This window comes from Rubrobacter tropicus, assembly GCF_011492945.1.
GTDB lineage: Bacteria > Actinomycetota > Rubrobacteria > Rubrobacterales > Rubrobacteraceae > Rubrobacter_D > Rubrobacter_D tropicus.
The window spans coordinates 857,838-914,419 of record NZ_CP045119.1; the positions used below are offsets into that span (position 1 = coordinate 857,838).

Below are 56,582 nucleotides of genomic sequence, written 5' to 3' on the forward strand. Positions count from 1 at the left end.
GGACCACCCTTTCCTGCAAGACGCCGGCGGCTTCGAGCTGGTGAACGCCTGGTGGATGGCGGAGGCGTCGCTGCTCGCTTACGCGGACGAGGACTTTGTCGGCGCGCGTCTCCGGGAGGCCGGCCTCCCGGAGGTGGCGCACTTTCATGGCGAGAGCACCCAGTGCTACGCCGCCCACGACGACGACTTCGTGATCGTGGCCTTCAGCGGCTCGGATATGCGCGAGCGCAAGGGCAACAACGTCTTCGACGCCCTCGCCGACTGGATGGTCAACCTGAGCTTCGACACCGTTCCCTCCGAACGCGGCGGACGGGTACACAGGGGCTTCAGCGAGGCCCTGGACGAGGTCTGGGGCGACGAAGCCGGGGGACTCGAGGGCCACCTCGACGGGCTTTGCGGGGAGGGATCGAAGGAGGTCTGGTTCACGGGCCACAGCCTGGGAGGGGCGCTCGCCACGCTCGCCGCCGGCCGTTACGAGCGGGCGCCCGAGGTGTACACGTTCGGCGCGCCGCGCGTGGGGGACGAAGAGTACGTAGAAAGCCTTGACGTCCCCGTGTACCGTTTCGTCAACGGGAGGGATGCCGTCTCCAAGCTCCCGCTGCGGGGACCATACCGGCACGCCGGCGTCGAGAAGTACATAGACGACGAGGGGCGCATCCACGACGGGAAACCGGGTGGGGAAGGGCTGCGCGCCAAGGGCGGCAGGGCCGTCGGCAGGCTACTCACCACGAAGCCTTCGGGGGGAGCTTTGCGGGATCACGCCCCCATCCTCTACGCGATCCATATCTGGAACGCCTACGTCGAGGGATAGCTATCAGCTTTCAGCGGTCAGCTTTCAGCTACCGATACGGATTATCTGAATGGCTCGACTCTGGGTATCCTCGTGGTGTCGAACTCCCGCACCCGCCCGCGGCCGAGACGCTCCAGCTCTTCCAGGCAACTCTCCGATTCGCGGACGAGTTTCGCGACGTCGAGGCCCAAAGTGTCGGGTTCGAACTCGCGGAGGCGTTCGATGCCGCTTCGCAGGACTCCGGTGGCGCCTCGCCAGTTGCCGTTCTGCTGGTGGTAGAAGCCGACGCCCACCTGGAGGATGCCCTGGTACAGGAAACGGACGCGCCCGGACTCCGCCATCCAGGCGTCTTCGAGGTACTCGTGGCACTCGAAGAACTCACCCTCGTTGAACTCCTCTATGCCCCTCCGAACGAGGTCCGGGAGGCCTTCGGGGAGGTTGTTCTCCGACTCCTTATCCGCAGCCGCAGCCTCCGCCGCAGCAGCCGCCCCCGCCGCCCGAGCTGGCGATGCGGGCGTCCATCATCGGGTTCGTGGACATGGCGGAGGCGCCCGGGGTAATGGAGGCGAAGTTGGAGATCACACGCCTGGACTCTACGGAGCCGCATTCGGGGCACTCGGCCGGGTCGTCCGAGGCGCTCATCGAGCGCATGAGGTCGAAGCGCTCTTCGCAGTCGGCGCACTTGTACTCGTAGAGGGCCATCCGTCCCACCTCTCGTTCCGCGAACATACAGCAAACCGTATTGTACCCGCAGGGGGAAACCCGTGCGCGTTGAATAACGCGCCCACCGCACGTAAACTCACCTCCCATCCCGGGGCCGTAGCTCAGTTGGGAGAGCGCCGCCTTTGCACGGCGGAGGTCAGGGGTTCGAATCCCCTCGGCTCCACTCTGAGAATCTGTCGTTTTGCAGGTAAAACGGAAGTGGGTTAGAGAGGACGAGAGTCTTAGTTGTCAGTATTGACAGTGACGTGAGTTCGCCGGCGCGACGGGACGACCGCCTTTGACCAAGGGGTAGGAGTGAAGGATTACCGCGGGTGCAACGCTGCCAAGAGGCTGATGTTCCACAGGCGAGTCGAGTGCTGCCCTACGTGTCACAACTGGGACGAGGTGGCCGATTGGCCGGGATACGGTTTTAAGTCGCCTGACGGCACGGTGGTCAGGGTCTGCTGCGAGGTGGCGGATAGGCTCGAAGGAAGGGGCGCAAGTTACGTCGGCGAGGCCGTGTGGAAGGCGACTCCTGACGAGGAAGACAGCGCTGTCTGAGGCGGAGATCGTCGGACCCGTTTGGCCCGACGATCTCCGCAAGCCGAGCGCATGGCGCCCGGTTCGGCCCGGGGGAACGATGCGCTAGAGAAGGGCGCTTTCTATCGCCGCCGCTGCCTGATCCCCCATACCCGGTAAGACGTGGCTGTAGGTGTCGAGGGTGATGGCTACGGTCGCGTGCCCCAGCATCTCCTGGACTATCTTGGGATTGACGTTCCCGGCCAGGAGTAGGGTCGCACACGTGTGTCTGAGGTCGTGGAGCCGGATGACTGGAAGCCCGGCATTCGCCAGGAGCGGGGCGAATGAACGCTTCCTCAGGTTGGTGGGGTTCAAGAGCGTTCCCCTCTACAAAGCGAAAACGAGTCCGCCGTCCTCGTAGAGGGAGCCCAGCCGGTCGATCTCCTGCAGCTGGCCAGAGAGGTGCGCGCGCAAAGCCTCAATCGCTAAGTTCGTCAACCTGACGCTCCGGCGGCTCTTGGCGGTTTTGGGCTGGCCCAGCGAGAACTTACCCTTGACGCGGGTGAGCGTGCGCCTGACGCGCAGCATCCCGCCTTCCAGGTCCGCGTCTTCCAGGAGACCTCTATTTCTCCTCGGTTTCGGCAACATCCTGCCTTCACAGTCCGACAGGTAGCGTCATCCTGTCTCTAGCTGTCGAGCAGTTCCTTTAGGCCGTTGTCTATAAACTCTGTATCCTCCGGATTCAACCCGCCGCCGGCGAAGTGGCCCCACACCCCTGGGATCACCCGGAGCTCGGCTTCCGCGTTGGTCATGTGACCCACTGCGTACTCTTCGTCTTCGGGAGGGAAATAGAGGTCCTTCTCGGCGGGCATGACGATGGCTTTGGCCTTTATAGCGCCGAGAGCCCTTACGTGATCCCCGTCGAAGCCTGGCGTCTTTCCGACGTCCCCATTCTGCCAGGTCCATAGCATCGCCAACAGGTTGTTGGCGTCCCGGCCGTCGAGGAAGAAGCCTTCCCAGAAGCCGACCAGGAAGTCCTCTAGCGAAGAGAAGCCGAGTTTTTCTTTGTAGACTTCGTCCCAGTAAAATGCCTGTGAGAAGCCCCATCCGGCGTACACCCGCGCCATGGATCTGAGGCCCTTGATGGGTTGCTCGTCGTACCAGCCGTTCTTGAAGGCGTCGTCGGCGGTGAGCGCGGCCTTCACTCCTTCGAGAAAGACGAAATTATGCCGGCTGGTCTTTGAGGAGCCGCAGAAAGGCAGCATCCGCTCGACCATATCCGGGTAGCTCACCGCCCACTGGTAGGTCTGCTGGGCGCCCATCGACCAGCCGGTGACCAGGGCGAGCTTCTCGATACCAAAGTGTTCGGTTACAAGCCGGTGCTGAACCCCTACGTTGTCATAGAGCGTAACGTGCGGGAAGCGGGCGTTATCGTAGGGTGGGGGTGTGTTGGAGGGTGAAGAGGAGACGCCGTTGCCGAGCATGTTCGGGATAATGATGAAGTACTCGTTTGGGTCGAGTGCCATGCCCTCCCCGATCAGCCACTCGTTCTCCCAGTGGCGGCCCGAGTACCAGGTCGGGTAGACGATCGCGTTGCTCTTGTCTTCATTGAGCGTGCCGAAGGTCTTGTAGGCAAGCCTCGCGTGTCGCAGGGTCGCACCCTCCTGCAGAACGACATCTTCCAACTCAAAGATTTCGTGATCGTTCACGAACGCTACCTTTCCTTGATCCCCGTCTACAGGGCCGCCGGCCGGGAAAAAATAACCCGTACCGGTTCGGTGGTTACCACTCCCTTGTCTACCATCTCATCGAGCTTGGGTAGGACGTTCTCGATCTTCTCCGTCCGGTCGATAGCTACTATCACCACGGGGAGGTCCGCCGAGAGGTCCAGGATCCGGGCCGTGTGTATCCGCTTGTCTGCGCCGTACCCTTCTATGCCGTGCAACACCGTGGCGCCGGCTATTCCCTCATCGTGCAACATTTCGACGATAGCCCGGAAGAGCGCCTTGCGCCTGTACCGGAAAGAATCCCCCGTGTAAACGGTCAACTTCGTGGCGTCAACCGGCTCCACTACGCTCCTCCTATGAGACGTCCGACGATGACGCCGAGATACACGAAGACGAGCCCAAGCACGAGTTGCCCGAGAGTATTGAGAAGCGTCAAGAGCAAGCCGCTGTCCGTTAGCAGGCCCAGCGACTCGTAGCTAAACGACGAGAAGGTCGTATATCCTCCCAGTATGCCCACGGCCACAAACGTCCGGGCTCCTGCCGGGAGCGATCCACCGTCCACGAGAACGAGCACGATACCGATAAGAAAAGACCCTGAGATGTTCACGAAAAACGTACCCCAAGGGAAGCCGGAGCCGAGCCAGGCTCCCATCCAGCCGCCAACCAGATATCTGGCGGAAGCCCCGATAGCTCCCCCGAGTGCGACGTAGAGTAGCCCCACTCTCTAACCTTCAACCAAGTATGACAAACACGCACCTTTCCCTAGCAACAGCGACCGGCATCAAGATAGCCTATACGCTGAGGGTTCCTGTGAGAAGCAGGTAGCCGGGGACCCAGGCTGTGATGATGCCCGTAGCTATGGTAAGCCAGCCGCTGAAACGGGTGAGTTGTCCCATCCCCAAGGCAAGCAGAAGCCAGTAGACGAACCACAGGACGGCCCAGGCCGACCAGTTCAACGCCAGCCAGATCGGCCCCCCGGCGGCGAAGAGCGAGATCGCGGTGGGTACGGCAGTTACCGCGACGAAAAGACAAAACCAACCAAGGCCCCGCCCATCTACGTCTATCAGGCGGTTTATCCCTACCCAGATATAGGTAAAGGCGAATAGCAAGAACTGCGCCGCCGCCAGCACCGATGCCTGGTTCGCCTCCAACCCAAAGGCCGAATACAGCGCCACAAGCACCACCAGCCCCCCAGTAAAGAAGTTCATCACCCAGATCTCACGGTCCTGGATGTGACCGAGAAGCCATATGCCGTTGAGGACGAGGACCGCTCCTACGTAGAGTAAGCCCAGACCAAGATACATAACCTAGCGCCTTTCCGTGGACCGCGGGAGATAAGGTTCTCCCGCGGTCCACGTATCACCTCACAGCAGCCCGTAGCTCATGCAAGCCACGCTACCAGGACGCGCTGCTCCGCCCTAAGACTGCGGAGCCTGCACATGAGTCTCGCGGATCTCCGAATCGCCTGGAGCATGGGGAAGCTGGGCCTCGCGGGCAACCCGGCTGGGCACGTCCTGCGGTACGATGGGGCGCTTGAAGATCTCGGTCGGGATATAGATCGAGACGCACGCGTTGGGTATGTCCACGATGCCACTGACCCGGCCTTCTATCGGGGCCGTCCCGATTATGATGTACGCCTGCTCGTCGGTGTAGCCGCACGTCTTGAGGTACTCGATGGCGTTCAGGCACGCCTGCCGGTAGGCGACGGTAAGGTCCAGGTAGTGCTGGGTGTTGTCCTCGCTGACCCCGACGCCCTCGAAGACCAGGAAGCTCGCATACCGAGGCTGGAGGTGTCCCAACTCGAACATCGGCATGTGCGTGGGACGGTTCATGGCGTACTTCTCCATGCCCCCCTTGATCAGCTCCACCCCGAGGTCTATGTGCCCGGCCATCTCGATGGCCCCGCAGAAGGTGATCTCACCGTCCCCCTGCGAGAAGTGCAGGTCGCCCATCGAGAGCTTGGCCCCCTCAACGTATACGGGGAAGTAGATGCGTGAACCTACCGTCAGGTCTTTGATGTCGACGTTGCCCCCGTGCTCGCGCGGGGGGATCGTCCGTACGGCCTCTCCAGCCACCCGCTCGAACTCACTACCGCTCAACGTCCCCAGCAACGCATTCTGTTGCAGCGGAGGAAGCGCCAGCGGCGGCACCCGATCCGGGTCCGTGTCGATGAGGGCTTGCTCCCGCTGGTTCCACCTCGCCAGCAGGTCATGAGAAGGTGCGCACCCGATGAGACCGGGATGCCTTATCCCCACGAACTCCACATCCGGCACGTGCCGCGAGGTGGCGTACAGGCCGCGCAGGTCCCAGATCGCCTTGTGCGCGTCGGGATAGACATCGGTCAGAAACCCACCACCATTTTGCTGGGAGAAGATGCCGGTGTAGCCCCACTGCTCTCCCGATCCGGAAGGAGGCTCGACGGCTAGGATGTCGACGACGAGCAGGTCCCCAGGCTCCGCGCCGTTGATGTGGATCGGTCCGGAGAGCACGTGGCAAGGCGTAAGGTCTATATCGCGGATGTCATCCGCGGAATCGTCGTTCCTGACCTGTCCGTTGGTCCAATCCAGACACTCGATTCGGAAGTCCGTGCCAGGGTCCGTTGAAGCTGCCGCCGGGATGTCTGGATGCCAGCGGTTGTGACCGGGCACCTCCTGATCCTGCATAGGCTTGTTTACGTCCGCCTTGAATAAGGTTTCGGCCACTGCCTTCTCCTCTCTTCCCCGGTGAGCTTCCTTTACGGAAGTTTACAAAGGCTTCTTTTCTGTCCTTGCTACTCTGGTTACCTTCCTCTCCGTTGTGGTGCTTTCCCCAAAACACCTTAATGTCTTTTAGTATACAAATGCTTAAATTTCGTGTCAAGTACCCGGGTGCAAGGAATCGCAATTGGTGCGAAAATCGTATACGGATGCACTATGCGGCACTCGGGGAAACACGGTGAGGCGCGAGGAGAGGAGACGAAGTGCCGATCTACGACTTTGTCTGCGAGGATTGCGGGCCGTTCGAGCAGCGGCGTTCGTTTACCGAGGCGGGTGAGCCGATGGCCTGTCCCTCTTGCGAGAAGGAAGCGAGACGGATCTTTTCGATGCCCAGCACCAGGAGCATGCCCATCGCCCTCTCCGGTGCCATGAGCCGCGCCGAAAAGAGCGCCTACGAACCCACGGTCGTGCGTCAGCCCGCGGGCGGTACGTTGCCCGGCACAAAGTACAGCCCGGGGCACGGGGGACACTGCCACCACTAGCGCCAACCCCCGCATCAAGCCGCAGCTGGCATAGGCCGTTCTTCGCGCACGGCGCATTATCCCTTTACGAATGGCTCCGGTGGTGGAGCGAGGGGCCGAATACAGTGGCTGCTGGTAGTCGCGCGGAGCAACTCGCCACGAAGGCGGGGGCGGCCATCAGGCCACCCCGCTCTCTCCCCTGGACCGAGTCGTGACTACGCCGGGAGCTCTGAAGGGCCTCTCGCGATTGCCAGGCGAGACCCATGCGAGCTCCTGGAGCGTCACCAGGTTGGGGGTTGGGGCGAGGTGCCTGCGGAAGACGCCAAGGAGAACGGCCTCTTCGTCCGCGAGGGCTTGCGGATCGTTTCAGCCTACCCGGTCGGTGACGGGCAAGTCTGGCTCATCACCGAGGCCGACCCCTTCTCGACCTGCTTCCTGCCCCCGATGAGTACCGATAACCCTCATCAGAGGTCGCCGTGTCTCAGACCCACGGCGACCTCTAGGGGCGAACGCGTACTGCAACCGGGCCGGTACGGACCGGGACGCGCCGGACCAAGTAAATGCAAGAATCGCTCAAATTGCCTGCAAATAAGCGTAATCACCGGACGCATCGGGACGGGCTAGAACGTGCCTCCTGGCTCTTGCACGGCGGAGGTCAGGGGTTCGATCTCCCTCTGCTCCACTCCTGGAATGCGGTGCTTTGCAGGCAAAAGACAGCCTGATAGTCTTTTCAGGCTCTTTGCCGTGGCCGTACTGCAACGCGGAGACGGTGCCGGTCCATGAGAAAGGTTCCGGAGCAGGGCCCCCGGTCTCGTTGACTTCGTTGCTGCCGCCCTGTTCCCCCGCATCAGCGAGAGGTCTCTACCTCCACGAATTGCCGGCCCAGCAGGTGCCGCTCGAACCACTGTACCGCCGGTATGGCAGTCTCGGAGAGACCGGGCTCGGTATAGGCGTCGAAATGCGCTCCGCGTGTGATCACCAGGGATTTCGGTTCGAGCGCCCGATCGTAGGCCGCCACCGCGAGGTCCGTCGGCGTGAGCGTATCGTTCCCCGCGACGATCATCAGTAGCGGCGTGGGCGAGATGCGGTGTATGTTCGCCGCCGGGTTGTACTCGAGGAACTTCTCCATCGATTCTAAAGAGACCTCGTTGCGCCAATTTGGGGCGATGCTCCGGCCCGTCTCGGTGAACCATTCGTAGGACTCGGGCGTCGGGAGGGCGGAGGGCTCTCCCTCCGGTGCCACCACCGGTATGTGGGTGCTCCCTTCTCCTTCATAGCGCCTGAGACGGTCTTCGGCCAGCATATCGTGGAAGCCGGCGAAGATGTCCGGGCGCATGAGGCGCTGGGCGTTCTCCCACCCGTCGGCAAGCGGCACCTGTGCGACGACGGCTTTGATCCTCTTGTCGAAAGCGGCCAGGTGCAAGACGTGCCCACCGCTGTAGGATGAACCCCACACCCCGATGCGATCCGGGTCCACCTCCGGACGCCGTGAGACCCACGTTATGGCGTTCCTGTAATCCTCGTGCTGCTCGGTCGGGAAGAGCCTGACGCGCGGCTCGCCTTCGGAGTCGCCGAAGTACCGGTAGTCGAAGACGAGCACCACGAGCCCGGCCTCCTCGAACTTCTCGGCGAAGTTCGCGAGGTGCATCTCTTTTACCGCGCTGAAGCCGTGGGCCATGACGATGGCAGGACGTCGCTCTCCATCTTCCAGACCGTCGGGGACGTAGAGCCAGCCCGCGCAGCTCAGACCGCCGCTGGCAAAGGTTACGTCGCTCTTCATGCCCTCTACCTTTCTACGAATAATCTTTACGCTTCGCCCGCCACCGTACCTGCCTATATTGTGCGAATATACACAAGCACATCTTCTGGCGCAACGGACTGCCGCAAGAGCGTCCCCCGCTGCACAAAGCGCCTTCGAGCGTGGGCGAGTGGCCCGCGGTCGAACCTTCTCGGCTCGACTCCTGAGACCTCTGGGGTAAGCCGGATACGGACGCAAAGCAAGGGGACGGGGCGCCTCTTAGTCCTTTACGGATCTCCTGCGGACCCGCCTTCCTGCTTAGACGACGCGGGTTCTCGTCGCGGATGTTTAGAGGATAGTGCTCTACCGCGAAGCTGCCGTTCGTGGGCCGGGCGGGGTGTAACGTTTTTGTCCTTTCTTCGCGTCCAACTTCACGACGAGGCAAGCCGGATCGAGAGGAGGCCGAGCGTGTCGGAGAAAGCGAAGGGTAAGGCCAAGGAGGCCTACGGAGCCGTGACCGGCGACGAGGGCAAGAAGGCCGAGGGACAGGCGCAGCAGAGGAAGGCGTCGGCGAGGGAGGAGAGGGAGCAGCAGAAGCGCACCAGGGCCGAGCAGGACAAGGCCGACCGGGCCGAGAAGTCGCGCGACAAGCAAAGACGCAAGGACAAAGGCGGCCTTTTGGGCAACCTGTAGAAGCCCCCCACGAATCGCAATCCGGGCCGGGGTACCCTTTCCGGAGTGTCCCGGTTCGCATCGTGGTAGAGTACAGGCGTAGTCAGATACGTGGGTTTTATGGTGACCGAAGCGCCGCCCTCCACAAGAGGAGCGGTTTTTTATTGCGGTGGAGCCCCCCAAAAGAAAGGCGGGCTCCTATATGGCCCAAGGAACGGTCAAGTGGTTCAGCGACGAGAAGGGCTTCGGCTTCATCACCCCGGACGAGGGTGGCGAAGACCTATTCGTCCACCACACCGGCATAGCGGGTGGCGGCTTCAAGTCTCTAGACGAAGGCGCGAAGGTCTCCTACGAGGCGTCCCAGGGCCGCAAGGGGATGCAGGCTGACAACGTCGCCACGGTCTAACCGGCCCGGTCGACTCTCAAGGAAGGGTGGCCAGCATGGCCGGCATAGGTAAGAAGATCAAAGAGGCGGCGATGAACGCCGCTAAAGACAGGGTATCCGGTGGTAAGAAAGGCAAGCACTCCAGAGGCTCGGAAAGCGGCGTGGACAAGGCAATGAGGGCCGTCAAGAGCCGCCTGAAGTAGAAGAAGCCACTATCCGGCCGGGGTCCTTCGGGACCCCGGCCTTTTTCGTGGTGATGATCCGACAATTCTCGCCCCTCGCGAACGCGTCCAAGCAAGGGGAAATCGAGCGCCCGGTAGGGGCGAAAGAATGCCGCTCCGCGGAAGTTGGGGAGATAAATTCCGTGGCGCCGGCGTGCCGCGAGAATGGAGAAAGGCGACACGGAGCGGGCGGAGGTCTCCCGACCAGGCCTAGAGAGGTTCCCCCTGATACCGCGCGGTCCGCTCCACCAGCGCCGCGCCTACGCAGTTGGGCCTCTTTGGAAGGCTGTCAGCTTTCAGCCATCAGCTTTCAGCAAGGACAAAAAAGCTGACCGCTGAAAGCGTAGGCGAAGCCGGAGCGGGCCGATAGCTGACCGCGCGGATTGCGGTGGCATTGAGCCACCGCAATCCACTTTAGCGCACAGGCATCCTCTTCGCCCCGCGGTAACCATTTTGGAAGCGCATCTGCGTCTCGACCACCCTGCCGAAGTAGCCCGAGGCATGCACGAAGTACCCGCTACCGGAGTAGACGCCGACGGTGTCGAGGTAGCCGTTCTTGTCGGCGTCGAAGAAGACCGCGTCGCCGGGCCGTAGGTCGGCACTCGCGATGCGCTTGCCGTACTTCCATTGCCGGCGCACGTCGTCCGGCAGGACGACGCCGAAGCGCGCGTAGACCACGCGCGTCAGGCAGGGGGTGTCTATGGTCGCCGCCGACGCCCGGCAGCGGCGGTTCCGGTAGTCGTGCGGCCTGCCCAGGTATTCGCGGGCCTCCCGCACCACGTCGCCGCCCGACGCCCTCGCGGCCGTTGTCGCCGCGTCGGGGCTCTCCTCCCCCCTGGCCGCGCCCGCCGCCAGGGCAAGCCCGACCAGGATCGCCGCCACCATTGCTGCCAGGCCCCTGGGCACCGCTGATCCCATCCTTCCGCCCTCCCCGCTTCGTGGCCACCAAACCGAACAACGCGTCGGGAACCGACACGCGAGGATTCTGACAGCCCTGGTACGCCACTGCAACAGCCAAACGGCCAAACCTTCTGGCCGTTCGGCCAGGAATTCCACCTTCACACCCTTACTGCCAGCCACGCGGCACGCAGGTATCACGGGGTTCGTGTTGTGACGGCGGTATGCAGAAATATCGAGCCCATGGCGAACGGGCCACGAGTTGCAGAGGTTTTGAGGCATAGAGGTTTCGAGGGGTGCGTCACGAAACAAGAGCCCCGACCCTCCGCCCCTAAAAGCCTTCAGAGCCTCAAGACCTTAAAGCCTAACGAACCTCCGGGTTCGGTCCTTATGCAACCCACTATGAGAATAAGACCATGGCATCCGCGGCGGTTTTCGCTGGTCGATCCGACCCGGTTTTCCGATGCCTTCGTGCCTTGACTGGGATCAGTCGGTCGGCCCGGGCGACGGGTGATCTGTAGCCGGAACCCTGGCCGGACCCGAGGGCCGGCGTACATCCGCCTGCTCTCCGGCAGGACCTTGAGCCTGCAACGGGCGCAAGATACACGTCGGGAAGCGACGAACCCCGTCCACGTTACTCGTCCTTTAGCCGCAAGTAATCGTCTACCCTGAACTTGAAGGATTTCTCGCGACGGTTCCCGCGCGCGTCTTCGACCACGAGGAATATCCGGGGACGGCCCTCGTATCCAGCCTCTTTGAGGTCCTTCGCGAGCGCCTTGGCGCGCGTGTGGAACCGGGAAGACTCCCCGGGCGTCAGGATGAAGGGCAGGGCGTGATCCCCGCCGAAAGGTCCCTCGTAGACTGGTCCCGGCTCTCCTTTCGCAGACACGTAGACACTGACGATCTCGACCTCTTCTTTACCGGCGTTGGTCACCCCAAAGAAGACGTGCAGGGGGGAGATGTCGCCTCCCGGGCCGGCGAAGGCACCGAGGGACTGCGAGAGCCGCAGGTTTGGGCCGTCCCTTCTCCCGATCACGCGTCTAGCCCAACCAGCCACGGGAACAGCATATGACAGCGGGGCGAGAGACGCGAGCCCGCGCGACGCTGTCCTACGCTATTCCGTTCCCTGATCCGGCCCCTCATGGTAGGCCCAGAGGTCGGTGTTTACCCGGAAAGAACGCCGGTAGGCGTTGCCCAGCCTGTCGGTCGCCTCCAGCGAGAGCCTGACGTTGCCCGCGTGGCCTTCTTTCTCCAGCGTGTTCGCCAGGCGGGTCAGGGAGAACCTGTACCCGACGCCGTTGCCCGGGACGAGCTCCACGGGAAAGCCCTCGGCCGCGTCGGAACCAGCCACGTTGGCGGCGTCCCTGGCGAGGTTTTGGGGCAGCGTCCTCTTCTGGACGGGATCGAGCACCATACGCCGCCCGAACGGCTCCCTCTCGCGGAACACGAGCCTGACGGCGCTGATCCAGGCCACCCTCTCGCCCTCGTTGGTTATGGAGAACCGCACCACCGCGGAGCCCCGCGGGTACTCCACGCCGTGCTCCCTGAGAAAGTCCCCGAGCCGCATGTAAAGCCCCTCCTGGGTCTCGTCGTGCATCTGCGGGGCGGGGGGGCCCCCGGAGGGACTCCCACCCGGCACGCCGACCCGGTACTCGTAGCGAACCCTGACCTTGAGCCTCGGCCTCCGGTCTCGCCTCTGCAGGTAGAGGTTGAGCAACGAGAGCACGAACGCCAGCACCGAGACCACGACGGGCCCCACCTCTGCCAGATCCCCACCCCTCAAACTTCCAACCCTCCCGCGTCGTCCCTCTCGCCTTCGTCATCGCACGCACTACCGGCTTCTGTCGCACTCTACTACAAACATTAGTTTGTAGTCTACGTCGAGACCGGGCTGTGGGGGATGGGAAGCGGGTACCGGGGGCTACCGGGCCGTCCGGGCCAGGACCTCGTTCATGCGGTCGAGGGCGCGGGAGATGTTCTCGCGGGAGTTGGCATAGGAGAGGCGGAGGTGGCCCTCGCCGTGGCGGCCGAAGGCGGTGCCCGAGAGGCAGGCGACCCCGGCCTCGTTCAGGAGCAGGTCGGCGAGGTCCGCGGCGGGGTGGCCCGTGGCAGAGATCTTCGGGAACGCGTAGAAGGCGCCCTGGGGGGAGATGCACTCGACGCCCGGCAGGTCGTTGAGGCCGGCCACGATCAGGTCTCTGCGCCCGCGGAATTCTTCTAGCATCCTGTCTACGCCGTCCTGGGGGCCGTGGAGGGCGGCGAGGCCCGCGTGCTGGGTGGCGGCGGCCGTGCAGGAGTTGGAGTTGACCTGGAGCTTCGTCACCTGTTCTGCGAGGGGTTCCGGCATCACGCCGTAGCCGAGGCGCCAGCCGGTCATCGCGTAGGTCTTGGAGAAGCCGTCGAGGACGATGGTCCGTTGGTCGGGGCCGAAGCCGGGTTCCGAGGCGATGCTGGCGAAGGAGCCGGAGTAGAGGAGGCGGGCGTAGATCTCATCGCTCAAAACGGTGACTTCCGGGTATTCTCGCAGTATCTCCGCGATGCCCGCGATATCTTCGGCGGTGAAGACGCCGCCGGTCGGGTTGGCGGGGGAGTTGAGGATCACGAGCCTCGTCTTCCCGCTCAAGCCCGCCCCGAACTCGTCGAGGTCGAACCTGAACCCGTTCTCCTGGCGCAGGGGGACGAAGACGGGGGTACCGCCGACGAAGTCCACCATGCTCTCGTAGATGGGGAAGGCGGGGTTGGGCATCAGGACCTCGTCGCCCCTCTCGACGAGCGCCAGGATCGCGAAGAACATGATCGGCTTTCCGCCTGGCGTGACGACGACCTGGGCCGGATCCACGCTTATGCCCCTGCTCCTCGCGACGTCGGCGGCGATCGCCTCGCGCAGCTCGGGGATGCCGGCGGTCGGGGTGTAGTGGGTCTCGCCCGAGCGGAGCGCCCGGCAGCCGGCCTCGACGATGTGCCCGGCCGTGTCGAAGTCCGGCTCCCCGATCTCGAGGTGGATTATGTCGCGACCCTGCGCCTCGAGCGCCTTCGCCTTAGCCAGGACGGAGAACGCCGTCTCCGTCCCGAGGCGCCCCATACGACCCGCCAGCTTCACAAGACCCTCCCTTTTTCGGACCGGACCTCCCGCATTACACCACGGGTCGGACGCGGTATCATCGGGACGCTCTTGGTGGCCGGGGAAACGCCCCGGGGTCACGGTTTTCGAGGGGAGATCTTTGGTCGCGGAAAGGAACGACGGGCTGCGCTTCGACCTCGCGGCCTTCGACCTGGACGGCACGTTACTGCGCAGGGACCTCGAGATAACGGACCGCGCCGTTGCGGCCCTGAACGGCCTGCGGGAACGGGGGGTGCGCCTGGTCATCGCGACGGGCCGGCGCTACGAGTCCGCTGTCGAGCACGCGAGGAGGCTTGGTTTCGGCGGGGAAGATCCCGTCGTCTGCTACGGCGGCTCCATGGTCAGGCGGATGGGCGGGGAGACGCTCCTGCACCGGACGCTACCCAAGCCTCTGGGCCTTGAGGCCCTGGAATGGGCCGCGGAGCGCGGACTGCACGCCCGCGTCCTCGTGGACGGACGCGTCATTACCTCCCGGGACAGCCCGGCCGCCGTGCGGTTCATGCGGCGTTTCGAGGAGCCCGGCGGCGTCGTGGTCGATTCCCCGTCCGAATGGCTCGCCAACGGCGGAGAAGAGCCGACGAAGCTCGTGATCGTGGACCATCCCGACGACGTCGAGGGTTGGCTGAAAGAGGCCCAGGACGCGTTCCGGGGCAGGCTCTTCGTGACCCGCAGCCTGCCGCACTACGTCGAGGTCGGGGGTATCGAAGGAACGAAGTCGAGGGCGCTCGGGTTCCTCTGCGAGCGGTGGGGGATAGACCGGGAGCGCGTGCTCGCCTTCGGGGACGCGGACAACGACGTGGACATGCTCCGCTTCGCCGGCTGCGGCGTCGCCGTCGGCCCGATGACAGACGGGGTGCGCGAGGCCGCCGACGAGGTGGTCCCGAACGTGGACGAGGACGGGGTTGCCCGCTTCGTCGAAAGACTCTTGAGGAGCGCCTGAATGCCCGAGCTACCCGAGACCACCGTGATCTCCCAGGACGTCGCCGCGCTCGCCGCCGGGCGCGAGGTGCTGCGGGCCGCGGTCTTCCGGCCCGACGTGACCAACGTGGAGATGGAGGAGTTCCCGCGCAGGCTCGTCGGGCGCCAGCTGTTCGGGACCGGCAGGCGGGGCAAGATCATAGTCCTCGACTTCGGCGACGTCGTCGGCATAATCCACCTCGTCATCTCGGGCCGCGTCCTCCGCCTCCCCGAGTGGCGGGAACCCGATAGGATGAACACGGCCGTCCTCGAATTCGAGGGAGGCCCGGTCCTCGCCTTCACCCGCCTCTGGCTCGGCTACTTCGACCTCTACGAGCCGGGCGAAGAAGAGAACCACCCCCTGATCTCGCGCCTCGGCCCCGACCCGTTCTCAGAAGACTTCACCGTCGAATACCTGACGAAGGCCTTCGAGAGAAAAGCGAACATAAAAGGTCTCCTCCTCGACCAGTCCGTGATCGCCGGCCTGGGCAACATCTACGTGGACGAGGTTCTCTTCGCCGCCGGCGTCCACCCGACCCGGAGGGCAAACACCCTGACTGCCGAAGAGACCCAAAAAGTCCACGCCGCCACCCGCGACATCCTCCGCCGCGCCATAGACCTCCGCGGCACCACCTTCGACTCCTACCACGACGCCTTCGGCGAGACGGGCAAATACCAGCACCAACTCCAGGTCTTTACACGGGCCGGCGAGCCTTGTCCGCGGTGCGGCACCACCGTCGGCAAGAGCCGCGTCGCGGGTAGAGGGACGTATGCGTGCCCGACCTGCCAGCCCGTGTAGCACGCTCCGGCTTCGCCTCCGCTTTCAGCCCGGCGCCTGCAGCGCCTTTCAGCACGCTCCGGCTTCGCCTCCGGTCGCTCTCAGCACGCCGCCTGACGGCGGCTTTCGGCTTCTTTAGTGGGGGGCGTGGTCCGCAGCGTCGGACGTAACCCCTCGAAACGGCGCGGCTGGAACTAGCCATTGCGGGCGGGCGCCGGTTCGCCCCAAGAGGTACCTGCTGAAAGCCACCGAAGGAGGCGTGCTGAAAGCTTAGGCGAAGCCGGAGCGTGCTGAAAGGCGCGAAGCCCGAGCGCGCTAGCTGGTCGCTTCTATGAGATCCGGGTTCTCGTCGGCGAGGGTTCTGGCTTCTTCGTATGCCTGCTCGGCCCTCTCGTAATCGTTGCCCACCTGTTCTAGGAGGTCGAGGGCTTCCTGGCGGTTGTTTTCGAGGGCCGGGTCTTCCTGGAGCAGGGTGTAGAACTCTATCTCGCGGTCTTCGGCGGAGATCTGGGCCTCCATGGCGTCCGAGAGGGTGCTCGCGTAGCGCTTTACGGCCGGGTCGACGTCGAGGTCGTTCACTTCGCTTAGGGAGGCGTTCGCCTCTTGAAGCCTTGAGCGGGCCTCTTCCATGGCGTCCCTGGCTTCCGTTATGCGGTCTTGCTGGGCTGAGGGGTCGTTGCCGGCTTCGATCTCGCTCTTCACGTCCGCGTAGGTGTCGCGGGCCTCGCCGAAGGACCTGTTGTGCTCGGAGATCGCCGCGTTCGCTTCGACGATGGCCTGGTCGGCCTGCTCGCCGGGGCTCTCGCCGAAGAGGCCGGAGCAGCCGGCGAAAAGGAAAGCGGAGAGCAAGATCACAACGAACAGCGCCTGACGGTTTATCATGTAGGGCATGAGCGAGGGAAGTCTACCGCCTTTCGGTATATCAAGGCCAGGGTCTTTTCCGGGTCTGGTCAAGCGCGCGCTCGGCCGCTTCTTCGGGAAGCCCCGCCACGCGGAGATCCCGGCGTCCGACCCGGCGCTGGGCACGCGGGCGGCTTCCGTCGTGCGCCGTCACGCCGACGAACGCGCCACGCTTCTGGAGCGGGCGGAGAGGCTCCTTGGGAAAGCTCTCCGGCTCGAGGAGGCCGGGACGCCCAGCGAGAGCGCCGGCAACCGCGCCGAGCGGGCGTGGAGAGAGGTCGAGGAAGGCCTCGCCGCGTTGCGCGCCTCTTTTGTCGCGTCCGAGGGCGCCGAGGGCGCCGAGGCCTTCGACCGGGAGCTTGGCAGGAGGTACCCGGCGCTCGGGCTCAAGATGCACGGCCTGAACGCCTGACGGTTACCGCTCTCTTTAGTCCCCCGTGATGGACCCGTAGGCCTGCTTGGCGAAGTTGCGGGCCGAGGGGCCCGTCTTCGGGTTCAGGAACAGGAAGGCCACGCCCGCGACGAGTAGGAGAAAGAGGAAGCCGCGCCCGCCGCCGCCCTGCTTGACCCTTTGTCCGCGCACCCGCTTGGTCCCTTCCTGGGCGGCGCCCGCGGCGGCCTCGACCTGCTTGCGCAGCTTGTCGTCGTCCCAGAGCCTGCCGACGATCTCCGTCGGGTCCTCGCCCGAGAGCTCGTCGAGGATAGTCCGCGCCGACTCTATGAAGACGCGGATGTTGTCCCTGAGGTCGTCGTCGTAGAGCAACCTCTCGGCCACCGGCCTCGCCCCGGCGTAGGCCGCCGACAACGCGGCCGCCGGGATGAACGAGTTGCCCTGGGCCTGCTCTTTTAGCTTCTCTGCCCGGCTCTTCCTGCCAAACACGCGATACCTCCTGCGCCTGATCCTGACCTCTACGAAGACTACATCATACCCGTTTGCCCTGACCTCTACCCCGCGGGCTCCAGCCTGACCATCAACGCCTCCCCGTCGACGCTCACCTCCTCGTAACCTTCTGCGTCCCCGGCGTCGAGGTCGAGCTCCCGGGCGAGCACCTCGGTCTTGAAGTACTCCCCCCAGCGCCCGCCGAGCAGGTCCGCCACCCGCTCGTTGCCCCGCAACCCGACCGAGATGCCCTCCTCTATCTCGAACCCGCCGTCCCGCCTCAGGTTCTGCACCTTGTGGACCAGCTCCCTCACGAGCCCCTCGTCCTCCAACTCTTTATCGAGCCTGACGTCCAGCGCGACCGAGAGGCCGCCCTCGCGGGCGAGCGCGTAACCGTCTCTTTCGGTCGGCTCGACGAGCAACTCCTCCGCGGCGAGCGTGACGGTCTCTCCGTCCACATCCACCGCGACGGCCTCCCCGGCCGCGGCCCTGGCGCCGACGGCCGGTGGGACCTCCGCCAGCGCCCGCCTGATGCCCGGTACGAGCCTCCCGTACTTCGGCCCTACCACCCCGAGGTTCGGCTTGAGGTCGTAGGACGTTACGTCCTCGGCCGCCCCGAAACGAAGGTCCTTTACGTTCAACTCCTCTAGGACTATGTCCTTCAGGCTCTCGACGCCCTCCGCCAGGTCCTCGTTCTCCGGGGACTCGTCCACGACCACTACCTCCCTCAGGGGCTGGCGGTTCTTGACGGCGGCCGCGTTGCGGGCCGCCCGCCCGAGCCCGACGACCCGCCTCGCCCCGGCCATCCGGCCGGAGAGTCCTTCGTCCACCAGAGTCTCGTCGAAGGCGGGCCAGGCCGCGAGGTGGACGCTGTCGGGGGCGTCCGGGTCGGCGCTTGCCAGGTTCTGGTAGAGCTCCTCGGCGACGAACGGGGTGAAGGGGGCAGTCAGCTTCGTGACCGTCGTCAGGCACTCGTAGAGGGTCGAGTGGGCCGCCTTCTTGTCCCTGTCGTCCTCGCCTTTCCAGAAGCGCCTGCGGCTGCGGCGCACGTACCAGTTGGAGAGCTCGTCCACGAACTCCCCGATGGCCCTTCCCGCGGCCGTTACGTCGTAGGCGTCCAGGCGCTCCGTCACGGTCTTTACCGTGAGTTGGAGTTCGGAGAGCGCCCAGCGGTCCATGAGGGTCCGGTCCCGGGGCTCGACGAAGTCCTCCTGCGGGTCGAAGCCGTCTATGCGGGCGTAGGTCACGAAGAACGAATACGTGTTCCAGAGGGTCAGCAGGTACTTGCGGACCGCCTCGTCGACCTGGTCCTCGCTGAACCGCCGCGTGTTGCCCGGGTTGGTCGCCGTATACAGCGCCCACCGCAACGCGTCGGCACCCTGCTTTTCGAAGACCTCCCACGGGTCTATGACGTTGCCAAGGGACTTGCTCATCTTCTTGCCCTGGGAGTCCAGGATGTGCCCGAGCACCAGGCAGGTCCTGTACGAGGACTCCCCGAAGAGCATGGTCGAGACGGCGAGCAACGAATAGAACCAGCCCCGCGTCTGGTCCACGGCCTCGCAGATAAAGTCGGCCGGGAACTGGCGCCCGAAGTGCTCGGCGCCCTCCGCGCCCGAGTGGGGGTAGGCGTACTGGGCGAACGGCATCGAGCCGGAGTCGAACCAGACGTCGAGCACCTCGGGCACGCGGCGGGCCTCTTCGCCCGTCTCGGGGTGCCTGACGCGCACGTCGTCTATGTACGGGCGGTGGAGGTCGTCGGGGACCCGCGCGGGGTCGAGGGCTATCTCCTTCAGCTCCTCGACGCTGCCGACGACGACCGTTGCGCCCGATTCCGTGCGCCAGATCGGCAACGGCGTGCCCCAGTAGCGCTCGCGGCTCAAGGCCCAGTCTATGTTGTTCCTGAGCCAGTCCCCGAAGCGCCCCCATTTCACGTGCTCGGGGACCCAGTTGATCCCCTCGTTCTCCGACAAGAGGTCGTCGAGCACGGCCGTCGTCCTCGCGTACCAGGCCCTTTTTGCGTAGTACAACAGCGGCGTCCCGCACCGCCAGCAGTGCGGGTAGGCGTGCTCCAACTCCTCGGCCCGGAACAGGGCGCCACCCTCGCGCAACTCGTCCACGAGCCCCGGGTCGGCCTCCTTGACGAACACGCCGGCGAACCGCCCGACCCTCTCGTCGAAGGTGCCGTCGGGCTTTACCGGGTGGATCGTCGGCAGCCCGTACCTCTGCCCGAGGCGGGCGTCGTCTTCGCCGTAGGCCGGCGCCGTGTGAACGAGCCCCGTCCCTTCCGTGGTCGTCACGTAGTCGCCGAGCACGACCGTCCACAGGTTCTCCGACGGCTCGACGCCTATGTAGTCGAACGGGCGCCTGTACTTCAGGCCCTCGAGGTCCGAGCCTTTGCGCGTCTCGACCACCTCGTAGCCGTCACCGCCGAAGACCTTTTCGAGGAGTTCGGAGGCCACGATCAGCCTCTCACCATTCGCCTCGACGGTCGCGTAGTCCACCTTCGGGTTCGCGGCGACGGCGGCGTTCGAGACCAGGGTCCATGGGGTCGTGGTCCAGATCAGGAGGCTCGTGTTCCCGTCGTCTTCCAGCGGCAGCCTGACGTAGACGCTGGGGTCTATGACGTCCTCCGGGTACTGCTGGTAGCCGAGGGCTACTTCGGCGGAGGAGAGGGAGGTCTGGTCGCGGGGGCAGTGGGCGCTTACCTTGTAGCCTTCGTAGAGGAGGTCCTTGCCGTGGAGGGTCTTGAGGGCCCACCAGACGCTCTCTATGTACGAGTTGTCCAGGGTGCGGTACGGGTCGTCCATGTCCACCCAGAAGCCGAGGCGCTCGCTCATCGCCTTCCAGTCGTCGACGTGGCGGAAGACCGACTCGCGGCAGAGGCGGTTGAAGTCCTCGACGCCGTGTCGCTCTATGTCGTCCTTGCCCGAGAGGCCGAGCTCCTTCTCGACCCCGATCTCGACGGGCAGGCCGTGGGTGTCCCAGCCGCCCTTGCGCTCGACCCGAAAGCCCTGCATGGTCTTGTAGCGCGGGATCAAGTCCTTGAAAGACCTAGCCAGAGCGTGGTGGAAGCCGGGTTTCCCGTTTGCCGTCGGCGGCCCTTCATAGAACACGAACGGCCTGTCCTCCGGCCGCTCATCCACGGACCGGCGAAAGGTCTCCCGATCCCGCCAGAGACCCAGGACCTTCTCTTCCAGATCTGGAAACCGTACCCGCGGGTCTACTCTCTCGAACGTCATGGCCCACTACCTCTCAAGCTAAAACCCCCGCCCCAGGCGGACGGAGTCTCCGACTCCAACCGCAGGGACGGGGGCCTCGTGAGAACCCTCGCGGTACCACCCCGCTTGCCAGGAGCTGACCCCCTGACCTCTTTGCGGCGTCGCGCTCTCGCGGAACGCCCCCGCTCTAACGGGCGGACCCGGCCGGCCTTACTAACGTCTAGACCACGCGTTCTTGATCTTCCGCTTTGGGCCGGCGGCTCGGGGAGGATCTTCGGGCCGCTTCCCGCGCCGGGCTCACACCGTCCCCGGCTCGCTCTGACGGGGGTGGCGGCCTTACTCGTTCCCGTCGTCGCCTGTAAGGGGCTTTGTAGCGCCAAAGAGCGGGTGTGTCAAGGAGCGGGCGGTGATCCGGTCCGAGCGGCCGGATCGTAATCTATTTGTAAGGACTTGTAAGCCCGAGTCAACGGTTCGGGAGTAGACTCTTTTTGGAGAGCACGGTCGTGCAGGAAGCGTATTGGAGAGCGGTAGCATGAGGATTAGAGCGGGAATAGCGGGGATCGTCGGTTTGGTAGTGGCGCTGGGCGTCACGGAGCTGGTTCACGGCCTCTACGATCTGGTGCCTTCGGTGCTCGGGTCCATAGCGCAGGTAGTGGTCGAGTGGACGCCGGGCGGGATCGTGACGCAGGGCATCGAGCTTCTTGGCACGGCTGACGTACCAGTCCTGATCGGGTCCGTCGTCATAGGGACGCTCGCGGTCTCGGCCCTCCTCGGCATCCTGGCCGTGCGGCGACCGGCCCTGGCCCTGCTCGGCGTGGCCCTCCTGACGGCGCTCGGCATCGCCGTCTCGTTCGTGGAACCGTTCATCAACCCGGTCGCCACCGTGGCGAACGTCGTCGTAGGCCTCCTCGCCGGCACCATCGTGGCCGAGCTGATGCTCCGGGCCGCGGGGCTCAGGGAGGTGAAGAAGGCTGCGCTCGAAGCCGCACCCGCCGGGACACCCGGCAGCCCGGAGTCACCCGCCGTCCGGTGGCGTGAAACCGGCGCCGGGAGCATGTCCGTCGGCCGCGGGGGCTTTCTGGCGCTCGGCGGCGGCGCGGTGGTCGCGGGCCTCGCCGCCCTCGGCCTCGGACGCTTGCTCTCCGGCGGCTCCCAGACCGCGTCCGCCCCGAAGAGGCTCGACCTGTCCAACGAACCCGCGGGCAAGCCCTCCGGGAACGAGGGCGAGAGTGACGGGGGCGGGAAGGAGGCCGTAACGCACGAGACCCTGCCGAAACCGCCAGCCGACGCCTCCATAGACTTGCCCGGGATGCCCAAGCTCATCACCCCGGCCGCCAACTTCTACCTGATAGACGCGGCACTAACCTCCCCGAGGGTGAACGCGGACGACTGGAAGCTCTCCGTAAAGGGGGCCGTGCAGAACCCCGTCGAGTTCTCCTACAAGGACCTGCAGGAGATGTCCACCCTGGAGTCCGACGTGACGCTCTCTTGCGTCTCGAACACGGTCGGCGGCGGGCTCGTCTCCAACGGGCGTTGGACCGGGGTCCTGCTCTCGGACGTGTTGAAGGAGGCCGGCGTCAGCCGGGAGAACATCTCGAGCGCCAGCCGGCAGCTCGTCGGGCGCAGCGTGGACGGCTGGACGGCCGGTTTCGAGACGGATATTGCCCTCGACGGCCGGGAGGCGCTCGTCGCCTTCGGTCTAAACGGCAGCGAGTTGCCCGTCAAGCACGGGTATCCGGTGAGGCTCGTGGTTCCGGGGCTCTACGGATACGTCTCGGCGACGAAGTGGCTCTCCGAGATCGAGCTGACGAGCTGGGACTTCGACGCGTACTGGATCCAACGCACCTGGACCAAGGAGGGCCCGGTCAAGACCCAGTCCCGCATCGACACGGTAAAGGGCGGCGATAACCTCCAGGCGGGCCGGGTCCCCGTAGGCGGCGTCGCCTGGGCCCCCCACCGCGGCATCGATAAGGTCGAGGTCTCCACGGATAACGGCAACACCTGGAACGAGGCCCGCCTGGCATCCCAGCTCCACCCCGACACCTGGCGCCAGTACGTCTACGACTGGGACGCGAAGCCGGGCTCCTACACCCTCAAGGTCCGCGCCACGGACGGCGAGGGCGTCCTCCAGACCGCCGAAGACCGCCCGCCCCACGGCGGAGGCGGCACCGACGGCGCCCAGGGCTACCACACGATGGAGGTCACCGTAGCCTGACCGAGCCCGAAAACCGCCTATCGAAAGTGCTAAACTGCAGGTTGAGGTTGAGGGTGTTGCCCGTCCCCGGCGGCCGGAAACCCCGTTGTAACCAAAGTGTTTCCGGCGCGTAACACTTTCGTAACTCGGCGGCAAGGGCATCGTAACGGGTTAAGGGTAAGATTCAGATTAAACCGAGCCCTGGCCGATGGGACCATTCCCCCCTCCAGATCCCATCGGTCGGGACGGTTTTCTTTTTTGGTCTTTTTTCTGCGGCACCGGCGTTTCCGGGCGGCATCGCGGGGTAATCTGGTGGCATGAAGGTACGGAAACTGCACGACCTCGACCTGTCGCCCTCCGGGGCAAGCCGCCTCCAGAAAGAGCTGGCGCCAAAGGTGGTCACCGGGCCGCCCCTGGACCCCACGAGCATAAACCACGTCGCCGGCGCCGACGTCTCCACGGAGGGCGACAGGGCCTACGCGACGGTCGTAGTCTTGGATTTTCCCGGCCTCGCGCCGGTCGAGGTGCGGGGTTTCGAGACGGAGCTCACGTTTCCATACGTGCCGGGTTTGCTCGCCTTCAGGGAGATACCGGCGGTGGCGGGCGCGCTCGAGAAGGTCGAGACGCCGGTGGATGCCGTCATCTTCGACGCCCAGGGCCTCGCCCACCCGCGCCGCATGGGCCTCGCCTCGCACCTCGGGCTCTTCCTCGACGTACCATCCATCGGCTGCGCCAAGACCCGCCTCGTCGGCACGCACGACGAGCCGGGCCGGGAGAAAGGCAACGCCACCGACCTCGTCCACAAGGGCGAGATCATCGGAAAGGTGCTAAGAACGCGCAGCAACGTCTCACCGGTCTACGTCTCCATCGGGAACCACACGGACCTGCAAAGCGCCGTCGAGCTCGTCCTGGCCTGCTCCCCAAAGTACCGCCTGCCCGAGACGACCCGCCAGGCCCACGACGCTGCGAACCACCTGCGGCGCGGAGAGACATTGTTTTAGCCTGTCAGCCGGTCAGCGCGCTTTGGGCCTGCGGCCCTCGCTTTCAGCTTGTCAGCTTTCTTCCGCTCGCGGCCAAATCTGGCAGCGCTGTCCGAGACGATCCATGTAAAGTTGGGCGTCACGGGTTCAGAAAACCGGCTGACGAGCTGAGAGCCGCGAAGCGGCGTGCTGACGGGCTGAAATGTTGCCGCCGCTGGGGGAGAAGTACCCGGCCGGCAGGTATGAAGTAGGGGGGATTGTGCAGTACACGAATGGGGGGCTCGGGGTGATAAGGCCTCGGCTCAGGTTCGGTCGCCGGCCCGAGATCACGACGTTCGTCTTGCGGGCCGAAGCTCGCTAGAGAAGCGGTTTATCTGCCTTATGGCCGGGTAGCGCCGGTATTGAATGGGTGCTAAGTTACTCCGAGAGGGCATCCGGGATCTTGGATGCCGCGTAGATTCAGGTTAAGAGAGCTTTTCGGGAAGGGGAAGATCTTGCCAAGAGTCAGAGGTATCGGGCCTATGAACCGCCGCGATTTCTTGAAGCTGGGCGGCGCCGGTCTCGCCGGCGCCACGTTGCTCGGCGTGGCCGGCTGCGGCGGGGAGCAGGTCGGGGGCGGCGGGGGCGGGGGTGGCGGTGGGGGCGGCACCTTCACCTACGGCCGCGGGGCGGATTCAGTTACGCTCGACCCCGTCAACGCCACGGACGGCGAGTCGTTCGCCGTCACGCGCCAGATCTTCGACGGCATCCTGGAGTTCGAGCCTGGAACCACCAACCCGGTGGCGTCACTGGCGGCCGAGATACCCAAGCCCGAGCAGGGCGGGCGCCGCTACACCATCGACCTGCGCGAGGGCGTCAAGTTTCACGACGGGTCGGAGTTCAACGCGGAGGCGGTTGTCTTCAACTTCGACCGTTGGCGCCTCGCGGACAACGAGTACCACAAGGGCGGCGGCAACCAGACGTCGAACTTCTCCTACTACGTCTCGCAGTTCGGCGGCTTCGACGGCGACTCGATAATCGAGAGCGTCGAGGCGGTGGACGAGTACACGGTGCGTTTCGGACTCAGGGAGCCGCTCGGGCCGTTCCTGCGGAACCTTGCCATGAGCGCTTTCGCCATCGCCTCGCCGACGGCCATCGAAAAGGACGTCGAGGCGTTCTGGGAGAAGCCGGTCGGGACCGGGCCTTTCGAGTTCGACGCCTGGGACAAGGGCTCGGAGGTGAGCCTGAAGGCCAACAAGGACTGGTGGGCCTCCGACCTGCCGGCCGAGCAGGGCGGCGGGGGTCCGAACGTGGACAGGATCGTGTTCCGGTCCATCGAGGACAACTCGTCCCGGGTGGCGTCGCTCTCGGGCGGCCAGCTCTCGGGCGCCGACGGCCTGACCCCTGACGACGTGCCCACCGTCGAGGAGAACGAGGACCTGAAGGTCCTTACCAGGCCGCCCCTGAACATCGGCTACCTGGCGCTAAACACGCAGAAGGCGCCCTTCGACGACCTCAACGTCCGTCGGGCTATGGCGGCGGCCATAAACATGGAGGAGATCGTCCAGGCCTTCTTCGGCGACACGGCCCAGGTCGCGACCAACGCCTATCCTCCGACCGTGCCGTTCTGGCGCGAGGCGACCGAGCCCTACGCCTACGACCCGGACGAGGCGAGGAGGCTTCTAGAGGAGGCCGGCATGGCCGACGGGTTCGACATGGAGCTGTGGTTCATGCCGATCCCGAGGCCCTACATGCCCGACGGTCGGGGCGTGGCCCAGGCCATGCAGCGGGACCTCGAGGAGGTCGGCATCAACGCGAAGCTCGTCACCCGCGAGTGGGGCACCTACCTCGAAGAGACGAGCCGCGGGGCCCACGACGCCTGCATCCTCGGGTGGACCGGGGACAACGGCGACCCGGACAACTTCCTGAACGTGCTGCTCTCCTCGAAGAGCGCCACGCCGGAGGACGCCCTGAACGTGGCGTACTACAAGAACCCCGAGCTCGACGAGGTACTCGACCAGGGGGCCACCACCATCGACGAGAACGAGCGCCGGAGGCTCTACGAAGAGGCTCAGGTCATAGTCTACGAGGACGTACCGTGGGTTCCCATCGAGTACGCCGAGCCCCCTCTGGGTTACCAGAAGAGCGTCAAGGGCGTCACGCCCAACCCGACCGGCAGCGAGGCCTTCAACACCGTCGAGCTCACGGGCGGCGGCGCGTAGGACGTAGGAGAAGGCCGACGGGGGAGGAGACCTGGCTACTTTCATAGGGCGCAGGATCCTGCAGCTCATACCGGTCCTGCTCGGGGTCTCGCTCGTCGTGTTCTTCATGGTGCGGGCGATACCGGGCGACCCGGCCCAGATCCTGCTCGGCCAGACGGCCACGCCGGAGGCGGTGCGCGAGGTCAGGGCGCGGCTCGGTCTGGACGAGCCGATCATCGTTCAGTACCTGCTCTTTCTGCGGGACGCGGCGACGGGGGACCTCGGCGACTCGCTCGTAGAGGGCAAGCCTGTCACGGCGGCGCTGCTCGACAAGTTCCCCGCGACGCTGGAGCTGGCGCTCGCGGCGCTCCTGTTCGCCGTCGTTATCGGAGTGCCGATAGGGGTTATAGCCGCGGTCAGGCAGTACTCCCTGCTCGACAGGATAACCTCGGTCATAGCGCTGACCGGGGTCTCGATGCCGATCTTCTGGCTCGCCATGGTCTTCGTCGTGATCTTCACGGTGAACCTCGAGCTGCTGCCGTTCCCGGGCCGGGTCGGCAACGACGTGTCGTTTACGAGCTACACGGGCGTCTACACGGTCGACACCCTCATAACCCTGAACTTTCCCGCGTTCTGGGACGTGCTGAAGCACCTGATATTGCCCGCCGTCGCCCTCGGCACGATCCCGATGGCCGTCGTGACGCGCATGACCCGCAGCAGCATGCTCGAGGTGATGAACGAGGACTACGTAAGGACCGCCAGGGCGAAGGGCGTGGTGCCGTGGCGGGTAGTCTTCAGGCACGCTCTCCGGAACGCGATGCTGCCGACGGTGACCGTTATAGGCCTCCAGTTCGGCCTGTTGATGGGCGGGGCCATCCTGACGGAGACCATCTTTACGTGGAACGGGATCGGGCAGTTCGCCATCCAGTCGATCGACGGCCGGGACTATGCTGGCATCCAGGGCGTGGTCCTCTACGGCGCGGTCTTCTTCGTGCTGATCAACCTCCTGGTGGACGTTCTCTACGCCGTTCTCGACCCGCGCGTGAGGCTGTAAGGGTGGCCGAGGCCCAGGTAAGGGAGACGCCGGTCGCGGCCGGGGTGCGGACGCGCACCCGCTGGGGCGACTTCCGCCAGGCTTTCCTCGACAACAAGCTGGCCGTCCTCGGGCTCGTCATCATTGCCCTCTTCATCATTATGGCGGTCTTCGCGCCGCTGCTGGCGCCCTACGACCCGGTAAGGGACCAGAGCCTCAGCGAGCGGTTCGCCGGGCCGAGCGCGTCCCACCCCCTCGGCCAGGACGAGCTCGGGCGGGACATCCTCTCGCGCATAATCTTTGGGGCGAGGGTCTCGCTCACCGCCGGCCTCGCCGCCGTCGCTTTCGCCACCGTCTTCGGGACGCTCGTCGGGGTGGTCTCGGGGTACGCCGGGGGGCTTATCGACTCCGTCCTGATGAGGCTCATGGACATCATCCTCGCCTTCCCGAGCATCCTGCTCGCCATCGTGATAGTGAGCATTCTCGGACAGGGGCTCACGAACGCCCTGCTCGCCGTTGGGGTGGTCTTGTTGCCCCAGATAGCCCGCGTCGTGCGGTCTTCCGTAATAAGCATCCGGGAGCGGGACTTCGTCGAGGCCGAGCGGGCGATAGGGGCCTCGAACGTGCAGATAGTCTCGTCCGCGATCCTGCCGAATAGCCTGGCGCCCCTGATCGTGCAGTCCACCCTCGCCCTCGCAACGGCGATCCTGGACGTCGCCGCCCTCTCTTTTCTGGGCCTCGGGGCCCAGCCGCCCCAGCCGGAGTGGGGCGCGATGCTCACCGACGCGTTCCGAAGCGGCTTCGGGGTCTTCACCGAGGGACAGCACGCGATCATATTCCCCGGCATCGCCATAGCCCTCTCCGTCCTCGCCGTAAACTTCATAGGCGACGGCCTGCGCGACGCCCTCGACCCACGCCGTAGAAGGTAGCCGAAGGCTACCTTCAGCTCGCCCGCAGCGCGGGCTCTCAGCACGCTTAGGCTTCGCCTCCGCTTTCAGCACGCTTAGGGTCTGCTTCGCAGCCCCTCGCTCTCAGCCTGTCAGCCAAGAAAGGTAGGCGACAGCCGGAGCGTGCTGACGGCTAATTGGTATCATACCCGTTCGTGAAGAGTAGACCTTACGGATCCTGGACCCGCCAGGACAAGACATCGACCCTCTCCCGGGGCAGGCGCGCGTCTTCGCGGGCGCCTGGCCGCGAGGCGGCGCGCGCCCGCGACCGTCGCAGGCCCCGCGGTTCGTCGCGCGGACCGCGCTACGACCGGATCCTGCTCGTGACGGCGGGGGTGGTGCTCGTGTTGTTCTCTGTGGGGATGGTGTTCGTCGACGTGCAGGGGGCCGGCGAGGCGGTCTCCACGGCGCCCAAGAGCGAGGCCATGACGCTCACCGTCCCGAGCATGAAGAGGGTGGAGGAGGTGCCCGTCTACGGAGACCCCGTAAAGGAAGAGACCGCCCTCCACAACGGGACGTTCCACGTAAAGGACACGGGCTTCCCGTGGCAGGAGGAGGCGAACGTCTACATCGCCGGCCACCGCCTCGGCTACCCTCGCACGGACAGCTTCTTCGTCTTCTGGGACCTCAACAGGCTCAAGACGGGGGCCAGGGTCCTGCTGACCGACTCCGAGGACACGAAGTACGTCTACAAGGTCTTCGACCGCCGCGTCGTCGGGCCGAACGAGGTCTCCGTCAAGAAGCCGATCGAAGGCAAGAACATAGTAAGCCTCCAGACCTGCACCCTGCCGAACTACTCGGAACGCCTGGTGGTCCGGGCGGAACTCGTGAGGACCGTAAAGGCGCCGGTGGAGCAGGCCAGCTCCGCTGGCAGCTAGTCAGCACGCTCCCTGCAGTCTCTTTCAGCACGCATCGGACCTTCGGTCCTCGCTCTCAGCCCGTCAGCTTTTTGCCACGCGGGGCGCTACCGGGCTGCGCCATGCGCGGCGGTTCGGGTGTCGAGATACGCGGCGAGTCCGGACGACTTGGCTGAAAGCTTCCGAAGGAGGCGTGATGAGAGCGAGGCCCGCGGAGCGGGCCGACGCGTGCTGACGAGGCGCGAAGCGCCGGGCTGACAAGCTGGCGAAGCCAGCGTGCTGCTAGCGCGGTTTCCGCGCTAGCAGAGAGTACATGAGTGGGATGCGGGGCGAGTTCTCGGGCAGTTTGAAGGTGTCGAAGCCCGTCTTCTCGAGGATCGGCCACCGGGGGAAGAGCGTGTAGTCGTGCTCGTGCAGGAACTCCAGGGTAAGGCCGGATTGTATTAGGGCCGTGACCACGTCGGAGAGGGTGTGCTTCCATTCGTAGGTGATGTTGTTGGCGGTCTCGGCGCCCAGGTCGGCGTAGGTGCCGGGCTCGTCCCAGACGTCGGGCTCTTCTTTGTGGAAGTAGTCGTGCTCGACGGTGAGGTCGTCGTCGCCGAAGACGTTGGTGAAGGGGTGGAACTCCGGGAGGTACAGGAAGCCGCCGGGCCGGACGAGGCCGGCCGCCACCCCGGCCCACCGTTCGATGTCCGGCAGCCAGTTGAGGGCGCCGAGGCCGGTGTAGACGACGTCGAAGGTGCGCCCCCCAAGTGCTTCCCTCGCCTCGTAGACGTCCGAGCGGACGAACTCGGCGTCCACGCCGAGCTCCGAGGCGAGGTTGCGGGCGGCCTCGATGGCGGGCGCAGAGAAGTCGAGGCCGGTGACGCGGGCGCCGCGGCGGGCCCAGCTTAGGGTGTCCTTGCCGAAGTGGCACTGGAGATGGAGGAGGTCCTTTCCGGAGACGTCGCCCATCTCTTCCAGTTCGAAGGGGCGGAGGTGTTCTTCCCCGGCTTTGAAGCCCTCGACGCCGTAGAAGTCTCCGCCGACGTGGATCGGGACGCGCTCGTCCCAGCTGGCCTTGTTCGCCTCGCGCCACCGGCCTCGCCAATCGTCCTTGTTCACGGGGGTCTCCTTTTGGTGGGTAGAGGTGGCGTTTCGCCTGGCCCGCCGCGGCGTATCTGCGGTCCTTCGTTCATTTCGTGTCCAGGTTCTCTATGCGTACGGGTTCCACGTCGTCGGCGAGGTCGAAGCCGAAGACGCGGGAGTAGAAGTAGAGCTCGGCGTCCAGGGCGCGTTTTATGTTCTCCGCCCGGCGGAAGCCGTGCTGCTCGCCTTCGAAGGGGAGGTAGGCGACGGGGAGGCCCTTCGCTTTGAGGGCTTCGAACATCGTGATGGCCTGGTTCGGGGGGACCACCTCGTCTTCGAGGCCCTGGAAGAAGATGACGGGGCAGGAGAGGCCGTCCGTGTGGTGGATGGGGGAGCGTTCGCGGTAGAGGTCGGCGCGTTCGGGGTAGGGCCCGATCAGGCCGTCCAGGTACCGCGACTCGAACTTGTGGGTCTCCTCGGCCAGCGCCGCCGCGTCGCTGACGCCGTAGTGGCTCGCCCCCGCCGCGAAAGCGTCCCTGAAAGCCAGGGCGCACAGCGTCGTGTAACCGCCCGCGCTGCCGCCCGCTATCAGTAACCGGTCTCCATCCACCAGGCCCTTCTCTGCGAGATACTTCGCCCCGCCTGCGCAGTCGTCGACGTCGACCACGCCCCACATCCCGTCCAGGCGCCTCCTGTACTCGCGCCCGTAGCCCGTCGAGCCGCCGTAGTTGACGTCGAGCACGGCGAAGCCCCGGCTGGTCCTGTGCTGTATCTCCAAATCCAGGCTCGGCAGGGTCATCCCGGTCGGGCCGCCGTGGCTCAACACGAGCAGCGGCGGAAGTTCGCCCTCCGGCGCCGCGAAATCCCTGTTCTTCGGCGGGTAGAAGAAGCCGTGGGCCGTCAGGCCGTTCTCCGTCGGAAACTCCACGGTCTCGGGGGCCGAGAGGTAGCCGGAGTCTATACCGAGGTCGCCCGCCCGGTGCAAGACCTCGCTGTCGCCCGTTCTCGCGTCCAGGCGCACGATGGCGGGGGGCTCGGTTGGGGAGCCGGCCACGAACAGGATCTCGCCCGAGCCGCCGTTCGTCCGGAGGTGGCCGATGACGGAGTACGGCGTCTCTATCTGCGCCAGTTCTCCGGTCTGCGTGTTCAGGAGGCCGAGGCGGAAGACGCCGCGTTCGATCGGGGCGCAGGCGATTCGGGTCGGCGAGAGGAACCCGTAGGTGGACATCCCGAACTGCCACTGCGGGAGCCCGAACTCGGCCTCCATCGGGCAGAGCGGCTCGACGAAGCCTCTCTCCGAGCGGTACAGGTTCCACCAGCCGGTCCGGTCGGAGACGAAGTGGAGCGTGCCGTCCGGGGACCACTCGGGCTGGAAGACGGACTCGTCCGGGCCCCCGGCCACCCTCTCGGGCGCCGCGGGCCTCCCGCTCTCGTCAAGACCCGCCACCCAGAGCTCCGTGCCGTCCCAGGGCATGTTCGGGTGGTTCCACGTGAGCCACGCGAGGCTTCGGCCGTCGGGGCTCAGGCGGGGAGAGGAGCAGAAGTCCTGGCCGGTGGCGAGCACGGTCTCGGCCCCGTCTTCCAGGCTTATGCCGACTAGCTCGTTTACGGGCTCGCCCGGGTCCGTGTGGTCCTCGCGGACGGCGATCAGGCGGTTCCTGGCGGCGTCCACCGTCATGTCCGCGTAACGGTGGTCTATCTCGGCCGTTAGTGGTTCCGGTACGCCGCCCGGGTGCGCGGAGTAAAGCCGCTGGTCGGCGAAGTTCGAGAAGTAGACCGTGCCGTTGTGGACGACGAAATCTCCCCCGCCGTACTCGTGGACGCGGGTGCGGGCGTTGAAGGGTTGGGGGTTGACGTCCCTGGTTTGGCCTTCGGGGGAGCGGTGGACTATTACGGTTCGGCCGCCTTCTCCGGGGCGGCCTTCGAGCCAGTAGACGTCTTCGCCTTCGAGGGCCGCGTCTTTAAGGCCGACCATGCCCCGGACGATCAGGTCCGATGAGATCGGCGACCTCCAGGAACCGTAACGCCCGGTCTCTGCTGTTGTCACGCCCCTGTACCTCCCGGTTCTCGCCCCACCGTGCCGCGGATGATAGCAAGGACCGGGTTCCCGGGGCCGCCCCGCCGGGGAGGCCTACCCTTTCCGGCTCTCTCTCCGGCTTCTTGAGGCCCCGAAGCTGAGGGTCGGGTAGAGGAGGACGGCGAGGGGGATGGGGAGCCAGAAGTTGAAGAGCCTGTAGCCGAGGACGGGTATGGCGGCCTCGGGTCCGTAGCCGAGGAGGGCCAGGGTGCCCAGCATGGCGGCCTCGAAGGTGCCCAGCCCGCCCGGCGTGATGGGCAGGTTGCCGAAGGCGGTCGCCAGGCCGTAGGCGACGAGGATCTCGACGGGCGAGAAGCCCACCCCGAGGGCGAGGAAGACGACGATCAGGCACAGGGCGTCGAAGGCCCAGTAGCCAAGCGCCAGGCCGCCGAGCTGCAGCGCCCGCCTGGGGTTGCCGAGGAGCTGGTCCCGCAGCACCCTAACCTCGTCCCTGAGCCACGACACGACCCTGTGGGACCAGGCCTCCGTCTTGCGGCGGGACCAGCGCCGGTGCAGGAAGGGGCGCACGATCCCGTACAGTATGCCTGACAGGACCCTGCGGACGGCCTTTGGCCGGCGCTGGGCGACGAAGGCCGCCACGAAGGCCGCCAGGGTCAGGGCGAACAAGAGCAGCGCGCCGGCAGTGGCGAGGCGGTTCAGCTCCCGATCCAGGACGAGGTAGAGCAAAGAGAGCAGGAGCCAGACGCCCAACGCGAGGTAGATGAGGGCGCCCATCGTGGCGACCGCGAGGCCGACCTTCGCGGGCTGGAGACCGCGGTTGCGCAGGACGCCGTAGGTGACGGCGGCCGACGCCCCGCCGCCGCCCGGCAGCACCCTGTAGGCGCCGTGGATGACGACCGTCAGGCGCAGGGTGAAGAAGCGTCCCAGCCCCCGGCGCCTGCGCCGCCCGATAGAGGCCCCGAAGCCCGCCGCAGCCCCCGCCGAGCGTCCCAGAAGTTCCCCGTAGCAGAGAAAGCTCGCAAGGATCGCCCCGAAGGCCGCCACGAGCAGCGGTCCCGACGAGCCCGCGACGAGGGCCAGCGAACGCCTGATGCCGGGTAGCTGCGGCAGCAACAGGTACAACGCCAGCCCGGCCGAGGCAAGGTAGAGGACCGTCTTGAGCAGCGTCCTACGCGACAAACTTGAAGAACCTTCCGGCCACCACGACACTCCCCGTTCGAGACGATTCTGGAGCATTGTAGATGCTGGAGCGCTTCGAGGGGGCTTCAGGCTACAGGCGTCAGGCCGCCTCCTTCGGAGGCTCTCAGGGATACGAAGTCGGGACCCGGCCGCGTACCCGCACCCCTAAAACCTGAAATCTGACGCCTAAGTTTTCAGTCGGTAGCCCGTTTTGAAGATCCACCAGATCGCCGTCAGGCAAAGGACGAGGAAGAGGACCGTCATCGAGGCGCTCAACGCCACGCTCACGTCCGCGACCCCGTAGAAGCTCCAGCGGAAGGCGCTGATAAGGTAGACGACCGGGTTGAAGAGGGAGACCGTCTGCCAGAAGGGGGGGAGCATGTCTATGGAGTAGAAGCTGCCGCCGAGGAAGATCAGGGGCGTCACTATCAGGAACGGCACCAGCTGCAGCTTCTCGAACCCGTCGGCCCAGATCCCGAGCACGAACCCGAAGAGGCAGAAGGTGATGGCGGTGAGCACGAGGAACAGGAGCATCCAGAACGGGTGCATGATCTGAAGCGGCACGAACAGGGTCGAGGTGGCGAGGATGAGCAGGCCGAGCACCAGAGACTTGGTCGCCGCGGCCCCGACGTAGCCTATGACGATCTCCAGGTAGGAGACGGGGGCCGAGAGTATCTCGTAGATGGTGCCGGTGAACTTCGGGAAGAAGATGCCGAAAGAGGCGTTGGAGATGCTCTGCGTCAACAGGGAGAGCATGATGAGCCCGGGCACGATAAACGCGCCGTACCCGACCCCGTCGACGTCCGTGATGCGCGAGCCTATCGCCGCCCCGAACACGACGAAGTAGAGGGAAGTCGAGATGACCGGCGAGACGATGCTCTGGAGGACCGTCCGAAAGGTCCTCGCCATCTCGAACTTGTAGATCGCGCGTATCGCGTGGAAGTTCATCGTTCCTCTCTCACCAGGTTGACGAAGATCTCCTCCAGCGAGCTCTGTTTGGTCTGGAGGTCCTTGAACCGGATGCCCGTTCCGTTCAGGTCGGCGAGCAGGGCGGCGATGTCGGCGCGCCCGTTTTGCGCGTCGTACGTGTAGACGAGCTCCGTGCCTTCCGCCGCCAGTTCCAGGTGGTAATCCGCGAGTTCGCCCGGAACGCCTTCGATCCGGTCGCGCAACTGGAGCGTCAACTGCTTCTTGCCGAGCTTGCGCATCAGTTCGGCCTTCTCCTCTATCAGGACGATCTCGCCGTTGTTGATCACCCCGATGCGGTCCGCCATCTCTTCCGCCTCGTCGATGTAGTGGGTGGTCAGGATGATGGTGACGCCGCCCTCGCGCAGCCCCCGCACCATCTCCCACATGTCCCGCCGCAGCTCGACGTCGACGCCCGCCGTGGGCTCGTCCAGAAACAGGATGCGCGGTTCGTGGGAGAGGGCCTTGGCGATCATGACCCGGCGCTTCATGCCGCCCGAGAGCGTCATGATCTTGCTGTCTTTCTTGTCCCAGAGCGAGAGGTCCCTGAGGACCTTCTCCAGGTAACCGGGGTTGGGTTTCTTCCCGAAGAGGCCCCTGCTGAAGTTGACGGTGGCCCAGACGGTCTCGAAAGAGTCGGTGGTGAGTTCCTGCGGGACGAGCCCTATCATGGACCGGGCGGCGCGGTACTCGGTGATGATGTCGTACCCGCCGGCCAGGATCTCGCCCTTGGTCGGGTTGACGATACCGCAGATGACGCCGATGAGGGTGGTCTTACCGGCCCCGTTCGGGCCGAGCAGGGCGAAGATCTCGCCCGGCCGGATCTCCAAATCTATGTCCTTGAGCGCCCGGAAGCCGGAGGCGTAGGTCTTTGATAGGTGGGAGACGGAGATGATGGGCTGCAAGGTCAGGCCGCCCGTCCGCGAGCGCGGTCCGACCGAAAGACGCCGCCGGTTACCTCTATGATCCGTGCCATGATCTTCGTCTCCTCTCGCGTGCCCCGGGGCGCCGGTACGCCTCGGCTCTCCTTAGTGTATGCGGAAGCCCCCCCGGTCCCAAGCACCTCTTCCCCGGTATGGTCGCCCGCGCGCGTAACCGCCGCGCCGGACGCAAGTACGGTTTCCGGGCTCGTACCTTCGTACAGGTTAGGCCTTGCGCGCCGGGGAGGTCCCTCAGAAAGGAACCCCCTGAGCCTGGCGCAGACTCCTGGCCTGACGGTTCCTGATGGCTTCGAGAGCCTCGAGACGATCCTCGAGGCCGCCGGCTCCGGCCCGGGGAACGCGGTCGAGGTCAACGCGTACCTCTCGGACCGCACCCCCTTCGCGCAGTTCGACGCCGTCTTCAGGGAGTTCTTCGGCGACGGGCCGCCGGCCCGGACCATCGTGGGCTTCGGCCTGCCCGGTTTACTCGCCGGGATCGACCGCGTCGCCGTGCTCGAAGAGTCCCCGCAGGTAGGAGTCCGGGGCCACCCTCACCGCGCTTCAGGGTTTGCGATGGCGCGCCTCGACCTCGACGGAGTTTTGCAGGGACGACACCTGCCTTCGGGTCTCGTGCCGGGCTCACTAATGATGGGGGCATAGAAGTAGAATCAAGTAGGGCTTAGAGAAAGGAGGTGCGGTGCGGGCTCTCGGTTGCGTCAGGTCGGCTCGCGCGACCCCGATGCGTCCGGAGACCCGGCGGCGATCGTCCGCGGGCGCGGCGCTACTCGCGTTGGCCGCGGTTTGCCTGCTCGCCGTCGGATGCGGCTTCCAGATCCGGTCCGTCCAACCCCCGGATCGCCCGAACGTGGTACTGATCCTGTCCGACGACCTCGACGTCGGCCTCTTGCAGAGGTACGGGGCGCGCTACCCCAACCTCGGGAAGCTGGCGGCAGGGGGTACGACCTTCGAGAACGCCTTCGTGACCGATCCTTTGTGCTGCCCCTCCCGGGCGACCACGTTGCGCGGCCAGTACGCCCACAACCATCGCATAGTCGGCAACTGGGCGCCGCAGGGCGGCGCGCGAAAGTTCCGGGATCTGGGGCATGAGCGCTCCACGGTCGCCTCCTGGCTGCGGGAGGAGGGCTACCGGACGGCCCTGGTCGGCAAGTACATGAACGATTACCACGGGAACCGCGTGCCGGCGGGCTGGGACGATTGGTACGGGATAACCGGCGGCCACCTAAGCAACGACCTCAACCAGAACGGCAGGATCAGGCACCACGACCCCGGGCGCCACCTCGACGACCTGCTCGCCGAAAAGGCGACCGCCTACGTGCGCAGCCCGCCAGACGACCCGGCGCCCTTCTTCATGTGGGTGGGCACCCGGGCGCCCCACGCCCCCGCAAACCCGGCCACCCGCCACGAGGGGACTTTCCCCGACGCCCGGCTGCCGCGGGCGCCCGCCTTCGACGAGGGGGACGTCTCCGACAAGCCCGGCTGGGTGCGGGACAATCCGCCCCTGGGCCCCGACCAGGTCGCGTACATGGAAGAGCTTCACCGCAAACGACTCCAGTCCATGCTGGCCGTGGACGACATGATAGGCGACCTCTTCGACTCGCTGCGCGAGACGGGCGAGCTGGACAACACCTACGTCTTCTTCACCTCCGACAACGGCTGGCACGCGGGGGAGCACCGGCTGACGACCGGCAAGTGGGCGGCCTACGAGGAGGACATCCGGGTGCCCCTGATGGTGCGCGGGCCCGGCGTGCCGGAGGGGGAGAAGCTCCCGCACATGGTCCTCAACAACGACCTCGCCCCGACCTTCGCCGACCTCGCGGGGGTCGACCCCCCGGGCTTCGTCGACGGCCGCTCGCTCGCGCCGCTTCTCGCGGACGACCCGCCTCCCGAAGAAGACTGGCGCCAGAGGTTCCTGGTCGAGGCCGCCCCCGAGCAAGAGAGCGGCGCGGTCCAGCCGCTCAGCGGCGACCCGGCGCCGGACGGCGGTCGACGCGCGCCTCCCAGCGGGGACTGGGGACGCCCCGGCTTCGAGGCCGTGAGGACCGGGGATCGCCTCTACGTCGAGTACGCGACCGGGGAGCGGGAGCTCTACGACCTGAAGGAGGACCCCCACCAGCTGAACAACCGCTACGGGAGGACTGACCCCGGGGCCCTCCGCCGGCTGGAAGGACGACTCGCGGCGTTACGGGATTGTTCGGGGGCGGGCTGCCGGGCGGCCGAGTAAAGGTCCGGCCTCGGCCCGGTGTTCGCGGTCGGCGAACCCGGGAACGCTCCGGGGTTTCGCGGTTGCAGGATCGAGGAGGGCACGCCGCCCTTAGCCCGATACGGTCACCTCGATGACTCCGTCGGGAAACTCGGAGCGCAGCCAGTTCGAGTAGCCCCGGCCTTTCGTTTCCCCACAGCCCTTGAGATCCGCCGCCGTCTTCCCGGTCATCAGGGTGGGCACGGGCTTGGAAGCCCTTCCGGTGCCCTTAAGCAGCACGACGCCTTCGGCGTCCCGGGTTCCTTCGGCCCGGACGACCTCGAAGGCGCCGCTCTTTTGAAGGAGCGAGGGCAGGCCGAGGATACCGGGGAATTTGGAGCTGCCGGTGATCATCACGTAGTCGGAACCGGTCCGCTTTAGCTGATCCAGCAGGTTCGGCACGGACAGGGAGATGACCTCGCACCCGCCTTTCGTCTGGACCCAGACCGGCTCTGGCGGTATCCTGGAGATGGCGCCCTCGTCGGGGTCGCATTCCATCTGGATGTTGGGCTTCGACACGCACGTCTCCTGGTCCAGCTTCAGGAACGTCCACTCGTGCCGCCCCCCATCCAGGTACGCCAGGTAGTTGCCCTGCGCCGGGTTGACGAGGATGAGCTCCCCTTCCGGCACGTGCCTGCTCGTCCAGTCGATCATCCCGGACGCCCGGGGCGCCACCGTATGTTGCCTGGACAACGTACCCGCGGGGTCCTCGGGCATCATCGCCTGCACCGTCCGCACGGAGGCCACCACCACGAGGATCGCCAACGATACCGCAACCACCGCGCCGGCCACCCGCGCGGGGTGGCCGCGCCCGCGCCACGCCGCCACGCCCGCGTCCGCGACGAGGGAGGCCAGGGCGCAGAAAAGCAACGCCTGGGCGACGAGAAATTGGCGCGGGTCCCATCCCATCACCACCACGAAGAGACAGACCGGCACCTGAAAGAGCAGCGCGAGCGCCAGCAGCCTCCACGGCCCATCCCGCTGGCACGACTTCCACACCGCGTACCCGGCGGTCGCCAGCAGCACGGGCACGACGAAGGCGGTGGGCGCCAGGGTACCGGCGAGGTAAAGCCCCATGGCCTCAAGGGAGGCTTCGGCCAACGCGGGTCCCGTGGTGGCGAGCATGAGGAAGGAGAGCGAGATGGTCCAGGCCACCATCAAGAACCACCCGGCCCACCGGCGCCGGCGCCCTCCGGCCAGGAAGAGGGTCATCCTCCCGGAGGCGTACGCCACGATGGCGAGCGCCAGGAGAGTCACGGCCGCCACCGAGACCGGGAGCTCCAGCGAGGGCGGCAGGCGGTCGAGAAGGTACACCTCCCCGGTGGCCGACCACCTCCAGAGCCACCACGGCAGGCACGCCAGGATCACGCCCAGGTAGTGCCAGAGCGCCGCTCGCAAGGGCCAGTCGAGCAGCAGAAGGGCGAGCAGGGCGAGTGGGATGTTGGCGAGCGCCGTCTCCTTGGTCAGTAAGGAGGCACCCAGAAGCAGCCCAGAGAGAAACGCGAGCGCGGGAGTGCCCCCTTTTATGGCCGCGAGCAGGGCCAGAAGCGTCAACAAGGTGAACGTCAGCAGCAAAGCGTCTATGTTGATCACGAACGCGGACTTCACGTTGAAACCGAAGAGGGCGAGCAGGGCGGCGGCGAGCAGGCCCGCGGGCGGACCAGAGAGGCGCTTCGCCAGAAAGTACGCCAGCAGCGGGTTGAGGAGCGCCGTCAGGCGCATCGCCCACACCAGGATCTCCGTGTCGCGCCCGAAGACGAGTATCAGGGAGCCGATCAGGGCCGGCAAAACGGGACCGTGGCCGCCGTTGTAGTTCGAGAGCCCGGCGAGGCTGTCGATTCCCCCACCGGAGGCGAGTTCGGAGCCGGCGAAGAGGTAGCGGGGGGCGTCCTTGCCCAGGACCGCCCAGGGCTGGTTTCCGAACCACAAGAGCGCGGGCACGGAGAGCACGGCGACGAGCGGGATGACCGCCAGATCCACCCAGCCGATAGTGGACGACTCGGTCTTACGCAACCAGAACCCCGAAGCTCTCTCCTCCCCTGGCCCAGACGGGCCCGGAAACCGAACGCCCGACCACCCTCTCGTCGCGCCGCCCTGCCCGCGTTCGGGGCATTTTGCGGCCGTCGGAGGGTGCTTTCAACCGGCGGGTAGACCGCACCGTGTTGGGGGCACGCCTATCAACACGGTGCTACGCGGGAGTGTGACAACCGTACGCAACTGTAGCGGTATGCGCGCGGTGGGAAGACGTTTGGCCTTGGTGCTCCGCTCCCGCGGGGCGCCCATCGCGACTGCGCGCTCATCGTGGAGCGGGTTTGTGGTGGCGCGCCTCGACCTCCTGGTAGTTCCCGCATTCCGGGCAGGTAAAGGCGCGGACCTTTCTGGAACCGTATGCGGGGACTATGGTCGTCTTGTTGAAGTCGTAGACGAAGCCGCAGCTCTCGCACTTCTGGCGGAAGGTAACCACCGTGCCGCGCTCGTTTACTATCTTGCCGCCCGTCATCTCTATCGCCAAGTCGTGCCTCCGGGAAGGATCTTCTACCCAACCCTCCTATTCTAAGCCCATGCGCCCGAATATCCCGGAGAGGAGCGGGCTTTCGGCGTCGAGAAAGCCGTCTATGACGTCGTAGTGGTTCTTGCCGGACAAGACGAGGCGGTCGCCCGGCAGCCCCTTCGATTTCCAGGCCGCAAGATAATCCTCCGACTGGCGTTTGAACTCGTCGGTCTCGTCCCCGCCGTGGGCGACGAGCAGGGGAGGGGCGCTGTCCGGGAGGTGGAGGATCGGGCTGTTCCTCCTGACCTGATCCCACGTCAACTGCAGCTTCGGCTGGAGGAACGAGTAAGGAAACGGCGCGAGGTCGAAGAGCCCGCTGATGACGGTCGCGCTCTTGATGATGTCCGCGCGGAGCCCGTACTCGCCCTCCCAGTCCGTCGCGAGCAGCATGGCGACGAGATGCCCGCCGGCCGAGTGGCCCGCGACGTGGATGCGGTCGGGATCTCCGCCGAAGGTTTCGGCGTTTTCGAAGGTCCGGGCGAGGGCGGCGCGGGCCTGGCGTACGATCTCGTCTATCGTCACGTCGGGGCAAAGCGCGTAGTTCGGGACGACGGTCGCGACGCCCCGGGAGCCCGGACCGCGCGCGACGAAGCCGAACTCCCTGCTCGTCCGCGCCCGCCAGTACCCGCCGTGGACGTAGACGAGGACGGGGGCGTTCTCTCCCGCGGGATAAATGTCCACGTGCTCCGCGAGCGTGGGGCCGAAGGGGACGCGGAGGTCGTGGTCCCTCTCCGAGCGGAGCAGGTCGCTCTCCCGCTCGTAGAGGTCCGCGTAGAAGCCCGCGTTCGGGACCGTGCGCTCGGGGTCGTACTGCTCGTCCAACTCCTCCTGCGTGGCGAAGTTTCGGTACAGCACCGCTACCTCCCGAGCACCCTGCGCCACAACGGAGGCCGGGCGGCGGGTTCGGGCCCGGGACGGCCCTCCCTCTCACCAAGATGGGGAAGCCCGTGCTCGCGTCGGGTCGCGTTGCGGCCCTTGAGGACCTCCGGGTCCGTCTCCCAGTTCTCGCCCACCTCGCTACGCAACTGGTCCTCGATCCTTCCCAGGGGCTCGCCTTCGACGCCGCCGATCTTCGCGGCCTCGTACTTTATGCCGAGCAGGAGGGAGTTCTTGTCTTCGATGACGTTCCCCCTACGCGCCGTAGGACTGTTCGATGCCGGCGCGGCGTTCCTTTCTCAGCTCCAGCTTGGCGACGGAGGCGCGGTGGACCTCGTCCGGGCCGTCGGCGAGGCGGAGGATGCGCGACTCGGCCCAGAAGGCGGCCAGCGGGGTGTCGCCCGAGACGCCGGCCCCGCCGAAGGCCTGGATGGCGCGGTCGAGCACCCTCAGGGTTGCGTTGGGGGCCACCACCTTTATCTGGGCGATCTCCGAGCGGGCCTCCTTGTTGCCGACCGTGTCCATCATGTGGGCGGCCTTGAGGGTGAGGAGCCTGGCCTGTTCGATCTCCATCCTGGAGTCGGCGATCCACTCCATGATCACGCCCTGCTCGGCGAGCGGTTTGCCGAACGCCTCGCGGCCCTTGACCCGCTCGCACATCAGCTCGATGGCCCTCTCTGCGACCCCGATCTGGCGCATGCAGTGGTGGATGCGCCCCGGACCGAGGCGCCCTTGCGCGATGGCGAAGCCCTTGCCCTCGTCCCAGATGATGTTCTCGGCCGGTACCCTCACGTCTTCGAAGAGGATCTCCCCGTGCCCGTGCGGGGCCTCGTCGTAGCCGAAGACCGAGAGGGTGCGCTCTATCGTTACCCCTTCGGCATCCAGGGGGACCAGGATCATGGACTGCTGCTCGTAGCGCGGGGCCCCGGGGTCGGTCTTTCCCATGAGGATCGAGATCTTGCACCGCCGGTTTCCGGCCCCAGTCGACCACCACTTGCGGCCGTTCACCACGTACTCGTCGCCACCGGAGGTGCGCTCTATCCTGGCCTGGATGTTCGTCGCGTCCGAGGAGGCGACGTCGGGCTCGGTCATGCAGAAGGCCGACCGGATCTCACCATCGAGCAGCGGCTTGAGCCACCGCTCCTGCTGTTCGGGGCTTCCGTAGCGGGCGAGGACTTCCATGTTCCCGGTGTCGGGGGCGTTGCAGTTGAAGACCTCGGGGGCGATGAGGCTGCGGCCCATCACCTCGCACAGCGGCGCGTACTCGAGGTTCGAGAGCCCGGCGCCGTGCTCGGAGTCGGGCAAGAAGAGGTTCCAGAGGCCGGCCGACCTCGCCTTCTCCTTGAGCTCTTCCATGATAGGGGGCGTGCTCCAGCGGTCCCCGGAAGCTTCTAGCTGCTCGTGGTAAGTCTTCTCGTTCGGGTAGACGTGCTCCTCCATGAACGCCTCGAGAAGCTCCCGAAGCTCCAGAACCTTCTCGCTGTGATCGAAGTTCATCCGGTGTCTCCTTCTGTCAGGCCGAGATACTCCACCAGGTCTTCCAGCTCGCGCAGGGTCTCGGCGTCCAGGGGCGGGGCGGGGGAACGGACGTGCGAAGAGGCGATAACGCGGCGCATCTTGAAGACCTCCTTGCGGATGCCCACGCCGCCGACGCCGAGCTGGGCCTCGAACCGGATCAGGGGCAGGTACCGGAAGAAGTGTTCCCGCGCCTCCATCTCCCTGCCCTTCGAGTAGAGGTAGTAGACCCGCACCAATATTTCGGGATAAGCAAACCCGGTCATTATGCCGATGGCTCCGCGGCCCAGTTCTTCGTAGAAGTACATCCCGCCGAGCCCGCCGAAGATACCGGCGCGTTTGTCCGCGCTCTCTATCCCGTTTGTGAGGGCCGAGATCTTGATCGTAGTCGGCGCCTCCTCCAGTTTGACGTACCGGCAGTTCTGGACCTCGTTCATCACCCGCGAGATAAAGGCCGCGGGCATAACGACGCCCGTGTTGACCGGCTCGTCCTGAACCACGACCGGCACGGAGACGGACTCCGCCACCTCCCGGTAATGCTCGAAGACGAGCCCCAGGTTCTTGAGGTTGTTCGGCGGCGCTACCATGACCGCCGCCGCCCCGAGCCCCTCGGCCTCCCGCGCCCTCTCTACCGCGACCCGGGTCGCAGGAGCCGAGCAGCCAACGACGACCGGGGCCTTCCCGTCCGTGGCGGCGACGTAGCGCCCGGCGACGGCGGAGCGTTCGGCGTCGGTGAGCTTGTGGGCCTCGCCCATGATGCCGAGCGCCACGAGGCCGTCCACCCCGGAGTCCAGGTAGCGTTCGGTGAGGGCCTCAATACCTCCAGAGTCAACGTCCCCGGAGTCCGTGAACGGGGTAAGGGTGATGGGTAGGACGCCTTGGAGTGACATGGTGGGCAGTATACAGGCGCCTTTTTCCTCCCGCGGCCCCGATGGGCTACCATGACGGGCTTATGAGGCTGGCTTCGGCTGAGATCGGCGGCAACGAGGTGGCGTTCGCGGTGTGGGACGGCCGCGCCCTTCCGGTCGCCGAGGTCCCGGACCCGGACGGATGGCCCGCGGACCTTTTCTCCCTGATAGAGAGCGGCAGGCTGGGCGGGTTGCGTCGCAGGTGGGACGGGCTCTCGGAGAGAGAGCTCGAAGACCTCGCCGGACGGACCATACCGGCCGGGGACCTGTCCTACGCTCCCCCGTATCGTCGTCCGCGCAAGATCTGGGGCATAGGCCTCAACTACGCCGAGCACGCCGGCGACCTCGACGAGGTATCGCCTTCGGAAGAACCGGCCAGCTTCATGCGCCCGGACACGACGATCATCGGGCCGGGGGACGCGATACTCCTCCCGGAGCAATCCCAAAGGGTGACGGCAGAGGCGGAGCTCGCGGTCGTCATAGGGCGGGAGGCGAGGAACATCACCGAAGGGGAGGCCCCGGCGTTCGTCGCGGGCTTCACGACCGTGCTGGACATGACGGCGGAGGACATCCTGCGAAAGAACCCCCGCTACCTGACGCGGGCCAAGAGCTTCGACACTTTCTTCTCCTTCGGCCCCGAACTCGTGACGCCCGACGAGATAGACGACATAGGGGCCTTGGAGGTTGCCACGGTCCTGAACGGCGAGGTACTTCGCCGGAACACCGTCTCGAATATGACCTTCTCTCCGTGGTGGCTCGTCTCGTTCCACTCCCGGATCATGCGCCTCCTGCCGGGCGACGTGATCTCGACCGGAACGCCGGGGGCCGTGGTCGTACGGGAGGGTGACGTGGCCGAGTGCCGAATAACCGGATTCAAGCCGCTTGCCAATCCCGTCGCCCGGTAGCCGAGCCGAGGCGTCAATCTTGCGTAGGGTTCTATCTCAAACAAGATCAACGTCGACCTTCGGCTCTTCTCCTACCATCCTTGCCACCTACTCATGACGCGTCCGTATGTTGCCCCTGCGAGTGGGGGAAGGACCGCTCGTTGCGCAACCCGGGCGCCGCCCAAGAAAGCGCCACCAGGACCGCGATGAGGACCACGCATACCCGAAGCGGGACGTTCGCCGCGCCGACCACGCGCCTCGGGACGGATGTTCCTTCGTCTTCGGGGGCTCACCCGCCCCTCCACCGCACGGTGTCAATCACCTTCTGCGCCTCGGGCGCGTGTTCGTCGACCTCGTCGGCCGGGCCGCCGAAGCCAATAATCACCGTATCGCCCCCCACGTCCTCCAGGACGATCCCACGCACCTTTTCCTCCTTCGTGACGCCCAGGGCGGTTCCGTCGCTGAGCCTGAACTGGTCCACGCAGTCCGGGCCGCACGCGCCGACGCGGCGGCCCTCCGGCAGGGAGCCGACGACGATGTCGATCCGCCGGCCCTCGATCCCTCCCACCGTGACGGTCTCCGGGGCGGAGGTTCGCAGGTACGGGTGCCTTCGGAGCCAGCCGACCAGGTCATCGGGGGCCTCGACCACGTCGTAGCGCTCGTTGGGCTTGTAGACTTCCCGGGCCTTGAAGAACCGCAACCCAGTCTGTTCTCGGGCGAGGGCCAGGTCGTCCGGCTTCTCCGGTGGCAGGTGCGTCCAGCCCTCGCCGACCTCGAAGGAGAAGGCGGGCTCGAACTCCTCCGTTCGGTAGGCGCCGGGGTCGAGCTTTCGGGTTACGTCCGGCAGTGGTCGGGGCTTGGCTTTCTCGGGCGCCCCGCAGGCGCCAACCGCGAGGACACAGAAGGCCAACACCACCCCCAGCCTGAGGGCGTGCCGCGTTGCCGACCGGAGCATCCCGCGCGACCCTCTACCTCGCCGCCTATCCCGGTATGCCTTACGAAGGAGGCGCGTTCGAATCACGCCAGGCGATCCCCTCGGCTTCGGCCGCTGCGGCTTCCTCGACGTCGAGGACTGGTTCGACGCGGAACTGGAAGGCCGCGTAGATCGTGGTCGCCTTCTCGATTTCGGCCAAATCGTCGGTTTCCAGGACGGCGTATCCGCCGAACTCGCCGACGCGGACGAGGAACTGATGGAAGGTGATGGTCTCGGGTATCTCCCATCTCTGGAAGATGTCCAGGATCCGCTTCTGGGCGGCTTCGTGGTCGGCGGCCGATCCCCCGGGGCGCTCCCACCAAGTCATCACGTACTTCATATCGCGAGCCCCTTTCCCGCGCTCCTTGCCGGAGCGATTGCTTCCAGAGTAGCAAGGCCAGAAGGAGCCGGGCATCCACCAAATGAATGATGTTTGGTACTCTAGTAGCGAACTTTGAAGAACCCCCTCAGCGCGAAGTTCCGACAACGTTGATCTTGCACGCGGTCATACGAGCGAGGCACGCGGAGCGCGTGGTAGCTAGACTGTCACCATCTCGTCCATAGGCTCTACGTCCACAGTAGCGGTGAAGCGGATCCGTTGCTTGGGGGGGACGTCATATACACGGGGACCCCGGGGGCTGTCGAGATAAGGCCCGGTGATGTGGCCCAGTGCAGGATCGGCGGTTTCGAGTCGCTTGTAAACCCGGTAAGGAGGTAAGGGTGGATCTCGGCCTGGCAGGAAAGACGGCCCTTGTAACGGCTGCGAGCAAAGGGCTCGGGAGGGCGATAGCGACCGAGCTCGCCCGGGAAGGCGCCCGCGTCGTGATCTCCAGCCGCGACGAGGCGACGCTCGCCCGGACGGCGGAGGAGATCGGGGGCGAGACCGGGGCCGAGGTCGGATACCGGGCCGCGGATCTCACGAAGGGCTCGGACATCGAGGCCCTGGTGGCGCACGCCGTGGACCGCTTCGGCGGCATCGACATCCTCGTCAACAACACGGGCGGCCCGCCGACGGGCTTCTTCGCGGACCTGGACGACGAGGCGTGGGATTTGGCGTTCCGTCAGATCATACTGAGCCTCGTACGCTGCGTGCGGGGTGTGCTCCCCTCCATGCGCGAACGCGGCGGGGGCCGCATCGTCAACGTCGCCTCCTCCTCCGTAAAACAGCCCATAGACAACCTCCTCCTCTCCAACACGTTCCGCGCCGGCTTGAACGGTCTCGCCAAGAGCCTCTCCCTGGAGCTCGCCCCGGACGGCATCCTGGTCAACACTTTGGGCCCCGGCCGCATCCTCACCGGACGGACCGAATCCGTGGACGCCGGGCAGGCCGAGGCGCAGGGCGTCTCCGTCGGGGAGGTCCGCGAGCAGTTCGCCGCCCGGATACCGCTCGGGCGCTACGGGACGCCGGAGGAGTTCGCCCGCGTCGCCGCCTTTTTGGCGTCGCCGGCCAACGGCTACGTGACGGGGCAGGCCATCCTGGTCGACGGCGGGATGGTCAGGGCGCTCTAGAGCGGTTTGCAAAGAGGTCGACCTCTTTGCGAAGCTGTCAGCCTTTAGCCATCGGCTTTCAGCCAAGAACAAAAAAGCTGAAAGCCGACAGCGGAGGCGAAGCCGGAGCGGGCCGATAGCCGACGGCGCGGGTCGCCGGCCCGACTTCTGTGTCCCCGAAGCATTGTGGATAGAATGCGGCGATGCGGGCATCGCGGGGCTGACGCACCACTTTGGTAGACCGACGTCAGGAGGAGAGATGAGCGAGCAGCGCAGGAACCCGTTTCGGGGTTTTCTCGACATGGCGAGCGAGATGAACCGGATGCGCTACATCGGCTCCTACGGCCAGGATTCCGGCCAGGAGGACCGCGAGAGGACCCACGCCACGGCCTGGGTCCCGACGGCCGACGTGTTCGCGCGGGGAAGGGACCTCGTGATCCGGATGGAGCTCGCGGGCGTCGCCCCGCAGGACATCGACGTCTCGTTTCACGAGAATACCCTGACGGTGTCCGGAGAGCGGGGCAGGGACGTCGACGAGGTGAGCTTCTACGTCCACGAGCGCTTCTACGGCGTCTTCCGCCGAAGCATGACCCTGCCTGCCGGCGTAGACGAGGACGACATAACCGCCGAGTTCGACAACGGCCTCGTCGAGATCACCGTTAAAGGCGGCGCCGTCTCGTCGGAACCCCGTCGAATAGAGGTACGCAACAGGGCAGGCTAGTCAGCCCGGCGCTTCGCGCCTTTCAGCACGCTGCAGCCTTCGGCTTCCGCTCTCAGCACGCCTCCCTGCGGGAGGCTTTCAGCCTGTCAGCCAGTCGTCTGGGGACGTTACGCTTCGCGACGTCCGAACGGCAGCGCAAAGCGCGGCCCGGTCACGCCTCTGACGGCAAAAGCTGACGGGCTGAAAGCGAGGCCCGCGGAGGCGAAGCCGGAGCAGTCCGAAGCGTGCTGAAAGTGGAGCCCGTAGGGCGGAACGTGCTGAGAGCGGAGCCCGACAGGGCGTAGCGGGCTGATGAGCGTTCGGGTAACATATCCGGGACGTTCCTGAGCCGCTTCGCTCACGGAGGGCCTTCGGCCCGGGCGTGGCTCGCAGCGTTTCTGCCGCGGCGCTCTGTCGCACCCCCGGTCCGGTCGGGCCCGTTCTTACGTTTTTTATTTGGGAGCAATGCATATTTTGGTGCAGGAGCGAAGCCGGTAAACCGGAAGATGGGTCGCCGGGGGTTTGATAAGAGAGGGGTTCGTATGCAACAGGCACGGGAAGAGAGATCCCAGGTCGGCGCAGTATTCTGGGTTTCGGCCGCGTTCGCGCTCGGCTTTATCTTGTGGGGGGCGTTGGCGCCGGCCAACTTTGGCGCGGTGACGCAGGCCATCTTCGACTGGGTCGTCTCGAACCTCGGGTGGTTCTACCTGCTGGCGGGTAACTTCTTTTTGATCTTCGTCGTCTTTCTCGCCCTCAGCCGCTACGGGAAATTGCGGATCGGTAAAGAAGGCGAAAGGCCCGAGTTCAGCACCTTCGCGTGGTTCGCGATGCTCTTCCAGGCGGGGATGGGGCCGGCCCTGATCTTCTGGGGCGTGGCCGAACCCCTGGCCCACTACAACGACCCGCCGTTCGGGCTCGCCAAGGCCGGCTCGACGGACGCCGCCCAGCTGGGCATCCAGTACTCCTACTTCCACTGGGCGCTTCATCCGTGGGCCATGTACGCCGTCGTCGGGCTCGTCGTCGGGTACTTCAGCTTCCGCAGGGACGAGCCCGGCCTCATAAGCCCCGTCTTCAGGCCGCTCTTCGGGGATAGGGTGGACGGGCCGCTCGGCAAGACCATAGACGTGATGAGCGTCATAGCCGTGCTCTTCGGGGTCGCCGTGGCGCTCGGGCAGGCGGGGCTTCAGCTCACCGCGGGGCTCGGCCAGACCTTCGGGACCCCCGTCGGGGTGGTCGCGCAGCTCGTCGTTATCGGCGTCACCACCGTGGCGTTCATGATCTCGGCCTCGACCGCCGTCGAGAAAGGCGTGAACTACCTGAGCCAGATCAGCATGTACATAGCCGGCGTGCTTCTCGTGATCTTCCTCGTCATAGGACCTACGGCCGTCCAGCTCGGCGCCCTGACGCAAGGGCTCGGCGACTACTTCGGCGGCCTGATCCCGATGAGCATGAGGATGAACTCTTTTGATCAGGACAACGCCTGGCTCGGCTCCTGGACGGTCTTCTACTGGTCGTGGTGGATCGCCTGGTGCCCCTACGTCGGCCTGTTCATAGCGAGGATCTCCCGCGGGCGCACCATCCGCCAGTTCGTCCTCGGCACCGTCATAGGCCCGAGCGTCGTCACTTTTGTCTGGATAGCGGTCTTCGGCGGCTCCGCCCTCTACCTCGACAGGACGCAGGGCGGCGGCATCGCCGACCGGGTGGTCAGCGACCCGGCGAGCGGGATGTTCGTCTTTCTGGAGCAGTTCCCGCTCGCCCTGCCGCTCTCGATCCTGACGCTCGCGGTGCTCTGGATCTTCTTTGTCGCCGGCGCCGACGCGGGGACCATCGTCCTCGGCAGCCTCTCCACCGGCGGGCCCCGGGAACCGAAGCGGTGGATCAAGCTCTCCTGGGGCGTGGCAATGGCCGCCATCGCCGGCATCCTGCTCGTCGCCGGCGGCCTGGGCGCCCTGCAATCCGCCTCGGTCCTCACCGGCGTTCCCTTCGCCGTGATAATGGTCCTGATGTGCGTGGCGTTCTTCAAGCACCTCCGCTCGGAGGCCCGAGAGGCCGACCGCGAGGAACGGGAAGACCGGGGCATCACGATCCGGCGCCGTCCTGGAACGTCCCCCCCGGGCGGACCGGTGACGGGCCAGGCTTTCACCGCCGAGAACCCGCTGCGGGGACAAGAAGGGCGGCCGAACACGGGCGGTCTGGGACCGGAGGACCGTTGATGCCGCGCCCGAAGTTACTGCTTCCGGCGCTCTTTGTCGCGTCCGTCCTCGTCGCTCTGGCCGCGGGCTGCGGGGCTGGCGGGGGAGATGGAGAATCAAAGAACAAAATTACCCCTGACCAGTTCCGGTTGAGCGGCACGCAGCGTGACGCCCAGTTCGCCGTCGGCTCCGAGGCCTTCACCGAGCAGGAGGTCCTCGGCAGCATCACCATCCAGGCCCTCGAAGCCGCCGACGCCACGGTCGTCGACAGGACCGGCCTCGGCGGCAACGAGGCCGTCCGCCAGGCGCTGGAGAGCGGCGAGATCGACCTCTACTGGGAGTACACGGCTACCGGCTGGCTCGTCCACCTCTCCGAGACCCGCTCCATACCCGATCCGCAAGAACAGTACGAGGCCGTCGCCAAACGGGACCTCGAAGAGAACGGCATCCGGTGGCTCGAACCCGCGCCGGGCAACGACACCTACGCCGTAGCCGCGAGCGAGAAGACCCGTAAAGATCTCGACGTACAGAACATCTCCGACCTGGCGCGGCTGGTCGAGGAGCGTCCGCAAGACGCGACGCTCTGCTTCAACAACGACGACGGCTTCCGCACCCGCTTCGACGGGCTGCCCGGCATGGAGAGGGCCTACGGCTTCCAGTTCCCCGAGGAGAACCTGGTCGAGGTATCCCTGGACGCGGTCTACGGGGCCACGGACGAGGCCGAGATCTGCAACTTCGGCGTCGTCTTTACGACCAGCGGCTTTCTCCGCGAATCCGGCCTGAAGCCCCTGGAAGACGACGAGGACTTCTTCGCCGTCTACAACCCAGCCCTGACCATCCGCGGCGAGATGTTCGACCAGTACCCCCAACTTCGCGAGCTCTTCGCCCCCATCTCCGAAAAACTCGACACACAGACCCTCCTCGACCTGAACTACGCCGTCGAAGTAGAGGGCAAGTCCCCCGAAGAAGTAGCCCGCCGGTGGCTCAGGGAGAACGGCTTCGTGGAGTAAAGGCCAAGCAACGGCACCAACTTTTCGTGCCCGCCGGAACGTGTGGGACGCGTGGCGGGACCGGGCCGCAGGGAGGTCAGGGGGCGGCCGTCGATTTTCGAAGCCTAAAGCGATTTGCAGAGAGAGTGAGACTGTTTGCAAGGCTATCAGCGATCAGCTTTCAGCCAGGGACAAAAAGGCTGATAGCTGAGAGCGCAGGCCTGTGAAGCAGGCCGGAGCGGGCTGATGGCTGACGGCGCGGTTTTCGGGAGCGACGAGCTTCCGAAAACCGCTCTAGGGTATCTCGGCGGTGCTCCACTCGGCGTGCTTCAGGCCGGCCTCGACGGGGACGCCCGGCTTGGCCCACACGATCTCGTGCTCGCCCCCGTCGGGGTCGGTGAAGCCGAAGTTCAGTAGCGAGCCCATGTCCGTAACCGCCCCGTCGCCCACCCCTTCGGCGACGACGCGTCGGCGAAGTTCCCAAAACGCCTCCTCGCTGGCCGCGCTGAGCGCGAAGTGGTCCAGGCGGCCGCGCCGAAACATCGGCAGGGGACCCGGCGGTTCGACGTCGGGCACCTGGAAGGGGTGCAAGACCGTGTGCGGTCCCACCTCGATAAAGGCGTGCCGGAGGCCCTCTTCTTCCAGGTCGACCGTCGCCCGCGCCCCGAAGACGCGCCCGTAAAAGGCGATCAGCCGCTCCATGTCGGACGTGACGAACGTCAGGTGGTGGATGTCGTTTAGCAGTCGCAATTTCGCCTCCTTTTGCCGGGGCCGCGTTTGCCCCCTCGGGGCATGCTAGCCCGAGCGCGGGGCGCGGCCACCGGCAGATCTGCGTATTTTGGGCGCGTCGGCCCCGGAGGGCGGCCGGGCAAGACCGCCTAACGCGAAAGGACCACAAGATGCAACAAGCCGGTCTTTGCGGCCGGCCTAAGCCCCGCCACGCGCCCCGGACCCAAAGGCGGGGTTTCACGCGCTCCACCCCAAATGACCGCGAGAGAGGGGGGCACAAGAAGGCGGGGGTACTCGACAGAACGGTGTCGCCAAGCGCCGCGGTCGTGAGACGGTCGCCGAAGAGCTGCCGAGGGGTGGTCCCCGGATTTTTCCGCCCTCGCAGGTCCGCCAGGATCTCTCCTTTTCCGCTATCCTCGGCGGCTTGTCTCGCCACGGAAGGTGCCACAAAGCTACGAATGCGGCTTCTTCCCGAAGATATCTTCGCGGCTTCCCACGCGCTGACCATCCGAGCCTCAGTTTCGGGCCTCGACCTCCTGCCAGAAGGCGTCGACGCGGGCGTTCCACTTGTCGGGGATCTCCTGGAAGGGCTGGTGGGCCTCGCCGGGCAGCACCTCGAAGCGGGCGCCGGGTATCGCATCGGCGACGGCGTGGCCGAACCGGGGCGGCAGTATGACGTCGAATTCCCCCGCCAGCACCAGCGTGGGCGCGGCGATCTGCGGGAGGCGGTCGGTCGTGTCGTGCTCGCGGCAGACGTCGACCTGAGCCTGAAAGGCCCCGGTCGACTGCCCATGCGCGAAATTCAGCGCCTCCTCGACGATCCCGGCTACCGAGCCGTCCGCGTGCGCGCGCGGCGTGTAGACCCACGTGAAGAAGGCCTCGAAGAAGGCGCGCCCGCTCGGCGCGGCCTCCGGCAGCCAGCGCCAGAAGTCGAGCTGCGAGCGAAACAGCGCGTCGGGGCGGGCATAGGTGCTGTTGAGGACGAGGCTGCGGACGAGCTCGGGGTGGCGGACCGCCAGCTCCTGCGCGATCGCGCTCCCCATCGAGAAGCCGGCGACGTGGGCGGAGGGCACATCGAGCGCCCGCAGAACCGCGGCCGCGTCGTCCGCCATCACCGCCGCCGAGGCGGGCCCTTCGGGCATCGCAGTTCGGCCCGCTCCGCGGTTATCGAACGCGGTCATGCGGTAGCGGTCGGCGAGCCCGTCGAGCTGAAACTGCCACGACTCGACGGTGTCGCCGAGACCGCCGATAAGCAGGACGTCCGGCCCCTCTCCCACCTGCTCGGTCCAGATGTCGAGGTCGCCTGCACGCACGTGCTCTCCCACCTTCAGCCTCCTCCTTTGGTCGCGTACACAAAGGTCAGCACCTCGGACGTGAACAGCCCGGTGCCGGTGTCCATCGCCGAGTGTCCCTGTCCGGGCATGACGACGACGCGGGAGTCCGGCAGCGACCCGTCCACCTCCTCCGCGGCCTTTCTCATGGCGGCCGGGCTCTCGCCCCCGCTCAACAGCAGCGTCGGAGCTTCGAGATCCCCGAACCGCTCCGGCTCGAACCCGTAGCCTTTGACCGCTCGCAGCTCCCGCGGGATAGTGTGCGCGGCATCCACTCGTGCCTGCCACACGGGCAGCGACCGCATGTACTCCACCGTCTCGGGCGGCAGCCCGGCGACCTCGCGCATCGTGGTGACGATGACCCCATCCCGGTCGCCGGCCGCGAGCATCGCCTCCATCCGCTCGATGACCTCGGACGGGTAGATCTCCTCGCCGGCCACCTCGATCCCCGGATCGTAGAGCACCAACTTCCGAACGTTCCGGGTGAGCAGCGCGGCCTCGAGCGCGCACAACCCCCCGTAAGAGTGGCCCAGCACGTGCACCGGCTCTCCGATGGAGTCCACCATCGCCGCTACATCCTCGTACTCCCGCTCGATGGCGTAGCCGTCGGCGTCGCCGCTGCTCCCGCGCCCCCGGCGGTCGAGCGCGTAGACGGTGAAGTGTTCCTCGAGCGCCGGGAGAACCGGATTCCAGCGGCTGTGATCGGCGGCAGTCCCGTGGACCAACACCAGCGGGGGGCCTTCTCCGCCGCGCCAGTGAGCGATCGGCGTGCCGTCTCTGGAGGTGATCGTCTCCATTTGCCGTTCTCTCCTTCCCACGCTTCCCGCAGGTCGTCGGGCCGATCCTGCCGTGAACCGGCTGGTGGTCAACGGTTCGCTGTTCCGTGGGTGCCGCTCACCGCCTCCCCAAATCGCCACACGCGAGGCTGACCGCCGGCCCTTGGGAACCGTACGATTCCGCGTGGACATTCACGTAGGACTCCCCGCCGGAGAAGAGTTGGGCAACCGTGAATCCCTCTATGACGGTGTCGCTCGACCCATCGCCGCTGGTACCCGACACGACCGGCGTCAGGGGATGTTCGATCTCCCCGGCGTCACTATGATGGCCGTGGTCTTGGTGGCGTCCGTGGTTTTCGTCGTTTCCCGCCGGCTCTCCGGCGCAAGAGCCAGGATGAATGTGGGCCAAATACATCGCTCCGGGGTCGGGCAAGCCCTCGACATCGAGCCGGATCTCGATTCCGCCAGACGTATCGGTGAAGTTGGCGGTCCCGCTCACGGCGGAGTCGTTTGCGGGAGCCAGCGGGATCCTGGCGGAAGATTGCAGCGCCGGCGCTATCCCGAGCGTCAAGCCAAAACCCAGCAACACTACGCCGAGCGGAGCACCGATCCTCCGTCCCCAGGAGACGTTCTTCTCGACGGCCATCACCGCCCCCAGCACCAGCATCCAGCCGAGACTCCCGGCCCCGACCACGAACATCAAGAGCATCAAAGACCAGCAGCACCCGACGCAAAACAGCCCGTGATGCACCCCTAGTCGGAACGCTTGAGATCTCTCGCGGTTTCCCCGCCAGTGCTCCGTGACGAAGCTCAAGGGGGAGCGGCATTTCTCCAGGCACTTGTACTTCAGCGGCGTGAACTGGTAGAGGCCGGCCAGCATTATGATCCCCGCCCCCAAAACCCATGTGTTGGCCTCAAGCAGCCCGCTCTGCCCGATTAGCCGGTGCAAAGCCCAACCGCCGAGGTAGACGACACCGCCGAACAGCGTCCAGGTTCCTATGTAGCCGGCGATGAGTAGCGCGACCAGCAGCGCGCGATCCCGCCGCTGGCGGGCGATGGTGCGGAACAGCGTGATCAGGGGCAGGCTGGTCGGTAGCATCATGGCGACCACCATTACGGTCCAACCGATTACGAACACGAGCACGAAGGAGCCGCCACGCGCGAACGCGGTGGAGTCGTGGTGCCCGTAGAACAGCCCACCGGGGGACCGTCCCCACGCCCACAGCGCCAGCCAGGCGAGGGCGATCAGCGTCGCCATCAGGACGAAAAAGAGCCTGTTATGGTCGTCGCGCGGCGCGGCCCACACGGAGTTTCAACTTTCTCTCAGAAGATCAAAGCCGGGGCGGGAGCCGAAGATGCTCCCGCCCTTCACCTTCAGGCCGCCTCGAAGCTGAAGTGACCCTGAATCGCGTTGTTGTTCGAGATGTCCATGTCCTTCAGCCCATAGCTGGAGGAATTCCTCTGGTACTTCGCGGCCTTGCTCACGTACGCGGGCGAGCCGGGGATGGTCGAAAACACGGTCTCCTGCAACGTGGTCGGTTTCTCGGTAGCACCCACGTAAGAGTCCATGTCCGCCTCGACGACCGGGGCCGGGCCGGAGCCGACCCTCAGCGAGCCCTTGCCCTTCTCGACCGTGAAGGTGATCGGCGCCCGCTCGACCGAGACGACCTCGCCGATCAACCGCGCGAAGTCTTCTAGCGGGCCCCCGAGCTTGCCGGTGAAGACGTTCAGCATCGCTTCCTGCTGCTCGGGCGTCGCCCCGTCGTCCACGAAGGCGGCAACCTTCCAGTCGCCCTGGAAGATGTTGCCGGGTATGTGGGTTACGCTCGCGAAGGTGCGCCCCGAGACGTCCACCCCGTCGACCGTCCCCGCATCGATGTGGTACGCCACCACCGCGTCGCAGGTGCCGTTATCGGGGTCCTCGCCGATCCAGCACGGACACAGTACGTTGCAGTCGCAGACCTCCAGTATGCGTCCTTCGAGCCGGTAAGCCACTCTCTCCTCCTTTCCGACTCGTCGTTGATCTTCCCCCGTCTGATGCGATCTCGCTACTCGATAAACCTCCTCCCGCGCTCGTTGTCCGGGTACTCTGGTCCGCTTTGATCCTTGCCCACTCACCCCCGGAGGATGTTGCGGTCGTGACGAGGCGCTAGAAGCGCCAGGGGTCTTTTCCTGTTGGCAGAACCTCCACGTCCGCGTAGCCGGCTTCGAGCATCGGCCCGATCCCGAATGCCCCGTTACCCGCTCACGCCGTCGGCTTGATGTTCTGGTTGAGGCGGAAGAGGTTGGTCGGGTCGTAGCGGTTCTTCAGGGCGACAAGCCGTTCGTAGTTCTCGCCGAAGGCGCCGCGCAGCAACCCGTCCCCTTCTTCCAGGAAGCCGGGGAAGTTCAGGTACATCCCGCCGCTGGAGAAGCGCCGCATGTCGGAGAAACAATCTCTGACCCAGACGATGTTCGCCCCATCTTCTTTCGGTTCTGCTTCCCAGTTCGCCTCGATGCCGAGCAGGATGGGCGCGCTGCGGTCGCCGAAAGCGCTCTCGTCCGCACCGACGCGCCCCATCGCCCCGCCCTGGTACCACACGTCTATCGTGGAGTAATCGGAAGGCGCGTTCTCCGCATGTTGCACGAGGCGTTCGATCACCTCGTCCTCCAACCCGTCCACGTTCACCGACTTCCAGTAGTAGTGCCACCCGTCCGGGTAGTCCTCGTCCAGAACCTTCTGGGCCTCGGTGTAGGGCATCCGCGCGCTCAGGTCCGCGATGGGCGCGCCGAGATCGCGCAGCGGCCTCAAGGCCCGCTCGCCCTCCTCGGCCCCACCGGGGTGCATCGCCAGGAGCGCGACGAACTGCTCGCCGTGCCAATTCTCCGGGAAGAGGTCCACCCGCGGAACCCGCCCCAGCACCCCGAGAGGACTCACTTCATCGGGAGCCTGGGCCGCGTACTCGTCGCAGAAACGCAGCACCTCCTTCGCCCTGTCACCGGGATAAAGCACGAAGCAGAACGTGACCTCCGGGCCTACGGGATGCAGGCGGTACTCGAACGAAGTAACGACGCCGAAGTTCCCGCCGCCGCCCCGGATTCCCCAGAAGAGATCGGCGTTCTCGGTCTCGCTCGCCGTGAGCAAGCGCCCATCCGCCGTGACCACGTCCACGGAGAGGAGGTTGTCCGAGGAGAGGCCGTGTTTGCGCCTGAGCCAGCCGATGCCGCCGCCCAGAGTGAGACCCGCTATCCCCGTCTCCGAGACCACGCCGAGGGGCGTCGCCAGCCCGAAGACCTGCGTCTCGCGGTCGAGGTCGCCGAGGGTCGCCCCGGCTTCGGCGCGAACC

58 protein-coding genes and 1 tRNA gene (2 of these 59 cut by a window edge) are annotated in these 56,582 nt (G+C 65.9%); 23 read left to right on the plus strand and 36 right to left on the minus strand.

Annotated features, from left to right (window positions below; genetic code table 11):
• Positions 1–811, plus strand: partial view of a lipase family protein gene (locus GBA63_RS04025; RefSeq protein ID WP_166173690.1) — the 3' portion only. Its footprint begins 89 nt before the window's first position; the window shows 811 of its 900 coding nt (coding positions 90–900); the start codon falls outside the window, past its left edge; the stop codon is at positions 809–811.
• Between the two features lie 41 nt (positions 812–852).
• On the opposite strand, the gene GBA63_RS04030 is transcribed toward GBA63_RS04025, so the two are convergent.
• Both GBA63_RS04030 and GBA63_RS04035 read right to left on the minus strand, forming a co-directional pair.
• Entirely contained in the window at positions 853–1,191 is a 339-nt protein-coding gene (locus GBA63_RS04030) for a DUF309 domain-containing protein (RefSeq protein WP_166179792.1), read from the minus strand.
• A gap of 52 nt (positions 1,192–1,243) precedes the next feature.
• Entirely contained in the window at positions 1,244–1,492 is a 249-nt protein-coding gene (locus tag GBA63_RS04035) for an FmdB family zinc ribbon protein (protein ID WP_166173691.1), read from the minus strand.
• A gap of 111 nt (positions 1,493–1,603) precedes the next feature.
• Here GBA63_RS04035 and GBA63_RS04040 point away from each other — a divergent pair.
• Positions 1,604–1,676 (plus strand) — tRNA-Ala (locus GBA63_RS04040).
• 461 nt (positions 1,677–2,137) lie between these two features.
• Here the strand turns inward: GBA63_RS04040 and GBA63_RS23075 are convergent.
• The 7 genes from GBA63_RS23075 to fmdA form a co-directional block, all read right to left on the minus strand.
• Complete coding sequence (locus tag GBA63_RS23075; protein WP_207957067.1) at positions 2,138–2,386, minus strand: site-specific integrase; 249 nt, start codon at positions 2,384–2,386, stop codon at positions 2,138–2,140.
• Positions 2,387–2,398: 12 nt separating this feature from the next.
• Positions 2,399–2,659, minus strand: a complete 261-nt coding sequence (locus GBA63_RS23080; RefSeq protein WP_207957068.1) for a site-specific integrase — start codon at positions 2,657–2,659, stop codon at positions 2,399–2,401.
• 38 nt (positions 2,660–2,697) lie between these two features.
• On the minus strand, positions 2,698–3,720 hold the full coding sequence (locus GBA63_RS04050; RefSeq protein WP_166173692.1) for an alpha/beta fold hydrolase: 1,023 nt from the start codon (positions 3,718–3,720) through the stop codon (positions 2,698–2,700).
• 26 nt (positions 3,721–3,746) lie between these two features.
• Positions 3,747–4,082, minus strand: coding sequence for a DUF190 domain-containing protein (locus GBA63_RS04055; RefSeq protein WP_166173694.1), 336 nt, complete (start codon positions 4,080–4,082; stop codon positions 3,747–3,749).
• Positions 4,082–4,459, minus strand: a complete 378-nt coding sequence (gene crcB / locus GBA63_RS04060) for a fluoride efflux transporter CrcB (RefSeq protein ID WP_166173696.1) — start codon at positions 4,457–4,459, stop codon at positions 4,082–4,084. The genes GBA63_RS04055 and crcB overlap by 1 nt, the downstream gene beginning before the upstream one ends.
• A gap of 70 nt (positions 4,460–4,529) precedes the next feature.
• Positions 4,530–5,042, minus strand: a complete 513-nt coding sequence (locus GBA63_RS04065) for an AmiS/UreI family transporter (RefSeq protein ID WP_166173698.1) — start codon at positions 5,040–5,042, stop codon at positions 4,530–4,532.
• 114 nt (positions 5,043–5,156) lie between these two features.
• Positions 5,157–6,440: a formamidase gene (gene fmdA, locus GBA63_RS04070; RefSeq protein WP_166173700.1), complete on the minus strand. Its 1,284-nt coding sequence runs from the start codon at positions 6,438–6,440 to the stop codon at positions 5,157–5,159.
• Between the two features lie 257 nt (positions 6,441–6,697).
• Here fmdA and GBA63_RS04075 point away from each other — a divergent pair, with 257 nt between their 5' ends.
• Complete coding sequence (locus tag GBA63_RS04075) at positions 6,698–6,976, plus strand: FmdB family zinc ribbon protein (protein ID WP_166173702.1); 279 nt, start codon at positions 6,698–6,700, stop codon at positions 6,974–6,976.
• An 826-nt stretch (positions 6,977–7,802) separates the two neighbouring features.
• Here the strand turns inward: GBA63_RS04075 and GBA63_RS04080 are convergent.
• Entirely contained in the window at positions 7,803–8,735 is a 933-nt protein-coding gene (locus GBA63_RS04080) for an alpha/beta hydrolase (RefSeq protein ID WP_166173704.1), read from the minus strand.
• 426 nt (positions 8,736–9,161) lie between these two features.
• On the opposite strand from GBA63_RS04080, the gene GBA63_RS04085 reads away from it, so the two are divergent.
• The 3 genes from GBA63_RS04085 to GBA63_RS04095 all read left to right on the plus strand — a co-directional run bounded on the left by GBA63_RS04085 (position 9,162) and on the right by GBA63_RS04095 (position 9,953).
• The gene (locus GBA63_RS04085; RefSeq protein WP_207957069.1) at positions 9,162–9,386 is read left to right on the plus strand and encodes a hypothetical protein; all 225 of its coding nucleotides are present in this window, start codon (positions 9,162–9,164) and stop codon (positions 9,384–9,386) included.
• A gap of 181 nt (positions 9,387–9,567) precedes the next feature.
• Positions 9,568–9,771: a cold-shock protein gene (locus GBA63_RS04090; RefSeq protein WP_166173706.1), complete on the plus strand. Its 204-nt coding sequence runs from the start codon at positions 9,568–9,570 to the stop codon at positions 9,769–9,771.
• 35 nt (positions 9,772–9,806) lie between these two features.
• Positions 9,807–9,953, plus strand: coding sequence for a hypothetical protein (locus tag GBA63_RS04095; protein ID WP_166173708.1), 147 nt, complete (start codon positions 9,807–9,809; stop codon positions 9,951–9,953).
• A 432-nt stretch (positions 9,954–10,385) separates the two neighbouring features.
• Here the strand turns inward: GBA63_RS04095 and GBA63_RS04100 are convergent, their stop codons facing one another.
• The 4 genes from GBA63_RS04100 to GBA63_RS04115 all read right to left on the minus strand — a co-directional run bounded on the left by GBA63_RS04100 (position 10,386) and on the right by GBA63_RS04115 (position 13,968).
• The gene (locus GBA63_RS04100) at positions 10,386–10,889 is read right to left on the minus strand and encodes a C40 family peptidase (RefSeq protein WP_166173710.1); all 504 of its coding nucleotides are present in this window, start codon (positions 10,887–10,889) and stop codon (positions 10,386–10,388) included.
• Positions 10,890–11,502: 613 nt separating this feature from the next.
• A complete protein-coding gene (locus tag GBA63_RS04105; RefSeq protein ID WP_166173712.1) occupies positions 11,503–11,904 on the minus strand; it encodes a hypothetical protein in 402 nt (133 codons plus the stop codon).
• A gap of 78 nt (positions 11,905–11,982) precedes the next feature.
• Entirely contained in the window at positions 11,983–12,651 is a 669-nt protein-coding gene (locus tag GBA63_RS04110; RefSeq protein ID WP_166173714.1) for a hypothetical protein, read from the minus strand.
• A 138-nt stretch (positions 12,652–12,789) separates the two neighbouring features.
• On the minus strand, positions 12,790–13,968 hold the full coding sequence (locus GBA63_RS04115; protein WP_207957070.1) for a pyridoxal phosphate-dependent aminotransferase: 1,179 nt from the start codon (positions 13,966–13,968) through the stop codon (positions 12,790–12,792).
• A gap of 121 nt (positions 13,969–14,089) precedes the next feature.
• Between GBA63_RS04115 and GBA63_RS04120 the strand changes: the two genes are divergently transcribed.
• A complete protein-coding gene (locus GBA63_RS04120) occupies positions 14,090–14,929 on the plus strand; it encodes a Cof-type HAD-IIB family hydrolase (RefSeq protein WP_166173716.1) in 840 nt (279 codons plus the stop codon).
• Positions 14,930–15,745 (plus strand): bifunctional DNA-formamidopyrimidine glycosylase/DNA-(apurinic or apyrimidinic site) lyase, encoded by an 816-nt coding sequence (gene mutM, locus GBA63_RS04125; RefSeq protein WP_166173718.1) that lies wholly within the window; start codon positions 14,930–14,932, stop codon positions 15,743–15,745.
• A 294-nt stretch (positions 15,746–16,039) separates the two neighbouring features.
• On the opposite strand, the gene GBA63_RS04130 is transcribed toward mutM, so the two are convergent.
• On the minus strand, positions 16,040–16,615 hold the full coding sequence (locus GBA63_RS04130; protein ID WP_166173720.1) for a hypothetical protein: 576 nt from the start codon (positions 16,613–16,615) through the stop codon (positions 16,040–16,042).
• Between GBA63_RS04130 and GBA63_RS04135 the strand changes: the two genes are divergently transcribed.
• Positions 16,614–17,036, plus strand: a complete 423-nt coding sequence (locus tag GBA63_RS04135; RefSeq protein WP_166173722.1) for a hypothetical protein — start codon at positions 16,614–16,616, stop codon at positions 17,034–17,036. The two genes, GBA63_RS04130 and GBA63_RS04135, sit on opposite strands and share 2 nt — an antisense overlap.
• Before the next feature lie 15 nt (positions 17,037–17,051).
• On the opposite strand, the gene GBA63_RS04140 is transcribed toward GBA63_RS04135, so the two are convergent.
• The gene (locus tag GBA63_RS04140; protein WP_166173724.1) at positions 17,052–17,504 is read right to left on the minus strand and encodes a hypothetical protein; all 453 of its coding nucleotides are present in this window, start codon (positions 17,502–17,504) and stop codon (positions 17,052–17,054) included.
• Positions 17,505–17,569: 65 nt separating this feature from the next.
• A complete protein-coding gene (ileS, locus tag GBA63_RS04145) occupies positions 17,570–20,743 on the minus strand; it encodes an isoleucine--tRNA ligase (RefSeq protein WP_166173726.1) in 3,174 nt (1,057 codons plus the stop codon).
• Between the two features lie 511 nt (positions 20,744–21,254).
• Between ileS and GBA63_RS04150 the strand changes: the two genes are divergently transcribed.
• From GBA63_RS04150 to GBA63_RS04175, 6 genes are all read left to right on the plus strand, one after another.
• Positions 21,255–22,937 carry a molybdopterin-dependent oxidoreductase gene (locus tag GBA63_RS04150; protein WP_166173729.1) on the plus strand — a complete coding sequence of 561 codons (1,683 nt, stop codon included), beginning with the start codon at positions 21,255–21,257 and terminating at the stop codon, positions 22,935–22,937.
• A 296-nt stretch (positions 22,938–23,233) separates the two neighbouring features.
• A complete protein-coding gene (gene nfi, locus GBA63_RS04155; protein WP_166173731.1) occupies positions 23,234–23,917 on the plus strand; it encodes a deoxyribonuclease V in 684 nt (227 codons plus the stop codon).
• Positions 23,918–24,417: 500 nt separating this feature from the next.
• The gene (locus tag GBA63_RS04160; protein ID WP_228282300.1) at positions 24,418–26,097 is read left to right on the plus strand and encodes an ABC transporter substrate-binding protein; all 1,680 of its coding nucleotides are present in this window, start codon (positions 24,418–24,420) and stop codon (positions 26,095–26,097) included.
• 43 nt (positions 26,098–26,140) lie between these two features.
• Positions 26,141–27,130 carry an ABC transporter permease gene (locus tag GBA63_RS04165; protein WP_228282453.1) on the plus strand — a complete coding sequence of 330 codons (990 nt, stop codon included), beginning with the start codon at positions 26,141–26,143 and terminating at the stop codon, positions 27,128–27,130.
• Between the two features lie 2 nt (positions 27,131–27,132).
• Positions 27,133–28,038: an ABC transporter permease gene (locus GBA63_RS04170; RefSeq protein ID WP_166173735.1), complete on the plus strand. Its 906-nt coding sequence runs from the start codon at positions 27,133–27,135 to the stop codon at positions 28,036–28,038.
• 173 nt (positions 28,039–28,211) lie between these two features.
• Positions 28,212–28,934: a class E sortase gene (locus GBA63_RS04175; protein WP_228282301.1), complete on the plus strand. Its 723-nt coding sequence runs from the start codon at positions 28,212–28,214 to the stop codon at positions 28,932–28,934.
• 261 nt (positions 28,935–29,195) lie between these two features.
• On the opposite strand, the gene GBA63_RS04180 is transcribed toward GBA63_RS04175, so the two are convergent.
• The 5 genes from GBA63_RS04180 to GBA63_RS04200 form a co-directional block, all read right to left on the minus strand.
• A complete protein-coding gene (locus tag GBA63_RS04180; protein ID WP_166173737.1) occupies positions 29,196–30,017 on the minus strand; it encodes a class I SAM-dependent methyltransferase in 822 nt (273 codons plus the stop codon).
• Positions 30,018–30,087: 70 nt separating this feature from the next.
• Complete coding sequence (locus GBA63_RS04185; RefSeq protein ID WP_207957072.1) at positions 30,088–32,028, minus strand: S9 family peptidase; 1,941 nt, start codon at positions 32,026–32,028, stop codon at positions 30,088–30,090.
• Positions 32,029–32,112: 84 nt separating this feature from the next.
• The gene (locus GBA63_RS04190; protein ID WP_166173739.1) at positions 32,113–33,198 is read right to left on the minus strand and encodes a lysylphosphatidylglycerol synthase transmembrane domain-containing protein; all 1,086 of its coding nucleotides are present in this window, start codon (positions 33,196–33,198) and stop codon (positions 32,113–32,115) included.
• Between the two features lie 186 nt (positions 33,199–33,384).
• Positions 33,385–34,146, minus strand: coding sequence for an ABC transporter permease (locus GBA63_RS04195; protein ID WP_166173741.1), 762 nt, complete (start codon positions 34,144–34,146; stop codon positions 33,385–33,387).
• The gene (locus tag GBA63_RS04200; RefSeq protein ID WP_166173743.1) at positions 34,143–35,069 is read right to left on the minus strand and encodes an ABC transporter ATP-binding protein; all 927 of its coding nucleotides are present in this window, start codon (positions 35,067–35,069) and stop codon (positions 34,143–34,145) included. Before GBA63_RS04200 ends, GBA63_RS04195 begins: the two co-directional genes overlap by 4 nt.
• Before the next feature lie 126 nt (positions 35,070–35,195).
• Between GBA63_RS04200 and GBA63_RS04205 the strand changes: the two genes are divergently transcribed.
• Both GBA63_RS04205 and GBA63_RS04210 read left to right on the plus strand, forming a co-directional pair.
• The gene (locus GBA63_RS04205; protein WP_166173745.1) at positions 35,196–35,744 is read left to right on the plus strand and encodes a RidA family protein; all 549 of its coding nucleotides are present in this window, start codon (positions 35,196–35,198) and stop codon (positions 35,742–35,744) included.
• Positions 35,745–35,781: 37 nt separating this feature from the next.
• A complete protein-coding gene (locus tag GBA63_RS04210; protein WP_228282303.1) occupies positions 35,782–37,326 on the plus strand; it encodes a sulfatase family protein in 1,545 nt (514 codons plus the stop codon).
• Positions 37,327–37,416: 90 nt separating this feature from the next.
• On the opposite strand, the gene GBA63_RS04215 is transcribed toward GBA63_RS04210, so the two are convergent.
• From GBA63_RS04215 to GBA63_RS04240, 6 genes are all read right to left on the minus strand, one after another.
• Complete coding sequence (locus GBA63_RS04215) at positions 37,417–39,357, minus strand: glycosyltransferase family 39 protein (RefSeq protein WP_166173746.1); 1,941 nt, start codon at positions 39,355–39,357, stop codon at positions 37,417–37,419.
• Positions 39,358–39,640: 283 nt separating this feature from the next.
• Positions 39,641–39,856 carry a hypothetical protein gene (locus GBA63_RS04220; protein ID WP_166173747.1) on the minus strand — a complete coding sequence of 72 codons (216 nt, stop codon included), beginning with the start codon at positions 39,854–39,856 and terminating at the stop codon, positions 39,641–39,643.
• A gap of 36 nt (positions 39,857–39,892) precedes the next feature.
• Positions 39,893–40,750 (minus strand): alpha/beta hydrolase, encoded by an 858-nt coding sequence (locus GBA63_RS04225; protein ID WP_166173749.1) that lies wholly within the window; start codon positions 40,748–40,750, stop codon positions 39,893–39,895.
• 2 nt (positions 40,751–40,752) lie between these two features.
• Complete coding sequence (locus tag GBA63_RS04230) at positions 40,753–40,920, minus strand: hypothetical protein (protein ID WP_166173751.1); 168 nt, start codon at positions 40,918–40,920, stop codon at positions 40,753–40,755.
• A gap of 106 nt (positions 40,921–41,026) precedes the next feature.
• Positions 41,027–42,268: an acyl-CoA dehydrogenase family protein gene (locus GBA63_RS04235; RefSeq protein WP_166173753.1), complete on the minus strand. Its 1,242-nt coding sequence runs from the start codon at positions 42,266–42,268 to the stop codon at positions 41,027–41,029.
• Positions 42,265–43,176 carry a dihydrodipicolinate synthase family protein gene (locus tag GBA63_RS04240; RefSeq protein WP_166173754.1) on the minus strand — a complete coding sequence of 304 codons (912 nt, stop codon included), beginning with the start codon at positions 43,174–43,176 and terminating at the stop codon, positions 42,265–42,267. Before GBA63_RS04240 ends, GBA63_RS04235 begins: the two co-directional genes overlap by 4 nt.
• Before the next feature lie 62 nt (positions 43,177–43,238).
• Here GBA63_RS04240 and GBA63_RS04245 point away from each other — a divergent pair, with 62 nt between their 5' ends.
• Positions 43,239–44,099, plus strand: a complete 861-nt coding sequence (locus GBA63_RS04245; protein ID WP_166173755.1) for a fumarylacetoacetate hydrolase family protein — start codon at positions 43,239–43,241, stop codon at positions 44,097–44,099.
• A gap of 268 nt (positions 44,100–44,367) precedes the next feature.
• Here GBA63_RS04245 and GBA63_RS04250 read toward each other — a convergent pair whose 3' ends face one another.
• Both GBA63_RS04250 and GBA63_RS04255 read right to left on the minus strand, forming a co-directional pair.
• Complete coding sequence (locus GBA63_RS04250) at positions 44,368–45,033, minus strand: hypothetical protein (protein ID WP_166173757.1); 666 nt, start codon at positions 45,031–45,033, stop codon at positions 44,368–44,370.
• 40 nt (positions 45,034–45,073) lie between these two features.
• Positions 45,074–45,391, minus strand: a complete 318-nt coding sequence (locus GBA63_RS04255) for a DUF3303 domain-containing protein (RefSeq protein WP_166173759.1) — start codon at positions 45,389–45,391, stop codon at positions 45,074–45,076.
• 258 nt (positions 45,392–45,649) lie between these two features.
• Here GBA63_RS04255 and GBA63_RS24255 point away from each other — a divergent pair, with 258 nt between their 5' ends.
• From GBA63_RS24255 to GBA63_RS04275, 5 genes are all read left to right on the plus strand, one after another.
• Positions 45,650–45,769 carry a fumarylacetoacetate hydrolase family protein gene (locus GBA63_RS24255; protein ID WP_407690825.1) on the plus strand — a complete coding sequence of 40 codons (120 nt, stop codon included), beginning with the start codon at positions 45,650–45,652 and terminating at the stop codon, positions 45,767–45,769.
• A 2-nt stretch (positions 45,770–45,771) separates the two neighbouring features.
• Positions 45,772–46,560 carry an SDR family oxidoreductase gene (locus GBA63_RS04260; RefSeq protein WP_166173761.1) on the plus strand — a complete coding sequence of 263 codons (789 nt, stop codon included), beginning with the start codon at positions 45,772–45,774 and terminating at the stop codon, positions 46,558–46,560.
• A 238-nt stretch (positions 46,561–46,798) separates the two neighbouring features.
• Positions 46,799–47,260, plus strand: a complete 462-nt coding sequence (locus GBA63_RS04265) for an Hsp20/alpha crystallin family protein (RefSeq protein ID WP_166173763.1) — start codon at positions 46,799–46,801, stop codon at positions 47,258–47,260.
• Between the two features lie 521 nt (positions 47,261–47,781).
• The gene (locus tag GBA63_RS04270) at positions 47,782–49,452 is read left to right on the plus strand and encodes a BCCT family transporter (protein ID WP_166173765.1); all 1,671 of its coding nucleotides are present in this window, start codon (positions 47,782–47,784) and stop codon (positions 49,450–49,452) included.
• The gene (locus GBA63_RS04275; RefSeq protein ID WP_166173767.1) at positions 49,452–50,441 is read left to right on the plus strand and encodes a glycine betaine ABC transporter substrate-binding protein; all 990 of its coding nucleotides are present in this window, start codon (positions 49,452–49,454) and stop codon (positions 50,439–50,441) included. Before GBA63_RS04270 ends, GBA63_RS04275 begins: the two co-directional genes overlap by 1 nt.
• Positions 50,442–50,714: 273 nt before the next feature.
• Here the strand turns inward: GBA63_RS04275 and GBA63_RS04280 are convergent, their stop codons facing one another.
• The 6 genes from GBA63_RS04280 to GBA63_RS04305 form a co-directional block, all read right to left on the minus strand.
• Entirely contained in the window at positions 50,715–51,170 is a 456-nt protein-coding gene (locus GBA63_RS04280) for a VOC family protein (protein WP_166173769.1), read from the minus strand.
• 494 nt (positions 51,171–51,664) lie between these two features.
• A complete protein-coding gene (locus GBA63_RS04285) occupies positions 51,665–52,474 on the minus strand; it encodes an alpha/beta fold hydrolase (RefSeq protein WP_166173771.1) in 810 nt (269 codons plus the stop codon).
• 2 nt (positions 52,475–52,476) lie between these two features.
• Positions 52,477–53,277, minus strand: coding sequence for an alpha/beta fold hydrolase (locus GBA63_RS04290; protein WP_166173773.1), 801 nt, complete (start codon positions 53,275–53,277; stop codon positions 52,477–52,479).
• 97 nt (positions 53,278–53,374) lie between these two features.
• Positions 53,375–54,562, minus strand: a complete 1,188-nt coding sequence (locus GBA63_RS04295) for a copper chaperone (protein ID WP_166173775.1) — start codon at positions 54,560–54,562, stop codon at positions 53,375–53,377.
• Between the two features lie 68 nt (positions 54,563–54,630).
• Positions 54,631–55,251: a DUF1326 domain-containing protein gene (locus GBA63_RS04300; RefSeq protein ID WP_166173777.1), complete on the minus strand. Its 621-nt coding sequence runs from the start codon at positions 55,249–55,251 to the stop codon at positions 54,631–54,633.
• 250 nt (positions 55,252–55,501) lie between these two features.
• Positions 55,502–56,582 carry the 3' portion of an FAD-binding oxidoreductase gene (locus tag GBA63_RS04305; protein WP_166173779.1) on the minus strand. The gene runs 353 nt beyond the window's last position, so 1,081 of the gene's 1,434 nt are visible here — the last part of the coding sequence; its start codon lies beyond the right edge, outside the window; its stop codon occupies positions 55,502–55,504.

Excerpts from the sequence above, each read along its gene's own strand:
- nfi (WP_166173731.1), top strand. The coding sequence starts at position 23,234 with ATGAAGGTACGGAAACTGCACGACCTCGACCTGTCGCCCTCCGGGGCA.
- mutM (WP_166173718.1), top strand. The coding sequence starts at position 14,930 with ATGCCCGAGCTACCCGAGACCACCGTGATCTCCCAGGACGTCGCCGCG.
- GBA63_RS04160 (WP_228282300.1), top strand. The coding sequence starts at position 24,418 with ATGAACCGCCGCGATTTCTTGAAGCTGGGCGGCGCCGGTCTCGCCGGC.
- GBA63_RS04080 (WP_166173704.1), bottom strand. The coding sequence starts at position 8,735 with ATGAAGAGCGACGTAACCTTTGCCAGCGGCGGTCTGAGCTGCGCGGGC.
- GBA63_RS04065 (WP_166173698.1), bottom strand. The coding sequence starts at position 5,042 with ATGTATCTTGGTCTGGGCTTACTCTACGTAGGAGCGGTCCTCGTCCTC.
- GBA63_RS04240 (WP_166173754.1), bottom strand. The coding sequence starts at position 43,176 with ATGTCACTCCAAGGCGTCCTACCCATCACCCTTACCCCGTTCACGGAC.
- GBA63_RS04250 (WP_166173757.1), bottom strand. The coding sequence starts at position 45,033 with ATGCTCCGGTCGGCAACGCGGCACGCCCTCAGGCTGGGGGTGGTGTTG.
- GBA63_RS04035 (WP_166173691.1), bottom strand. The coding sequence starts at position 1,492 with ATGGCCCTCTACGAGTACAAGTGCGCCGACTGCGAAGAGCGCTTCGAC.
- GBA63_RS04135 (WP_166173722.1), top strand. The coding sequence starts at position 16,614 with ATGAGCGAGGGAAGTCTACCGCCTTTCGGTATATCAAGGCCAGGGTCT.
- GBA63_RS04100 (WP_166173710.1), bottom strand. The coding sequence starts at position 10,889 with ATGGGATCAGCGGTGCCCAGGGGCCTGGCAGCAATGGTGGCGGCGATC.
- ileS (WP_166173726.1), bottom strand. The coding sequence starts at position 20,743 with ATGACGTTCGAGAGAGTAGACCCGCGGGTACGGTTTCCAGATCTGGAA.
- GBA63_RS04270 (WP_166173765.1), top strand. The coding sequence starts at position 47,782 with ATGCAACAGGCACGGGAAGAGAGATCCCAGGTCGGCGCAGTATTCTGG.
- GBA63_RS04290 (WP_166173773.1), bottom strand. The coding sequence starts at position 53,277 with ATGGAGACGATCACCTCCAGAGACGGCACGCCGATCGCTCACTGGCGC.
- GBA63_RS04245 (WP_166173755.1), top strand. The coding sequence starts at position 43,239 with ATGAGGCTGGCTTCGGCTGAGATCGGCGGCAACGAGGTGGCGTTCGCG.
- GBA63_RS04275 (WP_166173767.1), top strand. The coding sequence starts at position 49,452 with ATGCCGCGCCCGAAGTTACTGCTTCCGGCGCTCTTTGTCGCGTCCGTC.
- GBA63_RS04195 (WP_166173741.1), bottom strand. The coding sequence starts at position 34,146 with ATGAACTTCCACGCGATACGCGCGATCTACAAGTTCGAGATGGCGAGG.
- GBA63_RS04265 (WP_166173763.1), top strand. The coding sequence starts at position 46,799 with ATGAGCGAGCAGCGCAGGAACCCGTTTCGGGGTTTTCTCGACATGGCG.
- GBA63_RS23080 (WP_207957068.1), bottom strand. The coding sequence starts at position 2,659 with ATGTTGCCGAAACCGAGGAGAAATAGAGGTCTCCTGGAAGACGCGGAC.
- GBA63_RS04150 (WP_166173729.1), top strand. The coding sequence starts at position 21,255 with ATGAGGATTAGAGCGGGAATAGCGGGGATCGTCGGTTTGGTAGTGGCG.
- GBA63_RS04095 (WP_166173708.1), top strand. The coding sequence starts at position 9,807 with ATGGCCGGCATAGGTAAGAAGATCAAAGAGGCGGCGATGAACGCCGCT.
- GBA63_RS04255 (WP_166173759.1), bottom strand. The coding sequence starts at position 45,391 with ATGAAGTACGTGATGACTTGGTGGGAGCGCCCCGGGGGATCGGCCGCC.
- GBA63_RS04090 (WP_166173706.1), top strand. The coding sequence starts at position 9,568 with ATGGCCCAAGGAACGGTCAAGTGGTTCAGCGACGAGAAGGGCTTCGGC.
- GBA63_RS04130 (WP_166173720.1), bottom strand. The coding sequence starts at position 16,615 with ATGCCCTACATGATAAACCGTCAGGCGCTGTTCGTTGTGATCTTGCTC.
- GBA63_RS04235 (WP_166173753.1), bottom strand. The coding sequence starts at position 42,268 with ATGAACTTCGATCACAGCGAGAAGGTTCTGGAGCTTCGGGAGCTTCTC.